Raw genomic sequence first — 48209 nt, 5'->3', positions numbered from 1 at the left:
ACTTTGGACGAATGGGTTTATTTTTTGAAAAATAGTGAAGTAAAAGATAGTTTTAAGGCAAAAGGTTTGGCAGAAGCAAAAGAGGTTTTAGATGTCATGCGTCTGAATCAGGAACAAACTTATGGTTATAATCGCTATTTGGACTACCTGCACGTAAAGGCAAGTGAGGCACTTTCTTTGAAAATCCAACAAGAGGAGCTAATGGAAAAGAAAATAGCAGAGGCAGAGCAGAAAGTGCGGAAAGATGAAAAATATAAAAACTCTGTTGAGATTGCGAAAAGCCTTTTCACTACAAGTTTGACTAATAGTGAGATAGCCAAACACACGGGCTTAACCATTGACCAAATAGAAGCCTTGCGAAACAAAAAATAACATTTTTTCAATTAAAAAAAATAAAACAAAACCATGAGCAAGCGACTAATCCGTTTCGACTGGGCAGTGAAAAAACTCCTTCGCAACAAGGCTAATTTTGTTGTGTTGGAAGGTTTTTTGTCCGAACTTCTTTTTGAAGACATCAAAATTACACGTTTTTGGGTGTGTGATTTTTTACCGTTTTGTTTGTCCGCTCCTATTTGGGAGAAGCGGAAACACCTGAGTTTGTAAAAAAAATTGGACATAGTGGCTCTGTAATTTTGATTGAGTAGATAATTTGAAAAATGATTGTACAAAGTTTATATAACTGCAATGTACACCGTAAAATAACAATTTTCTGACTTTTTTCGTCAAAAAACTTCTTCTATTTGGAAATTTGTCGGGAATTTTGTAAGTTTGAGATAAAGTAAAAGGTTTAGTTGTTTTTTGTTTCCCTTTCTTTTGAATCTTTAATACGAAAAATTATAAAAACTTTCTTTAATAAATTATTTAAAATGTAATAATATGAAAACACTTATGTTGATTTTTATCTTGTTTAGCCTATTTTTAAATGCTCAAGAAAAAATAGTTGGTATTTATCAAAACGAACTTGGTGAGTGTTTAGTTTTAAATTCAGATAACACATTTGAATACACTTGGAAATTAGACCTATCTTCAAGTTGGAATGTAGGGACGTGGCAAATTAAAGAAGATAAATTTATTTATTTAAAAATAAATGAAATTAAAGATACTTTAATAGTTAAAGATGAGTTAAAAATGGTTTTATCTTATGATAAAATTTCTAATACAATCTTACATAATGAATATATAACTAATATTGTTTCTTCTGGAGGACAGAGCAGAAAACTCCCCCCTAATAGGCTGTTATTTAAAGATGGAATAATATATACTTACTCGAAAAAAGATAAAATTCAAAATAAAAAAACAAAAGGTCTTATAGATAAAAGCGTTCTAGTAAAACCATGGTTTGAGAAAAAAGAAGTATCGATTCCCTAAAATCAACTTTGTAGTATTTAATTTCTTATATTTTGTTACAAATAAAAATATTTTTATCATATCAATTTTACAAATAAGTATCCCAAAACCTATATTTGTAATCTTACTATTTCAACCTTAAAAATCAAAAAATGTTTACAATCGAACAAATAGAATCAGCTCACCGCAAGGTGAAATCGGGCGCAGACTTCCCCGCTTACATCAAGGAAATCAAGTCTTTGGGCGTTACGCATTATCAGTCCTACGTAACTGACGGACACACTGACTATTACGGAGTAGGCGACCATGCAGCCACGACACCAGCAAAGTATGAGCCAATAACGATTGCCGAGATACCCGAAATTGAAAAATTTAAGGCAGAGCTTTTGGCACACCAACAAGGAAAAACCAATTATCTGACCTTCATTAAGATGTGCGCCGAAACGGGCATTGAAAAATGGGAAATTTCTATGGATAAAATGACCTGCACTTATTACGATAAGGCAAAAAATAAAATCTTAGTAGAAAAAATACCAGAATAATATTATATTATTTTATAGAAAAAAGCAAAAGTGGCGTTTGGATTATATCTTGCGCCACTTTTTGAGTATGCGAAAATATTTTAAAAGTAGTAATAATTTTTAAAAAATAAAATACTAAATAACTCTTTATTCAGGCAAAATAAGTCGTAAATCTCTTATATTTTTAGTAATAACTTCTGTTTCAATTTAAAAATTATAGTGATAATAAGAGCGTAAACCATGTCCTGATTTGTATAGGAGAAGAGATTGAGGTTAAAGTTTTAAAACAGTGTCATGCAAAAACATGAAAAAAAATTAAAATATTATATTAAAAAAATAAATATATTATATGTAATTGCATGGAGTATGTATTGAAAATTTACAAAATTAGTTGTATTTTAAAATATTTTTATAATTAATTTAAGCGATATAATTTTCTTTCCTTAAAAAGCCCACTCTTATTTGGAAATTTGTCGGGCGTTTCGTAAGTTTGGGGCGAAAGTTATGGGATTCGAGCGCGAGTATTTATATTTTACTAAAAAACATAAAAATATGAAAAATATAACAAAACATAAAAATGAGCTTATAGATAATGGCTTTACGATTATTAATAATATCTATTCCGACAAAGAAATAGAAAAGATTTTATTTATCATCGACCAAACTGATAAGACCAAAGATACTTTCAGAAAATCGCCAGACCTTTTTGCCATTAGGCAGTTTTTGAAAGAAGTTCCAGAAATAAAAAATACAATATTTAATAATAATTTAAAAAACACGATTAAATTATTTTTTGGAAATGATTATTTTGTTGTAAAAAGTATTTATTTTGATAAAACAGAAAACTCGAATTGGTATGTTCCCTATCACCAAGATTTGACAATTTCAGTAGATAAAAAAGTAGAACTTGAAAATTTTAACTTTTGGACAAAAAAACAAAACCAGTTTTCAGTTCAGCCACCAATCAATATAATAGAAAATATTTATACAATCCGAATCCACCTTGACAACACAGACGAAAATAACGGCGCACTAAGGGTAATTCCGAAGTCGCACCTAAAAAAAATTTACAGACCCGAAACAATCGATTGGAAAGTAGAGGTAGAAACCGTCTGCAATGTAGATAAAGGCGGAATAATGATTATGAAGCCCCTAATTTTACATAGTTCAAATCGGACAACTAACAACAAGAAAAGACGAGTGATACACCTTGAATTTTCGAATATAGAACTACCAACAGAACTGAAATGGGCAGAAAGGCTAACCTGAAAAGCTACATAAAAATCGTATCTTTATCAAAAATAACTCAATTTTATAATTTTCACTTTCATATTTTCTACAAAAAATTTGCTCTCTTACAAGATTTTTTTATCGCTAACACTTGCATAGCTTGAAAAGAAAACTTACCTTTACTGAGTATTTGCAACGGATTTACTTATTAGCTTATCTAAGTAAATTTTGTAATATAGAATTTAATCTCTATAAAATACAACTTTCAAATACTTCTAAGCAAACAAAAAACTATTTATAGTTTTTAAAAATTCTACTCAAATAGTTTTCAATCTAAAAACGCAATTATGGAAATTTTGCAAGAAGACAACGGAAAAAAAGGAAAGTTCTACATTCTTGAAAACAAGGTTCAGCAGGCCGAGATGACCTACACTTGGGTAGGAACAAGCCACTTTATCATAGACCACACCGAAGTGAGTGAGGTCTTGAAGGGAAAAAGTGCGGGGAAACAAATGGTCTTGAAAGCCGTTGAATTTGCTAGAGAAAAAGGAGTTAAAATTATTCCCTTATGCCCATTTGCAAAAAGCGTATTTGAGAAAATGTCAGAAATACGTGATGTTATGTAGTTTTGTTTTTAAAGTGTAAGGATTATATTACTAAAACTTATGCTACTATTGCAATCATTATGACTTGACAACCAGACAAGTCGTCTTAATTTGAGTAGGCTTGCTTTTTATTGTCAAAAAATTGAAATACAAAAAATAAAAACTGAATATGAACCAAATAGAAATTAAGTCCCAAGAGGTCGTTGAAGCAGAAAACAAACTATTTTCTGCCCAACTGATAAGTGATGTGGAAACACTTGACCAACTTTTACACGATGACTTGCTTGCAGTTACACCAGTAGGGCAGGTTGTTACTAAAAAAATGGACTTAGATGCCCATAAAGCGAAAACAATGACCATCGAGGAGGCTTCCACTCAAATAGAAGACATCAAAATCATTGGCGATACAGCAATCTCAATCGTTATGATGAAGGCAAAGGGAAAAATGTTGGGAACTCCGACCGAAGGAACGTTTCGCTACCTAAGAGTTTGGAAACGTTTTGATAACACTTTGAAAGTAATAGCTGCTACAATTATTCAAATACCACAGTAGTTATTATTTTTTGTAAAAAATACTTAAATCTTTGCCCTTCGCATCTGCTATAAATTGCGTGCGTAGGGCAGAGGCATTTCCTGTTTGCTCCTGCCCCACACAACTATTTTTTTTGCGGATTTTTGTTATCTTTGCGAAAAGAATTTTTAACCACAAAACCATGAGCAAGCGACTAATCCGTTTCGACTGGGCAGTGAAAAAACTCCTTCGCAATAAGGCTAATTTTGTTGTGTTGGAAGGTTTCTTGTCTGAACTGCTTTTTGAAGACATCAAAATTGAAAAGATTTTGGAAAGTGAGGGCAACCAAGAAACCGAGCAAGATAAGTACAATCGCGTCGATGTTTTGGTGCAAAACGCTAAAAATGAGCTTGTTATCGTAGAGATTCAAAATACTTACGAAATCGATTATTTCCATCGCATGGCGTATGGGGCTTCAAAAGCTCTAACGGAAAATTTGAGTTTGGGGCAGTCTTATTCCGAAATCAAAAAAGTAATTTCTGTTAATATCGTTTATTTTGATTTAGGACAAGGAAAAGATTATGTCTATAAAGGGACAACCAATTTTCAGGGTCTGCACGAACACGACCTTTTACAACTTTCAAATAAACAAAAAGAAACTTTTACCAAGCAAAATATTTCTGATATTTTCCCCGAATATTACATTATCAAAGTAAATCAATTCAATGATATTGCCAAAGATACTTTGGACGAATGGGTTTATTTTTTGAAAAATAGTGAAGTAAAAGATAGTTTTAAGGCAAAAGGTTTGGCAGAAGCAAAAGAGGTTTTAGATGTTATGCGTCTGAATCAAGAACAGACTTATGGTTATAATCGCTACTTAGATTACTTACACGTAAAAGCAAGCGAGGCACTTTCTTTGAAAATTGAGGCAGAATGGAGGGCTAAACAAGAAAAAGCGATTGAAATTGTGAAAAAACTTATTAAACGTAATCTAACAAATGAAGAGATAGCAGAAGATACAGGCTTAACTATTGAACAAATTAAAAAACTAAAAAATATAGAAGAATAAACCTTAAAAACCCCAAGCCTTATCAAGAAACTTGGGGTCTTTTAAAAGAAATTACTAAGGTTTAAAAAGCAAACTATGCGGTGTGAAATTCTTTCGCTCCCTCTTTTATTTCATCGACAACGGCAGGGTCGAGCAGAGTCGTAGTATCACCTAAGTTGGAAGTGTCGCCTTCTGCGATTTTTCTAAGAATACGGCGCATAATCTTACCTGAACGTGTTTTGGGCAGCCCCGTCACAATCTGAATTTTATCGGGCTTGGCGATTGCGCCAATATGCTGCGTTACGGTTTGGAGAATTTCCTTGCGAAGTTGCTCGATAGAAGACTGCGCTACAGCCTCGCCATCACAAATCACGAAAGCATAAATTCCCTGCCCTTTAATTTCGTGAGGATAGCCCACTACCGCCGACTCAACTACGGCAGGGTGCTGATTGATGGCATCTTCTACCTCTGCCGTCCCCATGCGATGCCCCGAAACATTGATGACATCATCTACCCTTCCTAAAATGCGATAATAACCGTCAGGGTCGCGGCGGCAACCGTCGCCTGTAAAATAATAGCCTTTATACATACCAAAATAAGTCTGTTGGCAACGCTCATGGTCGCCATACGTCGTGCGAATCATAGAAGGCCAAGGGAATTTGATGCAAAGATTGCCCTCCACGCCATTGCCCTTCAATTCTTTCCCTTCCCCGTCTAAAAGTACAGGTTGCACACCCGGTAGCGGCAAAGTCGCATAAGTAGGCTTCGTAGGCGTAATGCCCGCCAAAGGCGAAATCATGATGCCGCCTGTTTCGGTCTGCCACCAAGTATCGACGATAGGACAATTATTTTTACCTACATTCTGATAATACCACTGCCACGCCTCCTCGTTGATGGGTTCGCCTACGCTGCCCAAAACGCGCAAAGAAGAAAGGTCATGTTTTTTAACCCAAGCATCTCCCTGCGCTTGTAAGGCACGAATGGCAGTAGGTGCGGTATAAAACAAACTAATTTTGTACTTTTCCACGACTTGCCAAAACCTACCTGCATCAGGGAAAGTAGGCACACCCTCAAACATAACCGTAGTAGCACCCGCCAAAAGAGGACCATAAACGATATAAGAGTGTCCCGTAATCCAGCCTATATCGGCAGTACACCAATAAATATCGCCTTCATTGTACTGAAAAACATTTTCAAATGAGTATTTGGTATAAACCATATAGCCCCCAATGTGATGCACTACCCCTTTGGGCTTGCCCGTTGAGCCTGATGTATAAAGGATAAAAAGTGGGTCTTCCGAATCCATAATTTCGGCTTCGCAGTCGGTTTGGGTCAGATTTTCAAGCTCCTGATGCCACCAAAAATCGCGCCCTTGCTGCATTTCTACCTTCGCCCCTGTGCGCTTCAAAACAATTTGCTTTTGAATAGAAGGGCAACTTTGCAGAGCTTCATCTACAATCGCCTTGACTGCAATATCTTTTGTACCCCTAAAATTGCCGTCCGAAGAAAGTACCACAGTAGCCTGTGCGTCATTGATGCGGTCGGAAAGGGCAGAGGCGGAAAAGCCTGCAAACACAACCGAGTGTATAGCCCCAATACGCGCACACGCCAAAACGCCAATCGCTAATTCTGGCACCATAGGCATATAAAGCACAACGCGGTCGCCCTTTTTTACGCCATGTTTTTTCAAAACATTCGAAAAGGCACAAACTTTTTCGTATAATTGTCGGTAGGAAAGGCGAATTTCTGGCTCATTGGGGTCATTTGGCTCCCAAATAATTGCCGTTTTTTCAGGCTGCGACAAAAGATGGCGGTCTAAACAGTTGGTCGTAATATTGGTCTTTGCGCCAATAAACCATTTGGCATAATAGTCCTCGAAATTCCAATCCAAGACTTTATCCCATTTCTGATTCCAAATAAAAGTATCGGCAATGTCTGCCCAAAAACGTTCAGGCTCATCTACGCTCTTGCGATAAGCAGCGGTGTAATCTTCCAAGCTACGGATTCTCATGGTCTTATGGTGTTTATTAGGTGAGGAAACACGAATACAGAAAAAAATTGCGTTTTTTCGTTTTCACGAAGTTACTTATTTTGTGGGGTTCAAAACCTAAGCAATATCATATTTTTGGAAAAAGCTATCTCTATTTAGCAAGGTATCGTTTTTTAGACTATAAAAAATTATATTCTCTATCTTAAAAATCATATCTTGCTTATATTTTCTTACTTTAAAATTTGCTTCACTACGTCGTTCCCTTGTTTGGAAAAGATTAAAAATAACATTTTTAGTTTTTAAAATAAATCATAAAATGAAAAATATAGCCGAAAAACTCTTTTTTTACCTTTTCAAATGGCTTTTTTTAGCCCTTCTGATAGGCTTTTTGATGGGCTTTTCGGGTGCTTTTTTCCTGTATGCCCTCGAAAGTGTGGAACTTTATCGCACACAGCAGCCCTTACTTTTGCTTTTTTTGCCAATAGGAGGTTTGCTAATTTCAATGCTCTACCACCATTGGGGGCGCGAAGTAGAAAAAGGAAATAATTTGATTATAGAACAAATACAAAATCCTACACAGGAAATTTCGCTCAAAATGGCGTTTTTGGTTCTGATGGGAACGCTCTGCACGCACCTTTTCGGCGGCTCGGCAGGTAGGGAGGGGACGGCAGTGCAGATGGGTAGCAGCATAGCCGACCAGTTTAGTTTTCTTTTAAAATATCTTAAAAAACGATTTGTAGCTTTTCAAAATCATATCGAATATCAAAAAGACCGCAGAACCTTGCTTCGCATGGGAACTGCCGCAGGTTTTGCAGCCGTCTTTGGAACGCCCTTAGCAGGAACGGTCTTTGCCTTAGAAGTAGTGAAAAGAAATCATATTGATACAAAGGCAGCCTTTCCTACTATTTTAGCTTCTTTTTTTGCCTACTATTTTGCTCAATTTTTTTGTCATCAATGGCAGGTAGCTCACTCAATCTATCCCTTTTTGAAGGTAGCCGAATTTACTTTGAATCATTTTCTGATTTGTCTTTTAGTAGGATTTTTATGTGGAATCGTAGCTTTTGTTTTTATTCATTTTACAGATTTGATAAAAAATATACTACAAAAAATAAATTCAAAAATCGTACTAAAAAATGGAAAAAGTTATCCGCCCTTGCGCACTTTTATAGGTGGCGTTGTTTTTATCGCCTTTGTTTCTCTCTTTTTTCCTTATTGGGATACGCGCTATTTGGGTCTGGGTGTGCCTCTAATTCTCGGAGCTTTCGAAAGTCCCTCGTTACCTTATGATTTTATGATGAAACTTTTTTTTACTGCCCTAACGATTGGCGCAGGCTACAAAGGGGGGGAGGTTACGCCTCTCTTTTTTATAGGCGCGACTTTGGGCAGTACCTTATCGCTTTGGCTACCGATGGATACCGCTTTGCTCGCAGGCTTGGGTTTGGTCGGCGTTTTTGCAGGAGCTACTCACACGCCAATCGCCTGTATTTTAATGGGAATAGAACTTTTTGGAGGTCAAGTAGCTTTTTATTTAGCGATTGTTTGCTTTTTGGCGCATAAACTAACAGGCAGCAAAAGCATTTATAGCGCACAAGACTAAATTTTATTTTTAAAAATAAAAATAAAAATCATTAAAATAAGCAAAACAAATCCCCATAGCAGGTAAAACTGCACCCTTTTGGTTTGCCAAAGTCCAAGCGTCCAGCTCATTTTTTTCCAAAATAGTGAAAAAAGCAATACAAAAGCATCTACAAAATATTTATCTATCCATGACATCAAATATCCCCAAACAACCTGCGTTTTCCCTAAGTTTTCAGGTTGCTTTGTCAAAATGGTTTCTACTTTTTCTCGCATCAAATAAGAAAGGCGAACCTGCAAAAAGGCAAGACGAAGCGGTACTGTTGCTAAAATTTTATCATCAATATAATCAAAATAATAAGATATTTTTTGCAAGAAAGTATAAATAGTTTGTTCTATTGTGCCATAAAACATACTTATTTTTAGGTGTAATTTTTCTATTTTTTTCCAATCTATCAAGAAAAAAGCTACTGCAAAAATCAAAATATTTAAAATAGTATTTAGAATAATTATCCAAATAGGTAGGTCTACTTCGAAAGTAACCGAAACCCAATCGGGGCTATGAAAAGGCGAGAACGAAAAAGGCAGAAAGGAGCAGAAGACAAGAAGAATCAGAAAACTTATTTTTTCATAAGAAGTAGTTTTAAGTGTAAAGTGCAAACTTTTTCCCTCTCTTGCCCATAAATAAGATGCCAAACGCCCCAAATAAAGGGCAGAAAGTAAATTGAGTATCATAAAAACAAGCGTAAAAAATAGTCCTTTTTCTTGCCAAAAAAGCCCCATCAAGGCTTCTTTTGAAAGGAAGGCTGCACTTAAAGGCAACCCCAAGAGTGAGTAGGCTGCAAAAAAGAAAGCCACTATTAGCATTTTACTTTGTTTCCATTTTTTATGAAAAATACCTTTCAGATTTTCTAATTTATCTTGTCCTGTTTTTTTCATCAAACTACCTGCCACCAAAAAAAGTAGAGCCTTAAAAAAGGCATGGGTGAGCAGATGAAACAGTGCCACCAAAGGCGAAGCCAGTGATAAGGCAAGCACCATCAGAGCCAACTGCGCCACAGTAGAACCTGCCAAAACGCCCTTTATTTTAGGGCTAAAAAGAGCAAAAAGATTGCCCAATAAAAGTGTAAGAAATCCTATCCAAAGTAAGAGTTCGAGTGCATTTTTATCTAAAATGAAAAAAACTTGCGTGAGCAAAAAAATGCCAGAAGCTACCATTGTAGCCGCATGCAAAAGAGCAGAAACAGGGGTAGGCGCAACCATTGCCTTAGGAAGCCACAAAGAAAAAGGAACTTGCGCCGACTTGCCAAAAGCAGCAATCATTAGGGCAATACTAAGCCAAAAGAAATTGGTTTGTTGATAAAAAAGAGAACTTGTTTTCAATAAGTCATTGATAATAAGCAAATTAGTGGTCTTGAAGTGAAAGACTAAAAAAGCAAGAGCCGCAATAAAGGCAATATCTGCCACGCGATTGTAGAGAAAAACTTCAGTCGCTTTTCTACCTTGCAGTCCCTCTCTGCCATTTTCAAGGGCAATAAGCGCAAAAGAACACAAACCCAATAGCTCCCAAAAACAAAACAAAAGCAACAAATCTTGTGAAAGGAGCAAGGCAATCATGCAAATAGAAAAGAAGAAAAGCCATCTGAAATACTCTTTTTTATAGCTTTTCTGACTTATGTAATAAAAGCTATAAAGCTGCACAGAAAAAGAGATAAGTAGCACCGCCAAAACAAGTAAAAAATTTTGAAGGTGCAAGGCAAAATGTAGGGAAAACTGCCACGCGCCTACTTCAAACCAAAGGGTTTCGAATAGCGTTAGGCTGCTTTTTTTATCTATGTAAAACGTTTCATATCCTGCCCATAAAAAAAAGAAAAATGAAAGAATTGTGCCTGCTAAATACAAAAATGGCTCTCTTTTTACTAAAAAGTTTGAAACAAAATGAGAAAAAAAGTAAGACGCAGAAGGGGCTGTGTTCATAGCCAATTTATCTTTTGGATTTGTTTAAATAGGTTAAATCGTAGGCTTTTGATAGGAGAAGGCATTTTTTTTGTCCAAAAAGCCGTATCTTGCAGCCCCACAAGGCTGCAAAGCAGTTGCTTGGGGCAGATAATTTTTCCTATTCCTTTCTATGTGGCAAAGATACGGCTTTTGGCTTGCTTTCACAATGCTTTTTTTGGGAAATGCGAGTGTTTTAGGGGCGGCACCAGAATCAGAAAATTGTGAAAACAAAACCTTTTTAGATTCTACTTACATTCAAAATTTTATTAATCAGTTTTCCTTTCGTTTTGTCTTTTCTCAAAAGGCAAATGTCTTGTATCTATCCAAATGGAAAGGTAGAGAACCTTTTGTATTAGATTATCGTTCAAATCGTAATCTAAATATGGGTATAGGTTTGAGCTATAAACAGTTTAGTACCAATTTGCTTATTCGCACGCCTTTTGTAAATAACGACCAAGATAGGCGCGGCATTTCTAATTTTTTAGACCTGCAAGCCAACTTTTTTTCTCCCCGTCTGAATGGGGACGTTTTTTTTCAGCGTGATGTGGGCTTTTATCAGCATAATATTACAGATTACGAACCAAATTGGTGGGAAAACGCGGAAAAATATCCTCTTTATCCGAATATGCGCGTGTTGGCTTTTGGCGCAACGCTCTATCAGGCACTTGCTTCGCATAAATTTTCCTATCAATCGGCTTTTGTGCAGAACGCCTTGCAGAAGCGAAGTGCAGGTTCGGTCTTGATTGGAGCGCATTTTTACGGCATGCACGCCAAAAATAATGACACTGAAAATGTCATTAAAGATTGGGAAAAAAGTTTATTTTATCAAGTAGGAGGGCAATTAGGCTATGGGCAAACCTTTGTGAAAAGGCAAAAATGGTTTTGTACCTTTGCGCCCGCCTTAGGTCTGGGACTGGGTTGGCGCGATTTAGACTTTGAAGAACAAAACCTGCGAGCGCGACTCAAATTGATGCCTTCTCTGCATTTCAAAGGGGCTTTGGGCTACAATAGCAAGACTTTTTATGGCGGTTTTAATTACCAAACCAGTTATTTTTTATCCGCATTTCCTATTTTAAATTCGGCAAAAGAGGAGTTTTTAATCACACAAAGTCCGCAAAGGTGGCGCATTTTTATTGGCTACCGTTGGAATCTGCCTGATAAAAAGAAAAATCCTAACAAACAAGCGCGAAAAAAATTACAAAAAGAATCGTAAAACAAGTCCAAAATAAACACAAAGTAAGCACAAAATAGTTTTAAAAACGTACCCTTCAATTAAACTCACAAACTAAAAACAATCCCCGATGATATTTTCAAAATCCACTTGGCAGCACCTGCGTATCCCTTTTTCTATCTTTTTGATGCCTGTCTTTTCCTTTGCAGCTTGGCAGAGTTCATATTTTAGTATAGAAAAATACATTTTAATATGGATTATTTTACACCTTTTTCTCTATCCTGCCAGCAATGGCTATAATAGCTATTTCGATAAAGACGAAGGCAGTATCGGGGGAGTGGAAAAGCCGCTACAAGTTAGTAAAGAACTCTACTTTGTTTCGCTGCTATTTGATGTAATTGCTTTACTGCTTGGTTGGATAGCCTTTGACATAGTTTTTATGTTAAGCCTCTTTCTCTACGGCTTGGCATCTAAGGCATATAGCCACAAGACTATCCGTCTTAAAAAATATCCTATTATCAGTTGGCTTATTGTTAGTTTTTTTCAAGGATTTTTCACCTATTTTATCGTATGGATAGGCTTTAGGATTCCCTTATTTTCACAAGATTTTGATATTTTATTTTATCAAAGTTTGTATCAAGACGTGTTTTTTCCTACTTTTTGGCAGCCTGCTCTCTTTACCAGCCTGCTTATTGGGGCGGCTTATCCGATGACACAAATTTATCAGCATCAAGAAGACCGAAGTCGGGGCGACCGCACTCTAAGTCTGCTTTTGGGCATCAAGGGGACTTTTTTATTTACAGGGCTTGGTTTTAGTTTGGCTACGGTTTATTTCTTTTTGATGGTAGAAAACTTACAAATTTTTACCTATTTTATTTTGTTTTTAAGTCCTGTTTTGTTTTTTTTCAGTTATTGGGCGTGGCAGGTTTTGCAAACGCCAAAGGCAGCAAACTTTAAAAATACGATGCGGCTCAATATGATTTCCTCTCTTATGATGATTATTTGTTTTTCTTTTTTTATGATTTTAAAACAAATTTCCTAAAAAACGACCTAATAAAAAAAACGCCACTCCAAAGGAATGGCGTTTTTTAAGCTGTCATGCTCAATGTAGGGCAACACAAAACCCATACAACCGTCGAACCTGATAGGCGTTGAACGCCTCAACAGGTTGATAATCAGAACTTATTTGCTAAGTTCGATATACTTCAAAAACTCGCTTCTAAGGCTTTCTTCTTTGAATTTGCCAAAATAAGCCGCCGTAACGGTGCTGCTATTGACATCTTGAACGCCACGCGAGGAAACGCACATGTGGTAGGCATCTACAATCACTGCCACGTCTTCGGTTTCTAAACTTTGTCGCAACTCCTGTGCAATTTGATTGGTCAGACGCTCCTGCACCTGCGGACGGCGTGCATAATAATCCACCAAACGGTTGATTTTGGAAAGCCCCACCACTTTTCCGTTAGGAATATAAGCGACATGTACCTTGCCATAAATGGGTACAAAATGATGCTCACAATTAGAGAAAAAAGTAATGTCTTTTTCTACCAACATGCGCTCATAGGCATATTTATTTTCAAAAAGTTTTACATCGGGTTTGTTTTTAGGATTTAAACCCTGAAAAATTTCCTTGACATACATTTTAGCGACCCTATGAGGCGTTCCGCTTAGGCTATCGTCGGTGAGGTCTAAGCCTAAGGTGTGCATAATTTCGCGAAAATGGGCTTCAATTTTGGCTATTTTTTCCTCGTCTGAAAGCTCGAAGGCTTTGGCGTGCATGGGTGTTTCGAGGGAAGTGCCAATATGCAAGTCGCCGAGCGTATCGATGTCGATGGGAGTTTGTTTGTCGTGATTGTGATTCCCGTTGCCGTTAGGCAGGGTATTCAACAAAGTTTCGTTCAGTTTCATATAGTTTGATTTTGAGGTCTTTGTTTGCATCGATAAAAGGGCGCAAACGATTATAGATAACAACCGCAATGTTTTCGGCTGTGGGATTCAAATTTTTGAAATCTTCAACGTCTAAATTTAGGTTTTTATGGTCGAAGACATCTGTTACCTGCGATTTGATTAAATCACTTAACACTTTTATATCTATCACGTACCCTGTATGGGGGTCTATTTCGCCTACTACCTTGACGATAAGGTTGTAATTATGTCCGTGATAATATACATTATTGCACTTTCCAAATACTTCTTGGTTTTTTTCCGCTGTCCATTCGGGATTATGCAATCGGTGGGCAGCGTTGAAGTGTTCTTTGCGATAGACGGCAACTTTCATTTTAAGATGGATTAAAGATAAGATAAGCGAGCGGCGAGCAAGTAGAACAACAAGGCACAGCTCTCTTCTTTCCGATACGATTTTGTGGAACTTTTGGCGAAGGTAAGCCCGAAAATTTCAAACAAAAACGATACCTCTGTGGGTTTGTCTAACCGTCAGGGTTGTGATTCATAGAGTAAAACCCTGCCTTTGTATTTTTGTTTAAAACTTATCGAAAAAAGCTCAACATTTTAGCCTTGCATAGAAATTCTGCCGCGCTCTGCTTTTTTGAATAGAAAAGAAACAGACCACTGGCGAACATTTTATTGGGTGAGGTTTTGAAAGCCCTTTTTTAAAAGTAGGGCATAGATTTTGCCAAAGTAATAAAAAAGTTGTATCTTGTCAGAAAGAACGGCATTGCCGCTTTTAGATATGACAAAAAGTCTTTTCATCTTTTAAAAAAGTAGAAATCATGAAAAAAATAGCAATCACTTTTGCCTTTTTAGTAGCTACTGCTGCCACTCTTCCTGCTTCTTACGCCTTAGTAAGTAATTCGGACGTTCAGACTGAAATGAACGACGATACGAAGAAAAAGAAAAAGAAGAAGAAGAAAAAAGATGGCTGCTGCACCACCGAAGCAAAAGCCACTGCCACTGCCACTACCGAAAATGCAGAAACAAAGTCTTGTGGCACAGCCAAAACCGAAGGCAAGACAGGCTGCTGCGCTACCAAAAAAGCACAGTAATTTTACACAGCCTTAAACAAAAAAAGCTCGCTTAGGCGGGCTTTTTTTGTTTGTTCAACTTTTATGGGCTTAGAAGCCTTATCTTGAGTTTGACACTTGTAAGGGGCAAAACGCCTAAAGGAGCGAGTATAGACACTTTTTGTCAAAAAAATGTAGTGCAAAAAAAAACAAAAAAATTGTTTTTTACTAATTTTGCACCAAAACAGACTTATTTTAAGAGTTGATGGCATTTCTACGCAAAGACAAAAAAGGGGGCGAGTATTATCTTCGTATCTGTAACTTATCAAACACAAAATAATTTTTTAGGTATGCAGTCAGTTTCACTTCAACATTTTTATTATAGTTTAGATAAATTCAATCTTTATAGTACAGAACTACAAAAATTAGTATTTCAAAAAAATAAGCAATTACAATTTTATGAGTTAGACTTAGTTTTTTATGATGTTACGACCTTCTATTTCGATTCAGAAGTAGTAGTAGAAGAAGCCTTGCGTCAGAAAGGTTTTAGTAAAGATGGTAAAATTGGTAAAACACAAGTTGTTTTAAGATTATTATTAGACAAAAACGCATTACCGCTTGGCTACGGCTTGTATGCAGGGAATCAGTATGAAGGACATACTTTGGTCAAAGAAATAGACAAATTAAATCAATTATATAATCTTAATAAAATAACTTTAGTAGCCGATAGTGGCAGGCTAAATGCTGCTAATTGTCGGGCAGTCAAGGGAGCAGGTTACGATTTTTTGCTGGGCGGACGATTGAAAAATCTGCCCCAAACAGTAAGAACAACGCTTTTAGATACGACAAAATAAAGAAGATTTTTATATCCGTTCCGTGTTTAATAATCACACGGAACAAATCCTTAAATATTTACAAATCAAAAGATTGCTCGATATGACCACTAAGAACTTGATAACCAAATACTTAGCCTAAAATGTAGTGCCACTAAAAAAAGCAACTACTTGATAATCAAATGCTTAACCCGACAAAGTGTCAAAGTCAAGAAAAAAGCCACTCTTTCAAGTGGCTTTTTTTATGGATTAAGAAAGGCTTTTTGCGCTTACTCTTTCACAACCTTCACTACTTTTTGGATAGTTTCAGTGCGAATTTCTACTGTATAGACTGCATTGGCGTAGGCAGATAGGTTGAGCTGTGCCTCGCTTGCATTTTGAAGCGTTAGGCGTTCCAACTCCCTTCCCAAAGCGTCGTAGAGGCGAACTTGCAACTCTTTTTGGCTGCTTTCGAAGCGAATCAGCAGGTTGCCTTTGGTAGGATTTGGGAAAATAGCAAAGCCTTCTTCTACAATCGGCTCTTCCTCTGTTCCTGTGGTTAGGGCAGAGAAGTTTTTGCTGCGCGAATGGGCTTGGCAGCCATTTCCGTAAGTTACGACAAGACGGTAGCTTCCATTTTGGGCAGGCGTAAAACGCACCTGATTTTGCGAACCTGCTACCTCTACAAAAGCTCCACCTTCTGCGGCATTTCTATCTAAAACCTGCCACACAAAATTAGTAGAAGCAGGGTTTATTTGCGCCACTAACTCATTGCCTTCTTGTACGATACGAATTTGAGGGGCTTCAAAACGTGTCAGTGTAATTTCTTGCGAGCTTGCCGTACAAGGCGTATTGGGCAAAGAAATCACTACGCGGTAGATACCACCTTCGCTCACTTCTATTTGGGCAGAATTGGCACTGATGCGCTCATTATTCAAAAACCAAACATAACGCGCCCCTGCAATAGCAGTTACGCCAATTACTGCGGTTTCGTCTTCACAGAACTCTAAGGTCGAGGCGGTCAGGGTTGGATTGATAGGCAAATTTGCAATCGTAATTTGTCTTTCGGTAGTAGCAACACAACCTAAATTGGTATCTATTACCTTCAACACATAAACGCCCGAAGTATTTACTTCCAAACTGCCCTCTGTTCCCAAAAGCGTACCTTCCAGATACCATTCATAACGAACAGAAAGGGTAGAGTCTGTTTGGGGAGCGGCAGAAAGCAGCGTCGGATTGCAGAAGATACGTGCGTCGTTTTCTGTCTGAATAGCAGCCAAAGGCGCATAACGCAAGCTGACTTTTACAGGGGTAGAAGCGACTACACAGTTGCCACGAATGACCAAAAACTCATACCAGCCGCTGGTTTTGGCTACAAAAGTAGCGGCTTCTGCACCTCCAAAGAGGTAGCCATTGAGTCGCCAAGCATAACGTGCGCCTGCGTATGTCTGCCCTTCGAGCAGCACTTCATTTTCACACGAAACAATTTCGTTTTGTGCATTTCGAGGGTTTAAAAGGATAGCCTCATAGTCTTCATTTACGATAGCAACCACAGGCACGCGTGCGCCTTCTTGTCCTAATTCGAAAATGCTCACAAAATAGGTCTTGCTTTCACTTAGGATAGGCGTTTCGAAAGTGCCATTTACACTTTCAAAAATTGGCGTTGTGTCGGTTTCATTTTCATACCAACGATATACGCCCTGCCAATGCGATTTGCCTGATACAAAGAGAGTTACACGTCCGCTGCCGCAAACTTCGCGTACATTTTCAAGTGTAACAGAAGTAGGAAGCGTTTGTGCTAAGGCTGCAATGGTTTCGTTTGTGCCAGCGGTGTTGCAAAGCGCACGCAAAAGATACCTATATCGCGAACTTGGCTCTAAACCTGTGTCGAGATAGCTATTTTCGGTTGCTGCTACTGTTGTGATGAGTTCGCCATTGCGATAAATTTCATACGAAACAGCGTTGCTTGTACCGCTCCAAGTTAGCTCGATGCTGCTTGCGCTGATAGGCGTAGCCGTAAAGGTATCTGGTACGCGACAAGTAATAGGCGCACCGCCGCCGCCTGTGTTCGTAACACAGGGAGCTGCACCCACCGTAATAGTTCCCGTAGCCGTATTCGTACAGCCTGCCGCATTGGTGAAGGTATAGGTAATCGTATAAGTGCCTGCTCCAATAGAAGGGTCAAATACGCCTGCCGCAACCCCTGTACCGCTATAAGTGCCGCCAGCAGGTGCGCCACCTGTTAGTGCAAAAGCAGGCGCACTGATACATACATTGGCAAATGCGCCCAAAGTAACCGTAGGTAATGGATTTACGGTAATGGTTTGTGTAGCCGAGTTAGTACAAGTGCCGCTTGTGAAAGTATAGGTAATGGTATGCGAACCTACGCCAGCCGTTGCAGGGTTGAAATTACCTGCCGTAACGCCTGTACCGCTATAAGTGCCGCCAGCAGGAGAGCCTCCACTAAGCGCGAAAGCAGTCGCGTTCAGACAAACATTGTTATTGGGTTCGGTATAGGAAACCACAATGTTATTGGTTACTTCGATATTTTGGGTAGCAGTATTGGTACAACCGTTTGCGTCTGTAAAGGAATAAGTAATGGTATGGATACCGATTCCAGCCGTCGCAGGGTTGAAATTGCCTGCCGTAACTCCTGTACCGCTATAAGTACCTCCAGCAGGTGCGCCGCCTGTTAGGGCAAAAGCAGGCGCACTGATGCACACATTAGCAAATGCACCCAAAGTAACTGTTGGTAACGGATTTACAGTAATATTTTGGGTAGCAGTATTAGTACAACCGTTTGCATCTGTAAAGGAGTAGGTAATGGTATGCGAACCCGCCCCAGCCGTTGCAGGGTTGAAATTGCCTGCCGTAACGCCTGTACCGCTATAAGTACCGCCAGCAGGTGCGCCACCTGTTAGGGCAAAAGCAGGCGCACTGATGCACACATTAGCAAATGCACCCAAAGTAACTGTTGGTAACGGATTTACAGTAATATTTTGGGTAGCAGTATTAGTACAACCGTTTGCATCTGTAAAGGAGTAGGTAATGGTATGCGAACCCGCCCCAGCCGTTGCAGGGTTGAAATTGCCTGCCGTAACGCCTGTACCGCTATAAGTGCCGCCAGCAGGTGCGCCACCTGTTAGCGCAAAAGCAGGCGTGTTAGCGCATACATTGGCAAATGCGCCAAGCGTAACCGTCGGTAGTGCATTGATGGAGATAGTGGTCTGATTGCTAATTTCAGCAGGGTCGGAAGAGATAACACGTACGCTGTAATTATTTGAAGCAATCGCACCCAAAGGAATATTGAGGGTAATAGGCGAAGTTCCCGTTTGGGTAGCAGCAGGTGCAGCAAAGTTTCCATTTTCGTCGGATAGTTGTGCCGTAAAGGTATTGCCTGCGTTAAATGTGCCTACGGTTGTGAAGGGTACGCTAATGCTTCCGCCTTGACAGTATGCCATTGGGGTGATTGTACCCAAAGTAATTCCTGTCGTAACCGAGCAGGACGCAGGAGCAGTAAAGAGGTTATTGACCGTAAAGTTACAAGCAGGGTTGCCTGCAAAAGAAGCCGTAACATTGACCGCTGCACCGTTGGCAGGTAGGTTTGTAAGCGTAACCGTTTGTGGGCTTGTTGTGGTAGCAAAGGTCTGCCCATTTACGACAAGGTCGCCCACAGGATTCTGATACGTAACCGTAACTTGTTGGGTATAAGTATTCGTAGCAAGTGCGCAGGCAGTTTGTGTTCCCGCACTAATGGCGGTAATGTTGCAAAGTTCAGGGTCGCCGATGGCAAAGCCGCCTACATTGTTGCCATTGCCAAATCCGTTGGTGATGGTTGCGCTAACGGCGTGGTCGGTTGTGTTGTACGCAACGCTATTGATAGCGTGTAGCGAATTGGTTGCGCCATTGGCAGTAGGGGTAGCAGCGGTGATGTTTGAAATTGCGCCGCCTGTACGTGCTATTTGTGCGTCTATTGTCCAAGATTTGCTTGTGGCAGCTTCCCAACCTGTTTTTTCGGCGTTGGTATAATAAAGCGTTACTTGCAAACTGTTTGTAGAAGGGTTTGTCGGCGTGATGCGGAAAGATTTTTGGGTTAGATGATTGGGCGTACCTGCCGCTTCATACTCGGCTGCGCCTGTGCCTGCGCGGTCTATTTCTACCGTTGTGCAGCCATAGTCGTGTGCCGTATTGTTTTCAATCCTTGCCATTACCTTTCCATTCGGACTGATGTAAGTAACGGTGCTATTTGCGCCTAAATAAACTTGTTTAGAAGAAAGTACCGTTTCTACTTGGCGCGTTTGCTGTCCAGTCAAGACTACGTTGTCTATTGCAAAAGGCGGATTGCCGCCAGCACTGTTGTCATTGTTCCAACGCCAAACCAAATAAAGTGTGGTCTGATTTTGGGCAGCAGCAGGTAGCGTAACGGTATAGGTCGTATTAGTGCTTACGCCAAAAAAAGGCGTTGTGCCTGTAGAAGTCGCTGCATTATTGCCTGCCAAAACGGTGTAAGGTCCCGCAGGATTGGTGGCAAACATCAAACTTCCATAATCATACAAAGTACCACCTGCAAGTTCGCCATTGGCTTTGAAATCAAAACTAAGCTCTAAATTGGTGTAGCCTACCGTATTGATAGCAGGCGATACGAGCCTACGGCGTGAGGTGCTTGTGTTGGAATAGGTAAGTGGGCGTGTGGTGGAATTATTTGAAATATAAGCCGCACGGTTGCCCGTCATGGCTGCATTCTCACCAAAGACCCAATTATTATTGCCGCCGCCATTGATATTGATTTGTTGCCAACTTGTACCCGTTGTCGTAACCTGCCCCAAAGGTGCGGTTTCGAAGTCTTCTGAAAAGAGTATTTGGGTAAGAATCAGTGGGTTGTTATCTACTATTGTAAGCGTATGCGAGGTAGGTGCTACCGCTACTGCGCCCCCTGCCGTAACGTTCAAGTTAAGGATTAACGTTTCCGACAACTCTTGTGCAGCATCATCAAAAACGCGCACTACTACATTCTGACTCGCAAGCGAACCTATTGGAAAGGTAAGAGTAGGCGTAAGAAGTTGGTAGTCTATGTTGTTGGTTGCCGTTCCTGCCCCTATCGTAACGCCGACTGTTACGGCGGTGCTAATTGGTGCTAAATTGACACTAACGGGTATGCTAATATCTTGATAACCGCGACAATCAATGGTAGCCGTTGTGTTTTCCGTATGCGTACTATTAGCAGCAGCAAAAGCAACTTCAATGTTTCCATCTCTGATGTTGATGTTGTCAATCCAAGTGTTGTTGCCGTTGTTATTGGTAGCTACAAAGCGGAGTTTAATCGTCTGCCCTACAAAAGCCGAAAGATTGATGGTTTCTTTGCGCCAATGGCTTGCTTGTGTGGGTATGAAAGCGGCAGTAGAGGCAGGGGTGAGGGTCGCTAAGGCTGCGCCAGTTTTGTTGTAGGCGTTAGGTGCAGGCAGGGCTGCCCAAGTTGCGCCACAGTTGGTAGAAACTTCTATGCGCAAGCCGTCGGCAGAAGTAGCGTTGCGCTGACGGTGCGCTACATCAAATTCTAAAATCGGGATTCCTAAAATGGTAGCCAAATTGATAGCTGGAGTTACTAAGATGTCTTCTTGCCCGTTGCCCGTATAATCATTATGTCTTAGTACAATCGCGCTGGTGGGGTTGCCGTCAGAACCGCGTAGGGAAACGGGGCTATCTTCTACCCAAAGAACACAGTCGTTGTTCGGATTTTGGCGTATCCAGGAATTGGCGGGAAATATCGCACCCTCAAAATTTTCTGTAATAGGCAAAGCACCGCCTGTGTAGGTAAAACTATTCAAAGAAGCATCAAAAGGCGTGTAGGGGTCTGCCGCGCCATTGGGTAGGATAGTACGCGCTTCAAAGGTATGTACCCCTAAGGCTACTCCCAAAACGGGGTTTAGGGTCAGATTCGTTTCCGCGCCTGCTGCCAAGTTGAGCGTGTTAAAATTTTGGCTCACCCAAGCTCCGCCATCTAAGCGCGATTGTACCGTAACCGTATTCAAAATATTTGCGCCGTAGTTTTTGATGCGCACAATGGGCGTGAAGGTATTGCTACAAATGTCGCCTATGGGGGCAATCACCTGCGCTACCCCTGCATCATTGGGGTTTGGTGGGAAGCAGGCTGTGGAATTGACCAATGACCAACGGTAGGTTTCCAAGACAGTACGCATGCGCATGGCTTGGTCGCGTGTAAAGATATTCATACAAGCGTCGTTGGTATAGTCCATGTAGTTTTCAATCATATCCACACTACCACAAGACACATGACCTGTGGGGCAGTTGTAATTGGGCGCATCAGAATTAGGTGTGTCGGCGCAAAAGTCATCTACGCCACAGTTGCCATCACCCCAGATGTGATACAATCCTAACCAATGCCCAATTTCGTGTGTAGCGGTGCGCCCAATGTTATAGGGCGGTGGTCCTGCGGTAAAAGTAGGTCCTCCTACCGAGCTTGTCGTCATTACAACACCGTCTGTAACCATATTGGTAGGATTACAGGAGCTACCGCCCAAAGAGGCAGCAGGAAACTGCGCATAACCCAAGATGCCGCCAGAAATTGGCACTACCCAAAAGTTCATATAAACAGTGCCGTCGTAACCTTGTGTGGTGGTGGTGAAAGGCTTTACATTAGCATTTATGTAGGCTGCACTATAGGGAAAAGGATTCCAACCCTGTGTATTTCTATCGATGCGATTGATGCCTTCCTGCCCTGCGGGGAAAGCCGTTCCGTCGGGGCGGCGGCGTGCCAAGCAAAATTCTATTTTGGTGTCTGCGCCGTCGGGGTGCGTATTGAAACCGTTTGTACCAGCAGCACGGCGAAAGTCGTCGTTCAAGACTTGTATTTGGTCTAAAATGCGCTCAGTAGAAATATTATCTCCTGTGCCAATGGCTTCGCCGTCGTGAATGACATGCACCACTATTGGAATGGTATAAACGCCATCTACAACATGCGCCGTCTGCATAAACTGCAGTTTGTCTTGAATTGCTTGTTGCAAGTTGTTTTCAAAATCTTGCAGGCTGCCCATATCGGGCTGATTGGCACGCAGGGTGCTATCTACTTGCATAGTGGCACAGCGAATTGCGCCATTTTGTTGTGCCGAGAGGCTATTTTGGAAAAAGCCCCAACAGAGTAGCAAGTGGCTTAAAATGAGCCATTTATACCACTCTTTGTGTTTGGGTATGAAATGTTGCATGTGAGAACAAGGATTTTATTGAGTAATGATGGATATGAAAAGGAAGGGATTTTTTAATGGGGTTGATTTTAGCCCAAGTTGCTAACTTTTTTTATTGCCTGACAAGTTGTGAGGTTTTTGGAAGCCTTTTTCCTAAAAAGTGCAATTTCTGAAAGAAAACAAAACTTTCCTAATTTGCTTCTTCTTAACCCTGCATCTGAAAAGAATGTTTTTTCCCTTTTTTAAGGTTTCTTTCAAACTTGCCGCCTTTTTGTTTCTTTTTCGTTTCTAACGCAATATTAAGGAGTTTTTGGGTTTGATAAAAATAAAAAAGGCGGCTTGTGGTATAATCAAAATAAACCTACTTCTTTCTAAAAAAACGCCAATGATTATTCGGTATCAAAACCTCAACGGCTTTATTTTTGCGCAATGCTTTGGCAAGCGAAGCGTGCAAAAGAAAATTTTGAGCCTGCCAAAGCACTTTTTTTTCGTCATTTTCAGACAATTTCTTACAGAGGGTTTTTTTGATGTCATTTTTCGTTATCTTTACCCATTCTTACCCTACCCATTCCGTAGATAAGCCCCCAATTGAGACTACCCCAAAAAAGACGAAGCGAACACAAGCACCAAATCTGAGGCATCAAAAAATATAAAACTGCAAAAAATATAACCACAGGGCTGCTCCAAATCACGATTCAACCGCTGTATCAAATCATGAAATCGTCTTTCCCAAACATTTTCATAAAACAAGCGATTTGTAAATAAAACGCTTTCAAACCAAAACAACACGCCTTACTTTTATTCATTCACCTAATAATACCGTCTTTTATCTCTTGATTCATCAAACCTACATGCAAGAAACCAAAACCACCACCGCCAAAATGTTGCGCTTTGTCGATGCCGACCCCAAAAAGGCGCAGTTTTATAGCACCCTACGCAAGCGCGTAGATGCTTATTTTCAAGACAACAACCTCTCTAAAAAAGGCAATTTTGCGATGTTCCTCAAAAGTTTTATCTTTTGTGGAGGCGTGATTCTCTTTTATGCCCTCATTATGTCGGGACAATTTTCGCCCCCCATGATGCTCCTTTGGGCAATTTGTTTGGGCGCGTTTGCTGCCTTTGTGGGCTTCAATGTAAGCCATGATGCCATTCATGGCTCGTATTCAAATAATACGCTCCTCAATAAAATCATGGGACACTCTTTTAGCCTTTTGGGTGCAAATGTAGATGTTTGGCGCGTGAGCCACAATGCCGCCCATCATACCTACACCAATATCGCAGGACACGACGAAGATATAGATGTAGCACCGGGTCTTTTGCGCATGTCCGAAGCCGAAAAACTCAAAGGCATTATGCGCTATCAGCACCTTTATGCTTTTCCGCTTTATGGCTTGGCTTCGCTCTCTTGGGTGCTTAGAAAAGATTATATCAAATTTTTTAAAGAAAAAATAGGACAGGTAGAAAATAGAAAGGAAAGCGGTTGGGCGTATTTCAACCTATTTTTCTTCAAATTTCTTTACTACATTATGTTCATTGCCCTGCCGCTGATATTTTTGGATATTACAGTGCCGCAGTTTTTGCTCGGATTTTTGATGATGCACCTCACCGAAGGCTTGGTCTTGGGCTTGGTCTTTCAATTAGCGCACGTAGTAGAAGGCACAGACTTTCCCTCTCCCAATCAGGAAGGCAACATCGAAGAAAATTGGGCGATTCACCAGATGCACACGACGGCTAATTTTGCACGTGAAAGTGCGATTGCCAATTACCTTTGTGGAGGCTTGAATTTTCAGATTGAACACCACCTTTTCCCGCACATCTGCCATGTGCATTACAAGGAAATTTCCAAAATTGTAGAAGCTACCGCAAAAGAGTTTGGCGTGCCTTACATTGAAAACAAAACCTTTGTGGGTGCTTTAAAATCGCATTATCGCTGCCTGAAAAAATTTGGAAAAGAAGCCTTAGAAGCCGCCCAACAAGCCACAAAGCCGCAGGCGCAACCCGTAGAGCTTTCTTAAAAAAATTGTAAAAAATCGCAAAAAGTCGCAAAAAATAGGCGTTGTTACAACGATAAAAGCCTTAAATGCACCCCACCCCAAACCCCGCCCCCATAGGGCGGGGCTTTGATTCGGAATCATTTTTTTTGCATAAATGCAAAAAAAATGATTTGGTTTTCGAACCCTCCCCTATGGGGGGAGGGCAGGGTGGGGGTTCAGCAGGTTTGCACCAAGCACAAAACTCCGTTTTTTGACCTTCTGACCGTTGTAACAACGCCAAAAAATACAAAAATCATAAAGATTTTCTGTATTAGCCTGACCCCTCCCCTTAAAAAGGAGGGGTTTTGCGTTTAGACCGCTCTACCCCAGTGATGTTAAATTCTAAAAATTAGATGCAAATGTAGGGACAAGTCATCGCCTTGTCCTATGCCCCAAACCCTAAGGGTCTTCAAGACCCTTAGGGTTTAAGTCCAAATTTTATTTCGTATCAAATTTGAAAAAACAAGGCTTTTTACAAAACTTAACATTACTGCGCTCTATCCTCTCTTGAAATGTGAAGGGGCTTCAAAACCCTTCGTCTTTTGGTAGCGGTGCAAGGCGATTTTTTGTTTTTTGAGAAGAAATAGGTACTTTCGCACCCAAATAAGAGAAGCAGTGCCGCTCGATAATGAGCGGCTTGCTTCCTTCCCTTTCTTCACCTCAAATCGCAAATGCTTTCATGAAAGTTGCTATCGTTGGTGCTACAGGTTTGGTAGGACAAGAAATGTTGGCTGTCCTTGCCGAGCGCAATTTCCCCCTTTCCGACCTTATTCCCGTTGCCTCCGCGCGTTCTATCGGAAAGATGGTGTCTTTTAAAGGCAAATCTTATCCTATCAGAAGCCTACAAGAAGCGATTGCGCTTGCCCCCGATGTGGCACTTTTTTCGGCAGGTGGCAGTGTTTCTTTGGAATACGCGCCCCAATTTGCCGCCGTCGGTACTACGGTTATCGATAATTCGTCGGCTTGGCGCATGCATCAGGCACACAAATTAGTCGTTCCCGAAGTGAATGGCGATGTCCTAACGGCAGCGGATAAAATCATTGCCAATCCCAACTGCTCGACAATCCAGATGGTAGTGGCACTCAAACCTTTGCACGACGCTTTCAAGATAAAACGTATCGTCGTTTCTACTTACCAATCCGTTACAGGCACAGGAAAAGAGGCAGTAGAGCAGCTTATGGCAGAGCGCAAAGGCGAAAATGACGTGAAGCGCGTCTATCCGCACCCGATTGACCTAAATGTGTTGCCGCATATTGATGTCTTTTTAGACAACGGCTACACCAAAGAGGAGATGAAGATGGTCAATGAAACCAAAAAAATCCTCAACGACTACACGCTCGGCGTTACCGCTACTACGGTGCGTATCCCCGTCATGGGCGGACATTCCGAAGCCGTCAATGTAGAATTTGAGCGCGATTTTGACCTTCAAGCGGTGCGCCAGATTTTAGAAAATGCAAAAGGCGTAGTGGTGCAAGATGATGTCAAAAACAACCTCTATCCCATGCCTTTGCTTTCCCACCAAAAAGATGAGGTCTTTGTGGGCAGAATCCGACGCGACGAAAGTCAGCCGCATACCCTCAACCTTTGGATTGTGGCAGACAACCTACGCAAGGGCGCGGCTACCAATGCCGTCCAGATTGCCGAATATCTCCTCGAAAAACAAATCTTAAAACCTTCTCATGACTAATTACAAACGCCTTTACGACCAAAGTTGGTATGAACAAGCCTTTGCCCTTTATGCCAAATGCAACAAAAACGACTTCGAAATTGCCGAACTTTTCGAGGACAGCAGCTTTATGGTCAGATACCAAGACCATTACTATCAGATTTCGCACACCCTCGACTTATATAGCGAAGTCGTAGAAATTTTGCAGTCTGACGCTTGGATTCTCGACCCCTATTATTGGATTTTGGCTTGCGAAAGTGTAGCCATCGAGCAGCCTGCCTTTCAAAATGCCCTACTCAAAAAGGTAAGCGGCGAGGAAAAGAAAATCTTACAAGAGGTGCAAAAGCGAATCCCTGCCCTTCTCAAAGAAGCCAAAGAAAATGCAGAGCCGCCGCAGGGGTATGTATGGTTCGATATCTATGAAAGTTCGCCCGAAGGCTTGTACCAAAAGGCGGTGGATTTGGTCTTGGAGCAGACAAAAGACAAAAAAGTTCTTTTTGAAACGCTTTTTCAATTGATGTGTGAAGAAGGCGTAGAAGCCTTTGCGCACGAGGTAGAAAAACCCGTCTTCGAGCAGGTGCAAATCAAAGACCTGCGCTCTAAAAAGGACGAAATTTTTTACATCTTTTCGCTTTCACCCGAAATTTGGGAGGACGAAGACTAAAATCAACGCCATAGGCGAAGCCTTTGCTGCCTATGGCTTGCCCATCTATTCCAACTTATTCTCACTAATAAATGCAAGAACAAAACTACTTCTTGAAGCAAGTCCCCGAAAGAACGGTAAAGCCCCGCAGTCAGGGCTATACAATGGTCATGGATAAGGGTTTGAGTATCCGTGAAGTCGAGGATATGATAAGTGTAGCAGGCGACCATATCGACATCGTCAAACTCGGCTGGGCTACTTCTTATGTTACCAAAAATCTCAAAGAAAAATTAGCCGTCTATAAAGCGGCAGGAATCCCTACTTATTTCGGCGGAACGCTTTTCGAAGCCTTTTTGGTGCGCGACCAAATCGAGGACTACCGTAGGGTTTTGGATAAGTACCAAATGGAATTTGCCGAAGTTTCCGATGGCTCTATCGAATTGCCTCACGACGAAAAGTGCAAATATATTTCACTTTTAGCCCAACAAGTTACGGTACTTTCCGAAGTAGGCTCGAAAGATGCCGAAAAAATCATTCCCCCCTATCAATGGATTCAGCTCATGCAAGCCGAATTAGAGGCAGGCGCGTGGAAAGTTATCGGCGAAGCAAGAGAAGGCGGAAATGTGGGTCTTTTTCGCTCCACAGGGGAGGTGCGTTCAGGTTTGGTGCAGGAAATTCTCACCAAAATCCCCGCTGAAAAAATTATTTGGGAAGCTCCCCAAAAATCGCAGCAGGTATTTTTCATCAAATTAGTAGGGGCAAATGTCAATTTGGGCAACATTCCTCCCAATGAGGTCATTCCCCTCGAAACCATTCGGCTGGGATTGCGCGGTGATACGTTCCACTTCTTTTTAGATAAGTAAAAAATTGATACGATTAAGTTCAGACCCCTCCCCTTCTAAACAGTAATGTTAAGTTCTGTGAAAATTCTTGTTTCTTCAAATTAGAAACGAAATGAAATTTGAACTTAAACCCTAAGGGTCTTCAAGACCCTTAGGGTTTGGGGCATAGGACAAGTCAATGCCTTGTCCCTACATTTGACTCTGATTTTTAGAACTTAACACCGCTACCCTTCTAAGGGAGGGGTTTGGCTTAGTTTAAAATCTTACCCTATTTTTATATTCTATGCAAAAATTTCCCTTCCAAAGCCAAACAATTCCCGAATTTTTACAAGATTGCGCCCAAGAGAGCCAAAAATCCTATCAAAATTTTAAGCAAATCTTAGAAGCCCTTATCGCGCCCACTACCCAAAAGCAAGCACGCATTTTTTTACAAGATTTGTATCAATATCTCAAAAAAGAAGAAGGCGGTCTTGCTTCTGAAAGGCAGTTAGCACATTATCATTTTTCTTTTGTAGAAATTCAAGTATTAAAAGATACGCTTATTTTACTACAATTTCCGAGCATTTTCGCGCCCGAAGATTGGTCTTTTACTTTCTATGAAGGACTTTCGCGCTACGCACTGCCCGATTTTAAGGACAAAAAAATTACCGAGTTGGGTAGTGGAAACGGCTGGATTTCTATTGCCTTAGCAAAAGAGTATCAACCTGCTCAAATATTTGGTTTAGATATAAATCCAAGAGCAAAAGTATGTGCTACCCTCAATCTCTACCTACAAGCCCTCGACGGGCAAGGAAATTTAATCGTAGAAGCCGACGGAAAATCGCTTTTAGACCGCGTACAATTTGAAACTTCCGACCTTCTTTCGCACCTTTTAGAAACACAAGCCCAAAATCCGAAAACAGAGAAACTCGACGTTATCTTGGGTTGTATTCCGCAGGTTTTAAATCCCGACCAAGAGGTAATTAGCAATATCATTCCCGAAAATGCTACTGATGATTATTTATATTCACTAAGTAACTATTGTGGAAAACAAGGCTATGTAGAAGACCAATTTGGCTTAGGACTTATTGCACGCACCTTAGAACAGGCACTCGATTTGCTCAAACCCAACGGAAAAATTATCCTCAACATGGGCGGACGACCCAGCGAAACCGTCTTAGATAGGCTCTTTCAAAGGCGCGGTTTTAGAATCAAAAAAGTATGGCAACGCAAAATTATACAAGCCGCCGATACAGATATTCAGCCTTTGGTTGAAATAGAAAAATATTCGCCGCACCGTTTTGAGTTTTTTATAGGAAAAAATAGTACCGAAGCCATTTCTGCCACTACCGCACAAGCCTATTTAGCGCAGGGGGGCGAGATAGCCCATTCGCTGACGGTGTATGAAAACCGTTTGCGCGAACCCTATAAGATTCATAAAATCTTTCAACTTTTAAAAGAAGATGCCTATCAGCAGGCAAAGTCTGCCTTAGATTTGCACTTCGAGCGCGAGGAAGTAGCAGACGAAAAAATCAATTTTTTAGCGACTCTTTCGGAAACTTTACAAAAAAATAGTTTTTTCCCTTATGAAAAAACAGAAGGTACAGATAATTTACGCAACTATTTTGCAGACTATTTGAAAAGTTATTTTTATGTACCTTTTTCTAAAAAAAATATCCTAATCGCACCCGAAGCGGCGGCTCTTTTGCGCAATCTCATGCAGGTGTATCAGCCTAAAACGGTAGTGGCGACACGCAATTTTTCAAAAATATTTAAAAATTATAGCCAAAAAGAAAAAAACGATTTTTATACTTACTTAGAATCACCTTCACAAGCGCATCTGGCGCATGAACTCATTTCAAGGCTTGCGCCGCAGATGGCATTTCTACAACTGTCTGATTTTCAGTACAATACCCCTGATGCTTTTGTTAGGTTGGTAGAAATTTGCGAAAAAGTAGGAACGCGCCTTTTTATCGATATTTCGCACATCTTTGAACTAAGTAGCACGCCCAAAACCAACGGCATCTTTCAGTATCTGGTGCAGGAAAAACTGCCTGCCCATGTAGGGATTCTTTGTGGTTTTGAAAACAATTTAGTATATGAAGATTTGCAATTAGGGATTTTGCTTTCCGAGAACGAAACCTTACATGACCTTTTGGCAAAGGCTGCCGAATTTACTTATAGCCGCACGCCCATTCTGACGCAGGAATATTACACGACTTTGCTTTATGATTTGCTTCGTTTTCAGATGTTGAAGGTACGCAGCGATTGGGGAAAAGAAAGGAGTTTAGTTCTTGAAAATGAGGACTTTCATCAGCGATTTGTAATGCCCAAAGTAGAGGTTTTGGAGGCTTTTCAGCACCCCTGCTTAGAAGCCCTAACTTTGCCACTTGAAGCGCAAAGTATTCGTTTGGATTATGGTGAAAATGAATTGCCTTCGCCAAAAGCCCTAAAAGCAGCACTTTTCGAGTCTTTTGTACGCCAAAATATTACAGAGGCAGAATCCGACTTAGAAAAAGATATTAAACTATTTTTAGAAAAAAGATTTGGTGTTTTGGCAGAAAAAAATGCCACACTTTATTATGCAGGTGGGGTCGCGCCTATCTTTTCTGAAATAGCACAGAAGGCAGCTTGGGCGGGCGAAACGCTTATTTTTCCACAGGGCGCGTATGGCTATTTTTATGCAACGGCGCAATTTTATCAGGCAAAAATTCAAGAACTTCCTACTTCTGCTACAAATCAGTTTAAAATTAATGCTTATGATTTGGCAGAAGTTTTAGAAAAAAACCACAAAGAAGGTAAAAAATCTTGTCTATTTCTTAATGCGCCTATCGTCAATCCTACGGGTGCGATTTATTCGCCACAGGAAATTAACGAAATTTTGGCTGCCTGCGAAAGGTACGCTTGTAAGGTGGTCTTAGACACTGTTTTTTCTGGTTTGGAGCATAATAACGTTTATACTACTTATCAATTAGAAAAATATTTTGCCAAACCTTTGGAATTGCTCCTGATTGGCGGACTTTCAAAAGAAATGGCGGCGGGCGGTTTGCGTTTTGGCTTTGTGTATTTTAGAAATCCTACTTTATTAGAAAAAATTGACAAACAAGTTTTAAATCAGCCACATTACACCATTCGTTTTGCCTGCAAACAAATTTATCAAGCCCTTATTGACAAAGATTCTTATTTATTTAAGGAACTAAAAACACAACAAGATACCTTGCAAGTGCGTGCCAAAAGGCTGGGTGAGGTCTTGGAAGAAACAGGTTGGGAGGTAGTCAAACCAATGGGAGGGCTTTTTATGGTGGCAAAGCCGAGTTTTTATTTAGGCAAAAAATTGAGCCTGACTTGGCTTCAAAAAATAGCTCAAAAGGAAGAAAAAGGCGATAAAAATCCTAAAAAGATTGAAAAGTTTTACATTTTAGATAGCCATAATATTTCAGAAGCTATTTTTTATAGCACAGGATTGCTGCTCAATAACGCCCAATGGACAGGAATCCCGCTTCATTGTCGCTTTGTTTTGAGTGTAGAAGAGGCTACTTTCGAGGCTGCCTTGCTTGCCTTAGAGGATTTCTATGCAAAAGTACGCGCTTGCTGTCAGCTCTAAGCGGTTATTTTTTCAAAAAAATGCCGTATCTGACAAAAAAAGTTGCTAAAAATTTGGCTTTTATCTCAAAAAAGCCTATCTTGTCCTTGAATCTAAAATTTATTTTTTTACCTCAAATCCATATAGCTCATGTCATTTTGGGATAAAGTTCGAAACCAACTCGTCGATGTCATCGAGTGGTTAGATGGAAGCAAAGACACTATCGTCTATCGCTTCCAACGTGGCGACAACGAAATTAAGTACGGCGCACAGCTCACCGTCCGCGAAAGTCAGGTGGCGGTATTTGTCAATGAAGGGCAGTTGGCAGACGTTTTTCAGCCCGGACGTTATGAATTGGTTACGAATAATATGCCCATTCTAACGACGCTCAAAAGTTGGAAACATGGTTTTAATAGCCCCTTTAAAGCGGAGGTCTATTTTATCAATACGCGCGTTTTTTATGAAAACAAGTGGGGTACGCCTAATCCGATTCGCGTGCGCGACCCCGAATTGGGTTCGATGGGCGTAGAAATTCGTGCCTTCGGTAGTTATTCCTATAAAATTGTAGATGCGCCGCGCTTTCTCTTTGATGTAGTGGGTACGGAAGGGCATTTTACTACCGAAGAAATCAACGGCAAATTGCGCCGTCTGGTTATCAAGCAATTTACGGACGCTTTGGGTGAGAGCAAGATTCCATTTTTAGACTTGGCGGCAAACTACGCCGACCTTTCGGATATGGTCAAGAAGCGTCTTTTGCTCGATTTCGATAAATATGGCGTAGAAATTACGGATTTTGTAGTAGAAAATATTTCGCTGCCCGACCATGTACAGAAGATTTTGGATAAGCGCAACGAAATGGAAATCATGGGGCGTGGTATGGAAGGCAACTTCAATAATTACAACCAATTCCAGATGACCAACGCCATGAGCGAAGCCATGAAAAATACAGGTGCAGGGGGCGGCGCAGGAGGCGGATTGGCAAGCGATGCCATGAATATGAGCATGGGTTTTGCTATGGCAAACCAATTTGTGCAGCAACAGCAGCAAATGAACCAAAACATGGGAGGCAACTTCCAACAAGGGCAACAGGGCGGACATCACGCACCGCCGCCGCCTGTGGCAGCCTTTCATGTCTATCTCAATGGGCAGCAGATGGGTCCTTACGACATGAACATCTTGCGCCAAATGGTGCAAAGTGGGCAGCTCAATGGGCAAACAATGGTATGGAAAGCAGGCATGGCAGGCTGGTTAGCAGCCGCACAAGTGCCTGATTTACAGCCGCTTTTTGCTTCTATGGCACCACCTCCACCTCCGCCGCCGCCTATGTAGTCTTTTAGAAACAAAATCGTCTTTTTATTTTATAGAAACCTTCAAAGTCTAACCTTTGAAGGTTTGCCTTTTCACCCCCACCTAAAAGCGTCGTTCCCCAGTATGTCTATCCTTATGCCTATTTTGCGTATGTTTATTGCACCTTTTTTTTCTAAAAAATATCGCTTTCGTTATTTTACAATTTTTGTGCTAATAGGAACTATTTTTGGATTGACAGCCTGCTTGCAGGAAAGCGAAGACGAGCTTTTAGAACGTTCTCTGGTAAAAATTTACGACTCTGTCAATCAAACGCGCTATTTTACAGGCACAGACCTGATGGCAACCCAAGATGGTTATATCCTTATCGGACGCTATAAAGATGTAGCCGTAGAAGAATTTGCTTTACTTTATATCCTAAAAGTTGATAGAGAAGGCAAATTTGTATGGGAAAAAACCTATCCCGCTTATTATTTAGCTCGCAGTATTCACCCCGTCGAGGGCGGTTTTGCCATTTTTGCTTCCGACTACAAAGAGGATATTCCCTTTTTTCTAAAATTTGATGCAGAGGGAAATCTTATCGAAAACAAACCCTTAGATGTGCCAGAACGCTTGATGCTTTGGGCTGAAAAATCAGAATACGACGATAGTTATTTGATATTAACTTCAAATTTTAGAATTATAGATGAACAAACTTCGCGCCTGATAAAGGTAAGCAGCACAGGTGATGTGGTTTGGCAGAGGGAATTTCAAGCCGATAAAAATGTGTTTAACAACCGTTTTTTTTCTACTCGAAACGCACCTTTTTTTGCCAAAAGTTTGCCCAATCAGCAGGGTATTTATTTCCAAATTCCCCACTGTTTGGCGTTTTCTACTGCCCAAGCCGACCTAAATGGTGAGCAAGCAAAACCTTTTTTAAAAGGAGAGTTGAATTTTTCTGTGGTCAATGCGGCTATTTTCTACGAAAATGACTACATTGTGGCAGGCTTCGACCCAGAGGAAAATTTGTTGCATCTCTTTACACGCCTCAACCTGCGTCAGCGTTTGCAGGATAGTGTTCAAATTACACTATTTGATGATTGTCAAAGCTATACGGGCAGAAATGAAAATTTATTATATAATTATTTTAATGCTGCTGATGCCGACCTGCGTGGCATCATTCTTCCAGACATAGACACGACGCGCCCTTTGGTGATGCGCCTTTGGAACAACCAAATTTTGATAGGCGCAACTACAAAAGCAGGGCAGGTAGTAGTCTTGCTTTACGACCCCAAAAAGAGCGTTAGTAATGCCTTTAGCTCGCTGTATTTTGGTGAAAATTATCCTTATTCTTTGTCTAATTTTAGGATTGAGGGTGAAGATTTGCTCATTATTGGCACGACGCAATTAGTAGGCGAGGTGCCGCGCTTGTTCTTTATCCGTACTCCATTAAGCCGTTTCAAATAAGATTTGAAAATCGCACAAAAAAAATAACTTATATAGACCCAAATAGGGACTTTGTATAAAAAAAGAAATAAGAAAAAGCCATTTCAGACAAAAACGGCTTTGATTTTGCGGCGTAAAAATTGGGGTTTCCGAAAAAATGACCTACCTTTGTATAGGTTTGTAATAACCCCAAACGAAAAAGAGTTCAAAATATCAATTCTATCCTAATAAATAAACTACTTCAATAATGCAAGCAAATACTCTTGTTTTACCTCATTCTTTTCAAAAGAAAAAAGGGAATGGGACAAAATCTTTCCCTACGCCTCCTTTCCTTTTCCTACTTTCGCTCCTCTTGTTGTTTTCTTCGTCCCTTTCGGCAGGTGTGCCGCCAAAGATGAGCAAAGAAACGTACAAAGATTTGAAGGGCAGAGCAAAAAAGGGCAGCCATTTGGCTATGTATCAGATAGCAAAAGCATGGCAGGGCGATATGTTTAGCAGTGAAGAGCAAAAAAGTTATAAAGATGCTTTAAAATGGTATCAAATGGCTTTGGGTAGTAAGACCGAAAAAGTCAAGAAAGATACCCAAAAAGGACTTTTTGAAATGTATTTTTTAGGAGATGATAAAAAAGTAGAACGAAATAAGTCCTTATCAGAACAATATTTGAATAACTATCTTAACCAAAATCCTAAAACGATTGCGCTGCCTTATAGAAAAACGATTGACTTACAAAACATTTTTGCCCTCGAAACCGAAGCGGCGAATAGCCAACAAGCGGATATTTTATTAGAATATGCTCGTTTTTTGTTAGAATTTGAAATTAGTTATCAAAAGGGAGTTGCTTTTTTAGACAAAGCGCAGAAGATGGGCAGTCCCGACGCAGCCTATTACAAGGAACAATGGACTTGGATACGAAGCAATCGCGCTAAATTTACCGATACCATTCCGATTATGTACCAGTTGGAAAATCATTTGCTGCCTATGGCTGAAAAATATGCCAAACAAGGCAGTCCTTTGGCGAAATTGGAAACGGCGTGGCTCAAAAAGAAGCAAAATCAGTTGAGTCAATCGGAAGCGGAAATGCTCCTTCAAGATTTTTTAAGCCCAAATGCCACAGATTTGGGGCTAAAAATTGCGGCTGCCGAATTGATGGCGGATTTATTGCCTACCAAAAAGAAAATTAGTTTGATAAGAGAAATTGTAGCAATAGAAGTCAAGGATTCGCTCTCTGAAAATAGAAAGGAGAAAATGTCGCAGATATTGGAAACTTTTGAAGAGCAGATTAAAACCTTGAAAGGCGTGTCTTTTTTGGCAGAAAATGATGCAGATTTTTCCGCGCTGCCGCTTCGTGCCGAGGATTTCGAGCAAGCCTATCAAGGAAACATCAAGCCATTGGTTTTGCTTTATCAGTCTTTGAATCAGAAAGACACCAAACAGTTTTTTGGCGATAGCAACGTAAATGCCTATAATCAGGTGATTTTAAGGCGTGTGGATAAGGTCTTTGAAAAGGCAAATACGGCAGATAAGGTATATGCTTTCAAAGAAGCAATAGAAAAAGAACCTTTTTTAAAACCAATCGCGCCTCCTTATTTAGATAGTCTTATTACACAAAAGCTATTGGCAATGGGTAAAAAGATTGAAGATTTGGCTTTTGACAAAGAAAAATCAATTTTAGCCCAAACCACTTTTAAAAGTTTGCAAGATGGTAAGAAAATGGCAACAATGGTGCAGAATAGAAAAGACCTCACGCCCTTCCACAAGCAGCGATTGGTGGCGGAAATCAAGAAAAAGGCGGTCAAAGACATTTATGGCGAATCGCCTACGGTGCGCCAAATCGAGCAGATGAAAAATTCGCTTTTAGCCGATTCTTGGCTTTCGGGCGAGGCAATGAATATCTTTTTAGACTACAAGGCAAATAGCGATAATTGGTTTTCGGGGTCGGTGAATCTGCCGCGCAAGGGAGTCGATTATGGTTATGAAGTAAAACGATTAAGTGAAAAAGAATTTGCCTTAGAAGTGCTTTCAGTACGAAACAATCAATCTAATTTGGCATACAAAACCATTATCGAGTTGCAGGAAAATCTGACCGAAAATGGGGAGAAAAACTATTTGGTTAAGATTGTGGGGGCATATTACAAAACTTATGGCTTTGCGCAAAGCAAAACGGACTATTTTCAGGTTACTTGTAGGAGCAAATCGCCTACTATGGAAAATGCGACTTGTGTGGGCAATCTGCTGCGCTACCAAGACCGAAATCATGGCTTTTCTGAAAATGATTTGAAAAAGCAAGAAAATTATTTAAACCTTTCCCATAAAGACGCGATTCGAAGTGCGGTGCGTTACTTTCTGATTGAGTACAATGGGGCTTTGGGTATTAAATAGGCTTTTGGGGCAAGTTGTGTCGCGCTTTTAGGTGGCACAACCTGCTCAAAATCAAGTGCTTGACCATACATAAAGGCAAGCCCGACAAGGCATTTTAGGTAGTTTTGCTCTGAAAAAATCTTTTTAGCAATTTTAATGCAATTTATATGAAAGTTATCGAGCATCTGGAAGCAAACAAAGGCAAGACGCTCTTTTCCTTCGAGCTGATTCCGCCGCTAAAAGGTGAAAGTATTAAATCAATTTTTGATGCCATAGACCCACTGATGGAGTTCAAGCCGCCTTTTATAGATGTTACTTACCACAGGGAGGAGTACGTCTATAAATTGCGCGAAAACGGCTTTTTGGAGCGAAAAGTTACACGCAAAAGACCCGGTACGGTAGGCATTTGTGCCGCTATCATGAACCGCTACCATGTAGATGCTGTGCCGCACATCATTTGTGGGGGCTTTACAAAGGAGGAAACGGAAAACGCGCTGATAGACCTACACTTTTTGGGGGTAGAAAATGTCTTGGCTTTACGTGGAGATGCTGTCAAATCGGAGGGAGCTTTTGTGCCTGAAAAAGAGGGACATAGCCATGCGATAAATCTGATTCATCAATTAGTGGATATGAATAAAGGCAATTTTTTAGATGATGAATTAGCCGTTTCAGAGCCTACAAATTTTTGTATCGGCATAGCAGGCTACCCTGAAAAGCATTTTGAGTCGCCTAATTTACTTTCTGACCTGCGTTATTTAAAGCAGAAAGTAGAAGCAGGAGCGGAATATATTGTTACACAAATGTTTTTTGATAATCAAAAATATTTTGAATTTGTTGAAACGTGTAGGAAGATGGACATTCATGTGCCTATCATTCCGGGTTTAAAACCTATTACAACTAAAAATCATTTGAATATTCTGCCGCGTATTTTTCATATAGATTTGCCCCAAGATTTGGTCGAGGCGGTAGAAGGGTGCAAAAATAATCAGGATATTGTGCAGGTGGGCGTAGATTGGGCTATTCAGCAATCGAAGGAGCTAATGGCGTATGGCGTGCCTTGTTTGCATTTTTATACAATGGGCAAGTCGGGGGCTACGCAAAAAATTGCGGCGGCTTTGTTTTGATTTTATACGAAAATCCTATCAATTTTTTAAAGTTTAATTTTGTAAGATTGATAGGATTTTTTCTAAATGTCTATAAAAAGGTTAAAACTTGTCCAATAGCTATGTCTTGTATTGTTATTAAAAAAAGAGCTAACTCTATAATCTAAGCCTACTTCTATCTTGAAATTATTGCTTATATCATAACCGAGCAAAGGAATAAGTCTTATTTCAAGATTGTATTCATTTTCTTGTAGGCTATTTACATATTCATTGTTTAATTTCAAATAAAATTCCGTTGGGTCTACCGATTCGCCATTTAAAGGAATTTCTGATGTGATTCTGTATCTAATTCTGTATTCTGGTTTTTCCACTTCCGAAAAAGTTTGGTCGCTTGAAAGGCGATGCGCCAAACGCCAGCCCGATAGCTTCTGTACCAAGACATATTGTTGTATAAATCTATGCGAAAATAAACCATCTTCCAAACGTACTAAGTAGCCCCCTGCTATTCGCGAGTTTAAGCCCACTTTTTTGGCGGCTATCATCGATAAATCGGTGAGTACATAGTTGTATTTTTTATCAATTTCGCCCTCGCTGCTACCCCTTTGTAGCCGCTGCCTTGATTCCAATTTGGCGTTTAAAGACCAACCGTTTCCTAACTTTTTGTTTAGGTTGAGGGCAGGCAGAAGACCAACCTGATAGTTGGCTTGCGAAAATGCTGCATATTGCAATAGTAGAAATATGGAAGTAAGAACAAATTTTTTCATCTTAGTATTCGAGGTGGCTGCTATTTTTAAATATTATTTTAGATTTGTTTAGAAAATTTCCTTTTTCATCAAATAAATACTCAAACAAACTAATCTCTTTTTGAGATTTGCATTTGACCACAATTTCATATTTGGTAGTTAAATTTGAGGAAAAATTGTCAGATTTAGTTTGAAAAAGAGAGAATAAATCTTGTGTTTTTCCGCTAAACTGTTGTTGTGCTTTGATGATTTTGTGTGCCGCACAGTCAGTTTCTATTTGTTCGAGAATGGCTTTTGATACAGCTGTTTCTACTTTTGCCCAAGCTATTTCAATTTCTATGTCTTCAATTTGCCCCAATGTATCAAATTCGATACTATAATTTTTTTCTTGGTGCTTAAATTTTGCCTCTATGCTATTTTGGGTCAATCCCTCTTCTTTGTACCATTTTATTTTGGTTTGAAGGGGTAGCGAATCTACAAATTGTAGAGCCAGCGAAGGTACATCTTTTTCCTTTATCCGACTTTCTTTCTCGAATTTATCCTGTGCAGATAGCGGATTTGAATAGGAAAGAGTTATCAATAATACCAAAAAAAGAAATTTATACATAAGCATTTCTAAGGATATAAACAAATTGAAAAAAGAAACTTCTGTTTGTCTTTGCAAAGATACAACGCCTATTGAAACTCACAAAGAGGCGTTTGGTTTTTAACAAAAATAAACAAGGGTAGCCCAATAAAAGGAGAATGAGACAGAAAGGGCGACTTTGAAGACTTGCCTGCAAAACGCCCAAATTTTACCCAAATTTTACCTACCTTTTACCTATCTTTTGTGTATCTTTACAGTCCTCAAAAGGCAGAGATGCGCTTGGGGCTTATCTTTTTTCACCATTCAAAAGCCTATAACGTTCTACCAACGGCATAGCTTTATCTAAAATCCATCTGAAAAATGAGTGTATTCACGCTTGCCCGTCCTAATGTCAATAGTCTAATTCGTGCGCTACTGCAAGAGCGCATTTTGGTCTTAGATGGGGCTATGGGGACGATGATTCAACGCCACACGCTCACCGAAGCCGATTTTCGCGGTGAGCGTTTCCAAAATTGGCAACACGACCTCAAAGGCAATAACGACCTACTTTCTATTACTCAACCCGAAATTATTAAAGAAATTCATAGAAAATATTTCTTAGCGGGTTCGGATATTATCGAAACCAATACTTTCAGCAGCACCTCGATTGCGATGGCAGACTATGGCATGGAAGCTCTCGCCTACGAACTCAACTATGAATCGGCGCGGATAGCCAAAGAAGTAGCGCAGGAATTTGGCGGACTTGAAGCCGAAAAAAAGCCCCGCTTCGTTGCAGGGGCAATGGGTCCTACCAATCGTACCGCTTCTATTTCGCCTGATGTCAATAATCCCGCCTTTCGCGCTATTTCCTTTGACGAACTTGTGGCGGCTTATTACGAACAGGTGAGCGGCTTGGTGGAAGGGGGCGTAGATTTGATTTTGATAGAAACCGTCTTTGATACGCTCAACTGCAAGGCTGCCATTTTTGCGGTAGAAAAATATTTTGACGACAAAAATACGCCTGCCGAATTGCGCCTGCCCGTCATGATTTCAGGCACGATTACAGATGCAAGCGGCAGGACGCTTTCGGGGCAAACCGTAGAGGCTTTTTACAATTCCATTTCGCACGCCAATATCCTTTCTGTGGGTCTGAATTGTGCCTTGGGTGCAGCCCTGATGAAGCCCTATATGAAAGAATTAGCGCGGATTGCGACTTGTTACCTTTCCTGTTATCCCAACGCAGGTTTGCCCAATGAATTTGGGCAGTATGATGAAAAGGCAGCGCAGACGGCGCGTCTTTTGGAAGATTTTGCTGCCGAAGGCTTGTTTAATATCGTTGGGGGCTGCTGTGGCACTACGCCCGACCACATCGAAGCCCTTGCGCAAACAGTGGCTAAGTTTCCGCCCCGCCCTTTGCCCAAAATCAAATCCGCCCTTCGATTAGCGGGTTTGGAGGCAGTTACGATAGATAAAAATACAAACTTTGTCAATGTAGGTGAGCGCACCAATGTTACAGGTTCGCGCATGTTTGCCCGATTGATTAAAGAGGAAAAGTATCAAGAAGCCTTAGATGTGGCGCGTCAGCAGGTAGAGGGCGGAGCGCAGGTCTTGGACATCAATATGGACGAAGGCATGCTCGATTCCAAAGCGGCGATGGTACATTTTCTAAATCTTTTAGCTTCCGAACCCGATATTTCCCGTCTGCCCATTATGATAGATTCCTCGAAGTGGGACATCATCGAGGCAGGGCTTAAATGCGTGCAGGGGAAAGGCATTGTCAATTCTATTTCTTTGAAAGAAGGAGAAGCAATTTTTATCCAACAGGCAAAATTAGTGCGCCGTTATGGGGCTGCCGTCATTGTCATGGCTTTTGACGAAAAGGGACAAGCTGATACTTTCGAGCGGAAAATAGAAATTTGCAAGCGCAGTTATGATATTTGGGTGCATCAGTTGGGTTTTCCTGCCCAAGATTTGATTTTCGACCCCAATATTTTTGCTATCGCCACAGGGATAGAAGAACACAACAATTACGCCGTAGATTTTATCAATGCTACCCGTTGGATAAAACAAAACCTGCCAGAGGCGCGTGTTAGCGGTGGTGTGAGCAATGTTTCTTTTTCGTTTCGTGGCAATGATGTGGTGCGCGAAGCCATACACGCCGTTTTTCTCTACCATGCAATCAAGGCAGGCATGGACATGGGGATTGTCAATGCAGGCATGCTCGAAGTCTATGAAAATGTAGATAAAGAATTGCTACAATTTGTAGAAGATGCTGTTTTGAATCGCCACTCCGAAGCCACAGAACGCTTAGTAGAGGCTGCCGAAAAATACAGAGGGGAAGGTAAAAAACGCATCAAAGACGAATCTTGGCGCGAAAATTCCGTAGAAAAACGCCTTCAATACGCCTTAGTCAATGGCATTACAGACTACATCGAGCAGGATACGGAAGAAATGCGACAAAAGGTAGCGCACCCCTTACACGTCATCGAGGGCGCACTCATGGACGGCATGAACGTCGTGGGTGATTTGTTTGGAGAAGGCAAAATGTTTTTGCCGCAGGTCGTCAAATCGGCGCGTGTTATGAAGCAAGCCGTCGCCTACTTAGTTCCTTTTTTGGAGGCAGAGAAGCAAAAACTTTTAGATAGTGGGCAGGAAATTAAAAAGAACGGCAAAATTCTTTTAGCCACTGTCAAAGGAGATGTTCACGATATTGGTAAAAATATCGTCGGCGTGGTGTTGGCTTGTAATAATTACGAGGTAGTAGATTTGGGGGTAATGGTGCCTGCCGATAAGATTTTGCAAAAAGCCATAGAAGAGGGCGTAGATGTTATCGGTTTGAGCGGACTCATAACGCCTTCCCTCGATGAGATGGTCTATGTGGCACAGCAGATGGAAAAGTTGGGTTTGAAATTGCCCCTACTTATCGGTGGCGCAACGACTTCGCGGATTCATACAGCAGTTAAGATTGCGCCTGCCTATTCGGGTTCGGTTGTGCATGTGGTAGATGCTTCGAAGGCAGTGCCTGTGATGTCGAACCTTTTGAGTGATGACAATAAAGACGATTTTTCACAAAAAATAAAACAAGAATATCAAGAATTGGCGCATGACCATGCCCAAAGGCAAGCCAAAATTAGCTATGTTTCCATAGCCGAAGCGCGTGCAAAAAAGTTAGCGATTGATTGGAAAGAGCCTGAAAATCAACAACTTAAAGAGCCTTCTTTTATCGGAAACCGTTATTTTCTAAAATACGATTTAGCCGAAATTGCCGCTTATATAGATTGGTCGCCTTTCTTTATGACTTGGGGACTGACGGGAGCGTATCCCAAAATTTTCAATCACAAGCAGCATGGCACAGAGGCGTTGCGCCTTTTTGAAGATGCCCAAAAGATGCTCGAAAAAATCATCACGCACCGTTGGCTTACCGCCAATGCCGCACTTGGTTTTTATCCTGCCAATAGCGTAGGCGACGACGACATAGAAATTTATACCGACGGCACACGCCAAACCGTCTTAGCGCGTTTTTGCAATTTGCGTCAGCAGCAACAAAAAGAAGACGCGCCTTATCTTTGTTTGTCTGATTTTATTGCACCCAAAGAAACAGGACTTGCCGACCATATTGGGCTTTTCGCTGTTACGGCAGGTATCGGAATTGAAAAAAAGTTAGAAGAATTTGCACAAAAAAATGACGATTATAGCCGCATTATGTTGCAAGCCTTAGCAGATAGGTTAGCCGAAGCCTTTGCCGAATTGATGCACAAGCGCGTCCGTACCGAACTTTGGGGCTATGCAAAGGGCGAAAATTTAGATAGCGAAGACCTTATCAAGGAGCGTTATCGCGGCATCAGACCTGCCCCCGGCTATCCTGCCAATCCCGACCATACCGAAAAAACGCTGCTTTTCGAGCTATTAAAAGCCACTGAAAAAACGGGAATTACCCTAACGGAAAGTCTGGCAATGTTGCCCACTGCCTCTGTTTCGGGGCTTTACTTTGCTCACCCTGCCGCTACTTATTTTGGCGTAGGCAAACTCTCGAAAGACCAAATCGAGGACTATGCACGCCGCAAAAAGATGCCCATAGAGGAAGTAGAAAAATGGTTAGGTAGTAACTTGAATTATTAGTTTGGCAAATCTCTAAGCCTTTTTAAAAAAGGCTTAGAGATTTTATTGTAGCGCGAAGCTCCAGCTTCGCCCGAAGCTACTTATGTATTTCAATCTCCCTTCAGACAAGGCACTGCCTTGTCCCTACATTTGCATCTGATTTTTAGAACCTAACATCAACGACACATTGCCCTCCCTTTAAAGGGAGGGTTTTAAATACAAATCATTTTTTTGCATTGATGCAAATTATCATCTATCAATTTCGTCAGTCTGACGGTTTGAGTTTTGCCAAACCTACTCACCTGGCAGTTATTAAAATTTTTTAAATCACAAAACTACCTTTCTTGGAATGTAGGCAGGTAGGCGGGTGAGGAGTTCATAGTTTAGTTGGTTACTTAATTCTCCAAAAGAAGCTACCGTAATTTCTTTGTCTTTTTGTTTGCCTATCAAAACTACTTCGTCGCCTATTTCGGCACTGTCCAATTTTTCCAAATCTATCAGCATCAAGTTCATATTCACCACGCCAATCACTGCCAACCTTTCGCCACGAATCAAGACTCTGCCCTGATTACTAAGGCTTCGGCTGTAGCCTTGTGCATAGCCCACAGGAACGATAGCAATACGCATCTGACGACTTGCCAAAAAGGACGTGCCGTAGCCTACAAATTCGCCTGCCTCCACTTCTTTGATGCTCATAATCTGACTTTTCCACGAGAGGACACGTTTGAGAGGGTCTTGGTGGGTCTTGTTGTTTTTAAAATATTGAATGAGCGTTTCTTGTGTTGGAAAAAAGCCATATTGCAGGATACCGATACGCACCAAATCCATTTGGGTTTGCGGATAGGAAATGGCAGCCGCCGAACAAGCCGTATGATAACGCTTGGGCAGTAAATAGCTTTTGCCCTGATTCTGAAAGGCGTGAATCCGCTTTTTGTAGGTGATAATTTGCTGTTTGATACGCACGTAGTTGGCGATACTTTCTGCACCTGCATAGTGCGTGCAGATGCCTTCTAATGCGAAAAAGCCGCAATATTTATCTAAAAGCGCGAAGACTTTGGGTAGCTCTTTTTCAAGCAGCCCCAGACGGTTCATGCCTGTTTCTAATTCTAAATGCAAATAGACTTTTTTATTTAATTTTTTGGCTAAAATCAATGCCATTTCCAAGCGCGAGAGGTCAAAAATATAAAGCTGGACTTTGTGCTGGATAGCCCATTCAATTTCACTGTTGGCTATCATACCCATTATCATAATGTCGGTATTTTTTTCTGCCACCTGCCAAACTTTGTATGCCTCGTCTGCCGAAAAAACGGAAAAGTGCTTAATGCCGCAGGCTTGTGCCAAAGGGACAAAGTTCTCGATGCCATGCCCATAGGCGTTGCCTTTGACGACAGAGGAAATCTCTACTTTTTCGCCTACCAACCGTCTTAAAAAGGCGTAGTTGGTAGATAAAGCCGACTGACTAAGTTCTATATAAGAAGTTTCAAACATAACATCAATATTTAACCCAAAAAATGCGGTAGTAAGCCGATAAATATATCGCTCCCCGTTTTGATAAGTGCGTCTGGAAAATCGTAATCTGCCTGATGAAGTTCCGCGCTGTGCAGTCCTGCGCCCAAACCAAACATGGCACCCTGATAACGCTGTGTAAATTGCCCAAAATCTTCCGACCAGCGAAAAGGCTCTTTTTTTTCTACACTTTCTAAACCTAATTTGGTAGCTACTTCTTGAATTGCTTTTGTACCCATATCCGAATTTTGGGTAGCCGAAAATTTTTCTATATAACTAATTTTGTACAAAAGATGGTGCTGCAAGGCTAACGCTTTGGCTTTTTCTTCTGCATGAAGGCAGAGTTGCGCCAAATCTTCATTCGAGTAGCTTCGGAAAGTGGCACAGACTTCTGCTTTTGCAGGCGATACGCCAAAGGATTTTTCCCCAAGCCGCGCATGCACGACGGTAGATAGCACAAAGTCCTGATGGGGGGTTGTTTTGTGAATCGTATATAAAAAGGTTGCCAATTCACTTAGCGCAAGCACAGGATTGATGCCGTTTTCAGGCTCACCTGCATGGGCGGTCTTGCCTTCTAAGGTGATGCAAATGCCTACCGAGGCGGTAGCAAAGATGCCCTTTCTGACCACAACCTGATGAAGTGGATAGTGCGGAAGGTTGTGTAGGGCAAAAATATAATCTATCGACAACGCTTTAAAACGCTCATCTTCAAGCACTTGTAAAGCTCCAGCTCCTATTTCTTCGGCAGGTTGAAAAAGCAAAATTACGTTTCCTGCCGTAGGTCTGTTTTCTTTGAGGTAGGCTGCCACTTCTAATAAAATTGCCATGTGTCCGTCGTGTCCGCATTTGTGCGAAACGCCCTTTGTCAGGGATTGGTGTGCAAAGTCGTTGGCTTCTTCAATCGGTAGCGCATCGAGTTCGGCGCGAAAACAGATGCTTTTTCCTGCCTTTTCGCCTTTCCAGATTGCCACTATTCCTGTGCCGCCTATGGCTGTTAGGAGTGCTGTCGGGTTGCAAAGTTTTAGCTTTTGTGCAACAAAGGCGGCGGTTTGATGTTCCTGATTGGATAGTTCGGCAAGTTGGTGGAGGGTTTGGCGAAAGGTCATGTCGGCTTGTTTTGCCCTTGCTAAATTGATGGCGCAAGGATTAGAAAGGCTACTCAAAAAAAAGTAGCAAAACAAAGGTAGGCAAAAAATACCAATAATCCTAAAAAAAACAAACCCAATCGCCTTTTTCCCACAACTGTAGCGCGAAGCTCCCGCTTCGCCCGAAGCTACTTATTTATTTCTATCTCCCTTCGGACAAGGCACTGCCTTGTCCCTACATTGAGAAATGATTTTAAAACTTAACCTCATTGCGCCACAGGGCAGGCGCAGGCGAGCATTTTTTTGTTTATTTCCACAATTTATCGGCATCTTTTGAAAGCTCTATATAAATGTATTCGCCTTTCTGATTGTAGAGTGCCAAGATGTGTAGAAAAGGAATCCCCAAGTCGTTGAGGGTGAAGTCGAGTAGGAAGTCGGGAGTTTGATGCAGCGAAAACTGCCCAATAGTTTCTTTTGGTGTTGGGGTCTGTGCTTCTAAAAATACTTGTTCGGCGGCTTCTTTGTCCCGACAAGTGGCGCAAATGGTTTCTTCTTCTTCTATTCGGAAAGTAGGGCGGTAGAGTTCTATCTTTGTACCACAACCCCGACAAGCCAAATGCGCTACAAAGGTTCTATCGCCACGAAAATCCAAAGTAAGCGGTTCGCCCTGCTTTTCTTCGAGGTAGGTAAGCAGGTGGCGCAGCGTGTCTTGATGCGAAAGTGGCGTTTCTATTAGGTCAGGATAACGCATCTGATGGGCTTGACAATCGCTATTGAGGGGCATTTCGAAGACTTCAAAGTCGTTGTTTTTGCCCTGAAAATAGAGTTGCTTGCCTGCCGAATGGGGCTGCCCACACAAAAATTTCGTCACCTCTTGCACCTGCAAGGCTGATACCAGAGCCGAGGCAATCTGTACGGTCGGGACTTTGCCCTCTGCTACTACTTTCTTTTTAAAATCGTCGCAGGAGTAGCGTTGGCGTGCTGCCTGCCACTGTTGAGGCGAAAGGCTGCATTGATAACAAGGGGCGGCAGGCGGCGTGTAGAGATTGACGCGCAAGCCCAATTCGAAAATGCCTGCATCTATCCAAGGCGTGCCGACCAGATAGCAATGTTTATTAACTGCCAGCCGCGTTTCGATGTTGTCTAAACAGCCCAAGACCATGTCCATGCGGCGATACACGCCTGTTCCAATTTCCCACACAATATCGCCATCAAAAAAAGACACTTGCGGATTGTCGGCTAAGGCAAGTTCGGCTACGCGCTCGGCAGCAACTGCCGCCTTTCGCTTGCCTTGGTCGCTTTTCCGAAAAAGTACGGTGCGGCTCAAATTTGACTTTGATATTTCATCAAAATCGGTGATAAAAAAATCAGCATAGCCCAAGAGTGCCAAGTTTTTTAGCGTTTCGTTGCCAATCGCACCTGCACCCACTATCATCAGACGCGCCGACTGGATTTTGTCTTGATTCCACCAATCCATGCGCGTCTGTCTATCGAAAAAGCTGCTTTCAGGGTCATGGGTTTGGTGCAAATGAAAGCGAGAGGATAATTCAGACATAAAAAAGGATAAAACAAGTCTTAGGCGGGCAAAGACTGTGTTTTAATGATTTTGTTTTGAAATAGTTACAAAATTAAGACAAGGCTTTTCATACAATCACAAGGCTATGCGCCATGCCATAGGTGCGCTTTCCAAGCCTTGTTTGCTATCAGAAAGCCTTAGCCAAGAAGGAGTCAATCAGGACTCTAATTCTATGAGTTTGATGTTGAGGTCGAAGGCTTCGATGTAGTCTTCGCCACATTCCATCATATCGTAGTCTTCCGACTTGTAGTACCAATTTATTAGCACTGTGCCGCGCCCTGCCTTTTCGTAGCTTTCCAAAATTTCCATCAGGTCTTGCAGGCGGCGCGAGCTGGCAGTATTGAAGTAGGTCAGTTTGATATTGACGGTTACGTTTCTGCCGTCGGTCTTTAAAAATTCGCCTATCCATTCGAAGGCGGGATTGTAAATATCCTCCGCGTGTTCGGGGTAGGATTGTCCGATAAATTCGAGTAGGTTTTTGTCGGGGTCAAAATTGAGTGTGGGCGAATAACGCTCGCCTGCCATAAAGAATTTTTCCATAGAAAATCGTCTGGTTTTGCTTCAAAGGTATCGTTTGGATATAGAAAAAGGTGCAAAGGCGGTTTCGCTTTGCCAAATAAAGGCGAATGATACGAAAAAAAATAAAGCTACGCAATAGCCAGACAAAAAAGCCGCAAATTATTTGCCCTTCAACCGTCGACGAGGCTGTTAGCCGTCGTCGAGGTTTT

At 41.2% G+C, this 48209-nt stretch carries 34 protein-coding genes; 22 read left to right on the top strand and 12 right to left on the bottom strand.

Going from position 1 to position 48209, the window contains the following annotated elements; all coding sequences use genetic code 11:
• The 7 genes from G500_RS0121205 to G500_RS0121165 form a co-directional block, all read left to right on the top strand.
• Positions 1-372 (top strand): hypothetical protein (locus G500_RS0121205; protein WP_027003993.1); only part of this gene is annotated, 372 nt, incomplete at its 5' end.
• Between the two features lie 504 nt (positions 373-876).
• Positions 877-1368: a hypothetical protein gene (locus tag G500_RS0121195; protein ID WP_027003991.1), complete on the top strand. Its 492-nt coding sequence runs from the start codon at positions 877-879 to the stop codon at positions 1366-1368.
• Positions 1369-1499: 131 nt separating this feature from the next.
• Positions 1500-1889 (top strand): DUF1398 domain-containing protein, encoded by a 390-nt coding sequence (locus tag G500_RS0121190; protein ID WP_027003990.1) that lies wholly within the window; start codon positions 1500-1502, stop codon positions 1887-1889.
• A 531-nt stretch (positions 1890-2420) separates the two neighbouring features.
• Entirely contained in the window at positions 2421-3137 is a 717-nt protein-coding gene (locus tag G500_RS0121185) for a phytanoyl-CoA dioxygenase family protein (RefSeq protein WP_027003989.1), read from the top strand.
• Positions 3138-3445: 308 nt separating this feature from the next.
• Positions 3446-3724 carry a GNAT family N-acetyltransferase gene (locus tag G500_RS0121180; protein WP_027003988.1) on the top strand — a complete coding sequence of 93 codons (279 nt, stop codon included), beginning with the start codon at positions 3446-3448 and terminating at the stop codon, positions 3722-3724.
• Between the two features lie 148 nt (positions 3725-3872).
• Positions 3873-4256: a nuclear transport factor 2 family protein gene (locus G500_RS0121175; RefSeq protein WP_027003987.1), complete on the top strand. Its 384-nt coding sequence runs from the start codon at positions 3873-3875 to the stop codon at positions 4254-4256.
• Between the two features lie 160 nt (positions 4257-4416).
• A complete protein-coding gene (locus tag G500_RS0121165; protein WP_027003986.1) occupies positions 4417-5286 on the top strand; it encodes an Rpn family recombination-promoting nuclease/putative transposase in 870 nt (289 codons plus the stop codon).
• A gap of 73 nt (positions 5287-5359) precedes the next feature.
• On the opposite strand, the gene acs is transcribed toward G500_RS0121165, so the two are convergent.
• Positions 5360-7312, bottom strand: coding sequence for an acetate--CoA ligase (gene acs, locus G500_RS0121160; RefSeq protein ID WP_281169353.1), 1953 nt, complete (start codon positions 7310-7312; stop codon positions 5360-5362).
• Between the two features lie 259 nt (positions 7313-7571).
• On the opposite strand from acs, the gene G500_RS24545 reads away from it, so the two are divergent.
• Positions 7572-8852, top strand: coding sequence for a chloride channel protein (locus tag G500_RS24545; RefSeq protein WP_051204009.1), 1281 nt, complete (start codon positions 7572-7574; stop codon positions 8850-8852).
• On the opposite strand, the gene G500_RS0121150 is transcribed toward G500_RS24545, so the two are convergent.
• Positions 8849-10807 carry an NADH-quinone oxidoreductase subunit 5 family protein gene (locus G500_RS0121150; protein ID WP_027003984.1) on the bottom strand — a complete coding sequence of 653 codons (1959 nt, stop codon included), beginning with the start codon at positions 10805-10807 and terminating at the stop codon, positions 8849-8851. The two genes, G500_RS24545 and G500_RS0121150, sit on opposite strands and share 4 nt — an antisense overlap.
• A gap of 151 nt (positions 10808-10958) precedes the next feature.
• Between G500_RS0121150 and G500_RS0121140 the strand changes: the two genes are divergently transcribed.
• Together G500_RS0121140 and G500_RS0121135 are read left to right on the top strand one after the other, a co-directional pair.
• Positions 10959-12041 (top strand): DUF4421 family protein, encoded by a 1083-nt coding sequence (locus tag G500_RS0121140; protein WP_086048001.1) that lies wholly within the window; start codon positions 10959-10961, stop codon positions 12039-12041.
• A gap of 88 nt (positions 12042-12129) precedes the next feature.
• The gene (locus tag G500_RS0121135) at positions 12130-13041 is read left to right on the top strand and encodes a UbiA family prenyltransferase (protein WP_027003982.1); all 912 of its coding nucleotides are present in this window, start codon (positions 12130-12132) and stop codon (positions 13039-13041) included.
• A gap of 140 nt (positions 13042-13181) precedes the next feature.
• Here the strand turns inward: G500_RS0121135 and folE are convergent, their stop codons facing one another.
• From folE to G500_RS26530, 3 genes are all read right to left on the bottom strand, one after another.
• On the bottom strand, positions 13182-13907 hold the full coding sequence (gene folE / locus G500_RS0121130; protein WP_027003981.1) for a GTP cyclohydrolase I FolE: 726 nt from the start codon (positions 13905-13907) through the stop codon (positions 13182-13184).
• On the bottom strand, positions 13870-14277 hold the full coding sequence (locus tag G500_RS0121125) for a 6-pyruvoyl trahydropterin synthase family protein (RefSeq protein ID WP_027003980.1): 408 nt from the start codon (positions 14275-14277) through the stop codon (positions 13870-13872). The genes folE and G500_RS0121125 overlap by 38 nt, the downstream gene beginning before the upstream one ends.
• 302 nt (positions 14278-14579) lie before the next feature.
• Entirely contained in the window at positions 14580-14708 is a 129-nt protein-coding gene (locus G500_RS26530; RefSeq protein ID WP_281169352.1) for a hypothetical protein, read from the bottom strand.
• Between the two features lie 20 nt (positions 14709-14728).
• Between G500_RS26530 and G500_RS0121115 the strand changes: the two genes are divergently transcribed.
• Together G500_RS0121115 and G500_RS0121105 are read left to right on the top strand one after the other, a co-directional pair.
• On the top strand, positions 14729-15001 hold the full coding sequence (locus G500_RS0121115; protein ID WP_027003979.1) for a hypothetical protein: 273 nt from the start codon (positions 14729-14731) through the stop codon (positions 14999-15001).
• 308 nt (positions 15002-15309) lie between these two features.
• Positions 15310-15813 carry an IS1634 family transposase gene (locus G500_RS0121105; protein ID WP_027003978.1) on the top strand — a complete coding sequence of 168 codons (504 nt, stop codon included), beginning with the start codon at positions 15310-15312 and terminating at the stop codon, positions 15811-15813.
• 248 nt (positions 15814-16061) lie between these two features.
• Here the strand turns inward: G500_RS0121105 and G500_RS24540 are convergent, their stop codons facing one another.
• Positions 16062-22991, bottom strand: coding sequence for a T9SS-dependent choice-of-anchor J family protein (locus tag G500_RS24540; protein ID WP_035758377.1), 6930 nt, complete (start codon positions 22989-22991; stop codon positions 16062-16064).
• Between the two features lie 830 nt (positions 22992-23821).
• Here G500_RS24540 and G500_RS0121080 point away from each other — a divergent pair.
• The 9 genes from G500_RS0121080 (at position 23822) to metF (ending at position 37929) form a co-directional block, all read left to right on the top strand.
• A complete protein-coding gene (locus G500_RS0121080) occupies positions 23822-24985 on the top strand; it encodes a fatty acid desaturase family protein (RefSeq protein WP_051204006.1) in 1164 nt (387 codons plus the stop codon).
• A gap of 697 nt (positions 24986-25682) precedes the next feature.
• Positions 25683-26690 (top strand): aspartate-semialdehyde dehydrogenase, encoded by a 1008-nt coding sequence (locus tag G500_RS0121070; protein ID WP_027003975.1) that lies wholly within the window; start codon positions 25683-25685, stop codon positions 26688-26690.
• Positions 26683-27333: a hypothetical protein gene (locus G500_RS0121065; protein WP_027003974.1), complete on the top strand. Its 651-nt coding sequence runs from the start codon at positions 26683-26685 to the stop codon at positions 27331-27333. Before G500_RS0121070 ends, G500_RS0121065 begins: the two co-directional genes overlap by 8 nt.
• A gap of 71 nt (positions 27334-27404) precedes the next feature.
• A complete protein-coding gene (locus tag G500_RS0121060; RefSeq protein ID WP_027003973.1) occupies positions 27405-28175 on the top strand; it encodes a phosphosulfolactate synthase in 771 nt (256 codons plus the stop codon).
• Positions 28176-28437: 262 nt separating this feature from the next.
• Positions 28438-31737 carry an aminotransferase class I/II-fold pyridoxal phosphate-dependent enzyme gene (locus G500_RS0121055; RefSeq protein ID WP_027003972.1) on the top strand — a complete coding sequence of 1100 codons (3300 nt, stop codon included), beginning with the start codon at positions 28438-28440 and terminating at the stop codon, positions 31735-31737.
• 129 nt (positions 31738-31866) lie between these two features.
• Positions 31867-33045, top strand: a complete 1179-nt coding sequence (locus G500_RS0121045; protein ID WP_027003971.1) for an SPFH domain-containing protein — start codon at positions 31867-31869, stop codon at positions 33043-33045.
• A gap of 102 nt (positions 33046-33147) precedes the next feature.
• Positions 33148-34467, top strand: coding sequence for a hypothetical protein (locus G500_RS0121040; protein ID WP_027003970.1), 1320 nt, complete (start codon positions 33148-33150; stop codon positions 34465-34467).
• A 226-nt stretch (positions 34468-34693) separates the two neighbouring features.
• Entirely contained in the window at positions 34694-36826 is a 2133-nt protein-coding gene (locus G500_RS0121035) for a hypothetical protein (RefSeq protein WP_027003969.1), read from the top strand.
• Between the two features lie 146 nt (positions 36827-36972).
• A complete protein-coding gene (gene metF / locus G500_RS0121030; protein WP_027003968.1) occupies positions 36973-37929 on the top strand; it encodes a methylenetetrahydrofolate reductase [NAD(P)H] in 957 nt (318 codons plus the stop codon).
• A gap of 62 nt (positions 37930-37991) precedes the next feature.
• Here the strand turns inward: metF and G500_RS0121025 are convergent, their stop codons facing one another.
• Both G500_RS0121025 and G500_RS0121020 read right to left on the bottom strand, forming a co-directional pair.
• Entirely contained in the window at positions 37992-38672 is a 681-nt protein-coding gene (locus tag G500_RS0121025) for a DUF2490 domain-containing protein (protein ID WP_027003967.1), read from the bottom strand.
• Position 38673: 1 nt separating this feature from the next.
• Entirely contained in the window at positions 38674-39258 is a 585-nt protein-coding gene (locus tag G500_RS0121020) for a hypothetical protein (protein ID WP_027003966.1), read from the bottom strand.
• 339 nt (positions 39259-39597) lie between these two features.
• Here G500_RS0121020 and metH point away from each other — a divergent pair, with 339 nt between their 5' ends.
• Positions 39598-43335: a methionine synthase gene (gene metH / locus G500_RS0121010; RefSeq protein ID WP_051204005.1), complete on the top strand. Its 3738-nt coding sequence runs from the start codon at positions 39598-39600 to the stop codon at positions 43333-43335.
• Positions 43336-43641: 306 nt separating this feature from the next.
• Here the strand turns inward: metH and alr are convergent, their stop codons facing one another.
• The 4 genes from alr to G500_RS0120985 form a co-directional block, all read right to left on the bottom strand.
• Complete coding sequence (gene alr, locus G500_RS0121005; RefSeq protein ID WP_027003963.1) at positions 43642-44802, bottom strand: alanine racemase; 1161 nt, start codon at positions 44800-44802, stop codon at positions 43642-43644.
• Between the two features lie 11 nt (positions 44803-44813).
• Positions 44814-45983, bottom strand: a complete 1170-nt coding sequence (locus G500_RS0121000; protein WP_027003962.1) for an amidohydrolase — start codon at positions 45981-45983, stop codon at positions 44814-44816.
• Between the two features lie 229 nt (positions 45984-46212).
• Entirely contained in the window at positions 46213-47460 is a 1248-nt protein-coding gene (locus G500_RS24535; protein WP_051204002.1) for a ThiF family adenylyltransferase, read from the bottom strand.
• A 177-nt stretch (positions 47461-47637) separates the two neighbouring features.
• The gene (locus G500_RS0120985) at positions 47638-48021 is read right to left on the bottom strand and encodes a DUF1987 domain-containing protein (RefSeq protein ID WP_027003961.1); all 384 of its coding nucleotides are present in this window, start codon (positions 48019-48021) and stop codon (positions 47638-47640) included.
• Positions 48022-48209: the final 188 nt, after the last annotated feature.

Origin of the sequence: Hugenholtzia roseola DSM 9546, assembly GCF_000422585.1 — a bacterium.
GTDB classification, from domain to species: domain Bacteria; phylum Bacteroidota; class Bacteroidia; order Cytophagales; family Bernardetiaceae; genus Hugenholtzia; species Hugenholtzia roseola.
The sequence above is the reverse complement of the archived record's forward strand: the minus strand, read 5'-3'. Positions and strand labels throughout refer to the sequence as shown.

Bases quoted from the DNA above. Each gene is read 5' to 3' on its own strand.
- G500_RS0121195 (WP_027003991.1), top strand. From the start codon at position 877: ATGAAAACACTTATGTTGATTTTTATCTTGTTTAGCCTATTTTTAAAT.
- G500_RS0121190 (WP_027003990.1), top strand. From the start codon at position 1,500: ATGTTTACAATCGAACAAATAGAATCAGCTCACCGCAAGGTGAAATCG.
- G500_RS0121185 (WP_027003989.1), top strand. From the start codon at position 2,421: ATGAAAAATATAACAAAACATAAAAATGAGCTTATAGATAATGGCTTT.
- G500_RS0121180 (WP_027003988.1), top strand. From the start codon at position 3,446: ATGGAAATTTTGCAAGAAGACAACGGAAAAAAAGGAAAGTTCTACATT.
- G500_RS0121175 (WP_027003987.1), top strand. From the start codon at position 3,873: ATGAACCAAATAGAAATTAAGTCCCAAGAGGTCGTTGAAGCAGAAAAC.
- G500_RS0121165 (WP_027003986.1), top strand. From the start codon at position 4,417: ATGAGCAAGCGACTAATCCGTTTCGACTGGGCAGTGAAAAAACTCCTT.
- G500_RS24545 (WP_051204009.1), top strand. From the start codon at position 7,572: ATGAAAAATATAGCCGAAAAACTCTTTTTTTACCTTTTCAAATGGCTT.
- G500_RS0121150 (WP_027003984.1), bottom strand. From the start codon at position 10,807: ATGAACACAGCCCCTTCTGCGTCTTACTTTTTTTCTCATTTTGTTTCA.
- G500_RS0121140 (WP_086048001.1), top strand. From the start codon at position 10,959: ATGTGGCAAAGATACGGCTTTTGGCTTGCTTTCACAATGCTTTTTTTG.
- G500_RS0121135 (WP_027003982.1), top strand. From the start codon at position 12,130: ATGATATTTTCAAAATCCACTTGGCAGCACCTGCGTATCCCTTTTTCT.
- folE (WP_027003981.1), bottom strand. From the start codon at position 13,907: ATGAAACTGAACGAAACTTTGTTGAATACCCTGCCTAACGGCAACGGG.
- G500_RS0121125 (WP_027003980.1), bottom strand. From the start codon at position 14,277: ATGAAAGTTGCCGTCTATCGCAAAGAACACTTCAACGCTGCCCACCGA.
- G500_RS26530 (WP_281169352.1), bottom strand. From the start codon at position 14,708: ATGAAAAGACTTTTTGTCATATCTAAAAGCGGCAATGCCGTTCTTTCT.
- G500_RS0121115 (WP_027003979.1), top strand. From the start codon at position 14,729: ATGAAAAAAATAGCAATCACTTTTGCCTTTTTAGTAGCTACTGCTGCC.
- G500_RS0121105 (WP_027003978.1), top strand. From the start codon at position 15,310: ATGCAGTCAGTTTCACTTCAACATTTTTATTATAGTTTAGATAAATTC.
- G500_RS24540 (WP_035758377.1), bottom strand. From the start codon at position 22,991: ATGCAACATTTCATACCCAAACACAAAGAGTGGTATAAATGGCTCATT.
- G500_RS0121080 (WP_051204006.1), top strand. From the start codon at position 23,822: ATGCAAGAAACCAAAACCACCACCGCCAAAATGTTGCGCTTTGTCGAT.
- G500_RS0121070 (WP_027003975.1), top strand. From the start codon at position 25,683: ATGAAAGTTGCTATCGTTGGTGCTACAGGTTTGGTAGGACAAGAAATG.
- G500_RS0121065 (WP_027003974.1), top strand. From the start codon at position 26,683: ATGACTAATTACAAACGCCTTTACGACCAAAGTTGGTATGAACAAGCC.
- G500_RS0121060 (WP_027003973.1), top strand. From the start codon at position 27,405: ATGCAAGAACAAAACTACTTCTTGAAGCAAGTCCCCGAAAGAACGGTA.
- G500_RS0121055 (WP_027003972.1), top strand. From the start codon at position 28,438: ATGCAAAAATTTCCCTTCCAAAGCCAAACAATTCCCGAATTTTTACAA.
- G500_RS0121045 (WP_027003971.1), top strand. From the start codon at position 31,867: ATGTCATTTTGGGATAAAGTTCGAAACCAACTCGTCGATGTCATCGAG.
- G500_RS0121040 (WP_027003970.1), top strand. From the start codon at position 33,148: ATGTCTATCCTTATGCCTATTTTGCGTATGTTTATTGCACCTTTTTTT.
- G500_RS0121035 (WP_027003969.1), top strand. From the start codon at position 34,694: ATGCAAGCAAATACTCTTGTTTTACCTCATTCTTTTCAAAAGAAAAAA.
- metF (WP_027003968.1), top strand. From the start codon at position 36,973: ATGAAAGTTATCGAGCATCTGGAAGCAAACAAAGGCAAGACGCTCTTT.
- G500_RS0121025 (WP_027003967.1), bottom strand. From the start codon at position 38,672: ATGAAAAAATTTGTTCTTACTTCCATATTTCTACTATTGCAATATGCA.
- G500_RS0121020 (WP_027003966.1), bottom strand. From the start codon at position 39,258: ATGTATAAATTTCTTTTTTTGGTATTATTGATAACTCTTTCCTATTCA.
- metH (WP_051204005.1), top strand. From the start codon at position 39,598: ATGAGTGTATTCACGCTTGCCCGTCCTAATGTCAATAGTCTAATTCGT.
- alr (WP_027003963.1), bottom strand. From the start codon at position 44,802: ATGTTTGAAACTTCTTATATAGAACTTAGTCAGTCGGCTTTATCTACC.
- G500_RS24535 (WP_051204002.1), bottom strand. From the start codon at position 47,460: ATGTCTGAATTATCCTCTCGCTTTCATTTGCACCAAACCCATGACCCT.
- G500_RS0120985 (WP_027003961.1), bottom strand. From the start codon at position 48,021: ATGGAAAAATTCTTTATGGCAGGCGAGCGTTATTCGCCCACACTCAAT.